This window comes from Clostridioides sp. ZZV15-6388, assembly GCF_020657755.1.
Taxonomy (GTDB): Bacteria; Bacillota; Clostridia; order Peptostreptococcales; family Peptostreptococcaceae; genus Clostridioides.
The window spans coordinates 1-57671 of the sequence record NZ_JAGWCU010000012.1; the positions used below are offsets into that span (position 1 = coordinate 1).

The window sequence follows — 57671 nt, forward strand, 5'->3', positions numbered from 1 at the left end:
ACCTAGAACAATAAAGGAAATAAAATCTAAAGTGTAGAGATTAAATCTATAAAATTATTTTAAGTATAGGTTAAAAGATATAGATAATGCATTTAAGATTTATAAAAAATATGAGGATGCATAATTATTTTAGGGAGGTTTTTGGTATGGATAAAAAAGAAAAGATTGTAGAAAAGTCAAATGTTGAAGTATGTAGTCCTGAGATTGTCAACAGTGTTGAAACATTAAAAATAAGGCTAGAAGAAATAAGATTAGCACAAAAAGAATTTGCAACATTTACACAAGAACAAGTAGATAAAATTTTCTTAGCAGCCTCAACAGCAGCAAATCAACAGAGAATTCCTCTAGCAAAAATGGCAGTTGAAGAGACTGGTATGGGTATTGTTGAAGACAAAGTTATAAAAAATCATTTTGCTTCAGAATATATATACAACGCTTATAAAAATACTAAAACTTGTGGTGTCATAGAAAAAGATGAGGCATTTGGATTTACGAAAATTGCTGAACCAGTAGGTGTATTATCAGCAGTTATACCAACAACTAACCCTACATCAACTGCTATATTCAAATCACTAATAGCCCTAAAGACTAGAAATGGTATAATTTTTTCACCTCATCCAAGAGCTAAAAACTGTACTATAGAAGCGGCTAGAGTTGTACATGATGCAGCAGTTAAGGCAGGAGCACCAAAAGGTATTATAGGTTGGGTAGATGTGCCTTCAATTGAATTGACTAATGTTGTTATGGCAGAAGCAGACCTTATATTAGCTACTGGTGGACCTGGAATGGTTAAATCTGCATACTCTTCAGGTAAACCAGCTGTTGGAGTTGGACCTGGAAATGTACCTGCAATAATAGATGAGAGTGCAGATATAAAAATGGCTGTAAGTTCAATATTAGTATCAAAATCATTTGATAATGGTATGATATGTGCTTCTGAGCAAGCAGTAATAGTACCAGAAAAAATATATGAAGAAGTTAAAAAAGAATTTAAATATCGTGGAGCACATTTCTTAAATAAAGAAGAAACAGAAAAGGTAGGTAAAGTAGTAATAATTGATGGAACTTTAAATGCCAAAATAGTTGGGCAACCAGCCCATGTAATAGCTAAAATGGCGGATGTAGAAGTGCCAAAAACAGCTAGGATAATAATTGGCGAAGTTGAATCTGTTGAAGTAGAGGAACCTTTTGCACATGAAAAACTTTCTCCTGTCCTTGCAATGTACAAGTCTAAGAGTTTTGAAGATGCAGTTGCTAAGGCTGAAAAATTAGTCGCTGATGGTGGGTATGGTCATACTTCATCATTGTATGTAGACTCTATAAATCAACCAGAGAGAGTAGAGAAGTTTGTAAATGCTATGAAGACTTGTAGAGTATTAGTTAATACTCCATCATCACAAGGTGGTATAGGTGATTTATATAACTTTAAATTAGCTCCATCTCTTACTCTTGGTTGCGGTTCTTGGGGTGGAAACTCTGTATCAGAAAACGTAGGAGTTAAGCATTTACTTAATATCAAGACAGTAGCTGAAAGGAGAGAGAATATGCTTTGGTTTAGAGCCCCACAAAAAGTTTATTTCAAAAAAGGATGTTTAGGTGTAGCAGCAAGAGAATTTAAAGATGTTATGAACAAAAAGAAAGCTTTTATAGTAACAGACTCTTTCCTTTACAATAATGGATATACTAAGAAACTAACTGATTTATTAGATGAAATGGGAATTAAGCATACTACATTCTTTGATGTTGCTCCAGACCCAACACTAGCTTGTGCAAGAGAAGGGGCTAAGGCTATGGCTGATTTCCAACCAGACTTAATAATATCTGTAGGTGGAGGTAGTGCAATGGATGCCGGCAAGATAATGTGGGTAATGTATGAACATCCAGAAATAGATTTCCAAGATTTAGCGATGAGATTTATGGATATAAGAAAAAGAGTATATGCATTCCCTAAGATGGGTGAAAAAGCATACTTTGCAGCTATTCCGACTTCAGCAGGAACTGGTTCAGAAGTAACTCCATTTGCAGTTATAACTGACCAAGATTCAGGTGTAAAATATCCATTAGCAGATTATGAATTAATGCCAAATATGGCTATAATTGATGCAGATATGATGATGGAAATGCCACCAAGATTAACAGCAGCGTCAGGTGTTGATGCCTTAACACATGCACTAGAAGCATATGTATCTATGTTAAGAACTGAACCAGCTGATGGACTAGCACTTCAAGCAGGTAAAATAATATTTGAGTATTTACCTCGTGCATATAAAAATGGAAAAACTGATAAAGTAGCAAGAGAAAAAATGGCAATGGCATCTACTATGGCTGGTATGGCTTTTGCGAATGCTTTCTTAGGAATTTGCCACTCTATGGCACATAAACTTGGTGCATTCCACCATGTTCAACATGGTGTTGCAAATGCATTATTAATAAATGAAGTAATCAAGTTCAATTGTGCAGAGGCTCCAAATAAAATGGGTGCATTTTCACAATACAGACACCCTGATTGTATACAAAGATATGCTGAATTTGCTTCTTTTGCAGGAATTAAAGGGAATACAGACCAAGAAAAAGTGGATAATCTTATAAAAGCAATAGATGAATTAAAGGCAAGAGTGGGTCTTCCTAAGACTATAAAAGAAGCAGGAGTAGATGAAGCTAAATTCTTAGAGGGATTAGATGCTATGGTTGAACAAGCATTTGATGACCAATGTACAGGTGCTAATCCTAGATATCCATTGATGAGTGAATTAAAAGAGATATATTTGAAAGTTTATTATGGTAAATAATATTCATTTTAGAATATCGATTCTATTGGACTTGAATATAAGTTATTAGACTTGAATATAAATTATTAGATTTGCATATAAATAGAATTTTATTAGGCTCATATAAGTAATTTGCTAATAATAGACTATAACTTAAAACCTAAATAAAAGTGAGAAAAGGTAAGAAAATTCATATTAATTTTGAATATGTATATTTAATCAATTAACTTTAAAATTAGTCACAAAATTTTTTTATTACATATAATTTTAAAGCAAAATATATAAAAAACTTTATGAAAAAATTATAAAAATATTCAGAAAATTCTATTGACTAATCTATTTATCATGATATAATAGGTATAGAAAACAAAAAAACTGGGGCCTATTAAGGCCCCCTTATTACTTTTTGATAGATTTATTTAGAATAACTTTCTCATTTTGATTTTTTATATTTATTACAGAGTCGCTGTAATCTACCTCGAAGTTAGCAAAGGCAGAAAATAAATCTATATCTCTTAACAAATGAATTGTCATGCAATGATTGTTTTTATTCAACCTTAGAATTAATGCTCTTACAAATGGGAATTGGATTCTAGAATTAAATAAGTTAGAGCCATCAGTATCTATATCTAAGCTACGATAATTAATATCTATAAATATATCTACATCATCATTATCTTCTCTTATTATTCTGTAGTCAAAATCCAAGTCTAAATTTAAATTACCTAAAACTAATAACATTTAAATCCTCTTTTCTATAAGTAGTTTTAGAGTGTTAGTTTAACTAAGCTCTCCATCTATTATAGATATAATTCGGTCTGCTTTTCTAGCAATATTTTCATTATGTGTTATTATGATAAGCGTTTGGTTATATTTTTTTATAGAACTTTTTAGTAAATCCATGACCTCTTCTGTAGTTTTACTATCCAAATTTCCTGTTGGTTCATCTGCTAAGATGATACTTGGTTTTGCAGATAAAGCACGTGCAATTGCAACTCTTTGCTGTTGACCACCAGATAATTGATTAGGAAGATGATTTTTCCTTTCATTAAGACCTAATAGATTTATAAGGTCTTCTATGTATTCTTCATCGATTTTTTTATTGTCTAACTTTAGTGGCAATTCTATGTTTTCTTTTACATTTAATACAGGAATTAGATTATACTGTTGAAATACAAATCCTACCTTTTGTCTTCTATATCTTGCTAGTTCTTTATCTGAAAGACAACATATATCTTTACCAGCGACTTTTATAGTACCATTACTTGGTCTCTCAAGACCTCCTACTAAATGTAGAAATGTGCTTTTACCGCTTCCACTTGGACCAATTATCGCAACAAATTCACCCTTATTTATTTTTAAATTTGCATCCTTTAGTGCATGTACAGATGTTTCCTTTTTTCCATAAATCTTACCTAAGTTAATAGTTTCCAATATAGGCATAATTACCCCTCCTATTCTGTGATGTTTATAGCTTCAACTATACTAATTTTATTTATCTTCCTTGATGGAATACATGTAGCTAGAATACCTACAATTATATTTGCTAAAACAACTAGTATATATATTTTGTAATCTATTGTAAAATCTAATCCATATGATGCAAAGTCCTGTAGATAATACATTTTAAATTGTATTATAAGTCCTGACACGATGGTAATTACACTTGAGAGTACTCCATATAATATTCCCTCATAGAGTATCATATTTTTAAATTCTCTCTCAGAGATACCAATAGCCCTTAACATTCCAAATTCGCTAGTTCTTGAAGTTAAGTTATAACTTATGTTATTTATTATGTTAAGCACACTAATTATGAACATTATTGCTACTATGCCATAATTATAAATCATGGATCTAGATGTCATCTTATCAGAGTTTTCTTTTTCTACCATCATATCTATTGTTGTAGTTCCAGCGACTTCACTTCCAATTTTACCTAAAAGTTTATTTATTTTTTTACTGTTTGCATTTTCATTAAGGTCTGCATAAACTAAGTTATACTTATCTACACCAGTTAATTTTTTTAGATATTCGCTACTCGTTATTACATCTACACCATCATCTCCAGAGTACGTACTACTATCTGCAAAAGGATAATTTACAATAGCTCCAACTTTAAATTCATATTCTAGGTATTCATAATTATCTTTTTGACTTTCATAAAGGTCCATATCTATTCTACCATTTGGATATTTGACTTTTATAGTATCGCCTACTTTTATATCTACAGCTGGTGTTCCTTTACCATGGGTAAAAGTCTTCTGGTATTTTTTCGTTTTAGAAATTTCTGGTACGTATACTATAGCTAAGTTTTCTTTTTTCATTTTTTTCAAGTTTATATTTCCACTTACTAAGTATTTTTCTAATGACTTTATCATCTCATCATTATAACCTCTTAGCTTTTGCTTTAGTGTATATTTTCCAGTAGTATTATTTTTTGTAAATAGAGGATATTCCTTATAATAAAGAGTTGAATTTATAGCTTCGTAGTAATCTAATCTATTTATTTTATCTACCTCTATTCTCGTGTTTAAGATACTAGCAGTTTTGACTTTGTCAATTCCATCTATATTTTTTATTTTATCTATTTGATTATCATTAAAACCCTTTATATCCTTGAAAGAAGTATTGTTACCAGTTTCATTGGAAAAAGTATTTGATAGAATAAAATCTGCATTCATATATGTTTGTTCTTGAGAGCTTTTGTTTTGGACATCTAAAAAAGAAGATTTATAATTGTCTTTTATGACGATTATACCTCCTATACTCATAGATAATACAATTATAATGAAGCCCTTTTTATTTCTAAAGATGTTTTTCGCAGATATAGATTTTGTTACTGATATATTTAAAGTTAATTTTGATATTAAAGAATTAACTTTGGTTACATTTTTATTAGTTCCAAAAGTTTTTCTGATAGCATCAATAGGAGAAATTCTTCTTATTTTTAAGTATGTAAAGAAACTTATAATTAGTATTATTAGTATTGTAGATGCAATTGATAAGAGGATTATTTTATCTGGAATAACAAAAGGTGTAACCTTTATATTTCCTTCAAATTGAATATTTCCTGCAGACCTATTAAATATTTGTGCACCCCCCATACCTGTACATATACCTATAGGCATTGCTATCAAAGCAAGTATGAAAAGTTCATAAAACATAAGTTTAAAAATCCTAAAATTAGTGGATCCAATAGCTCTTAAGACACCATATTCCTGTATTCTTTGGTATATTGATATAACATAGATACTATATATTACAATACCAGAAAATAGGCTCATAGCAATTGCAGTATATTTACTTGAGTCATCTAAAGTACCATTTTTCATGGTAGACTCTATAAGCATTGAGTTTCTTCTCACACTTTCCTTATCCAATATAGCATTTTTTGCTATATTGTCTATGTTTGTATTTATATTACTGTCTTCATTAAATTCAATATAAGTTTTAAAATTATCCAATTTTGATTCATTGAGATTCAAAAAAATTTCACACATCCCCTTTTGTTTCTCTATAAATCTATCTTCAAGTATTCCAACAACTTTAAAAGTTTCTGGATTTTCTTTTTGATATAATTTAAAAGTAAGGTCTTGATTTATCTCTGGTTTTAAACCCATACTATTTAAAATCCATTTCTCGACTACCACCTCATTGCTAGCTTTTGGAAATCGACCTTTTATAAGTTTAGAATGACTAGTCAAGTAATTTTTATTTGCATGTAGTATGTTTATAGGTAATTTTTCATTAACATCTGTAGACGCATAGTAAGATGTTATACCTAGATTTTTAATATCTTTGCTAGATTTTATGGATTCTAATTGATTTCTCTTTACATTTTTAAAGTATACATGGTCAGCTCCAGTTTCTCTTTTCATTCTATCTACATCTGCTTGCTGAGCACTTCTTGAGAGGGTACCAATACCAACAATAAGTGATGTAGCAAGAATTATACTCAGAGCAATTGCTAAAGATCTAGCTTTATAACTTTTTATGTACCTTAGTACTATTTTCAGATTATCTTTCATATTTACCACTTCCTTTCTTAACTAAATCAATTATATATTTATTTAAAATATATAGCAAAGTAAGTATTTTCAAGTTTTAAGTAGTTAATTGTATAAATTTATATGTATTTTTACAAGTTTAATTAAGCTATATGTAAATTTTGACTTTTTACATATTTTTTTTTAAATGATATAATTCTCATATAAATTGCAGAGGGGAGGGGAATTATGGAGAACAATTTTATATTTCCTGTAGTAATATTAGCTTTGTTTATATTTAGTAACCTTATAATGAATAAGTACAGGTTTTACAAAGAATTAGACATATTAAAAAGAGGACTATTAACATTTTTTATATCGTGTTTTGTATGGATTTTATTCATGGGGGGTATTCAATATATACAATTAAGTTTAGGCTATAATTCTTTACTTGAAGGAGTATTAAATATTATACTTTTTTTAATTTTAATTATGTTAAGTTGTTATATAGGATTTAAATTTATAAGATTGATAAATAATAACAATGAGCAAGAATCCAAACTACAAAAACTAGATAGTAAAATAAATCATAAGGATAATATAATCGTCAAATTAAGAAGTCAAAAACATGACTATTTGAAACATTTGCAAGTAGTGTATTCTCTATTAAATACTGGGTTAGATGAAGATGCCAAAGAATATATAATGAATATATCAAATAGTTTTAAATCAAAAAATTCAAGGTATGGAAAAGTATCTTATTTAGATGCTATAGCTTCATTAAAATATGAGGAATGTCTTGAAAAGGATATATCTTTTGATGTCTACATTCAAGATTTTATGGATAATTTAGAGATTGAACCTAATGATATGAGTTCAGTACTATTAAATATAATAGACAATGCAATAGAGTCTTTGTCTGCTATAAAAAAGGAAAAGAAATATATAAGATTACATGCATATGAAGATGAATTTCAGTACATTATAGCTATAAAAAATAATGGTCCTAAAATACATAATGTTGAAAGTATATTTTGGGATGGCTTTAGTACTAAAGAAGGGCAAGATAGGGGTTATGGGCTACATCTAGTTAAAAACATATTAGATAAGTATGATTATAGTATACTTGTAAATAGTGATGATTTTTTAACTGAATTTGTAATCTTAATCCCAAAATATTATTAGTTAGGAGGAGAAAAGTCTATGATAAAAGTTTTGATTTGCGATGATGATAAAATTGTAAGAGATGATATAGCAAATATAGTTAAAGAATCTGGATACGTAGATTACGTTAAAAAAGTTAAGGATGGTATAGAGGCAATTGAATTTATAAAAAACGAGAAAATAGATTTGTTGATTATTGACATTGATATGCCATATAAAAATGGGATTGCTTCTGCTAAAGAAATTCTTTCTATAGATAAGGATATACATATAGTATTTGTGACAGGTTTTGCTGATTATAGTCTTGAAAGCTTTAAAGTGCATCCTATAGATTTTGTAGTTAAACCATTTAAAAAAGAAAAAATACTTGATTCAATTAATATAGCAATAGACCATATTAACTCCCATAAAATTGCTAATAATAATTTTATAGAAGACACTCTTTTTGTCTATAAAATAAGGAAGCAGATACATATGATTAATTTTGATGATATAGTTATGTTTGAGAAAAATTCAAGAGCAATTAATCTACACACTAAAGATGAAGATATAATAAAGTTTTATGAGAACTTTGATGACTTAAAAAAACGCCTACCTCCTAATTTCTTTATGACTCATAGACAATACATAGTAAATTTAAGGTTTATACATAAGGTTATACCTATAAATAAATCTTCATTAGAGATAAGGTTTATAAATTTTCAAGAAAGTGCCATATTAAACAAATCTCTAGAAAAAGATTTTCTATATAGATTTTATAGGGTTAAAAGATTCTAGTGAAAAGAGAAGAACAAATTCTTTTAGCGTTATACAATAAGTACTATAAAGATGATATATAAGAAAAGTTTATATAAAAATTATTTGTAATTATGAGTTAATTATATAAGTTATAGTGTAAAATATATTGGACTTTCTTTAAAAAATTATAAAGTCCAATATATTTTAGAGATAGTTTTATATTTATAAATTGCTTAAGATACTAGGGTCTTTAATCTTATTATCTTCAGCAAGCAATAATATCTTAGACATAATCTCAGCAGTCTTAGGGTCTTCATCAGCAAATGGAAGGAATATCTTACCTCTACTTTGAGAATGTACAGGAAGTATATTTAAAGCACCCATTCCTTTTTTATGTACAATACCAGAACCCATGTGTACAGAATAATCGCCTAAATTACCTGTTATAAGAGCATGAGAGCCTTCAAAATTGACATTTTTAATCTTTAATAATAATAGTAGCTCTTTAGCAATAGCTATACGCATCTCTACAGTAGAGTGGCTTGTCTCAGGGTCAACACCACCAGCATGAGCAACACTTACAACAAGGTCTATATCACGCATAACTTCAGAGAAAAGAATTGGAGGTATAGAAGCTAGTTCTAAGCTTTTATAAGTCTTTCTATTAAAGAATTCTACTGTTTCAATAGTTGGAGGTTCAATGTCTGCTGGTGAAAACCAATCTGCAAGTGCAAACATCTTTGCTACTATATTTTCTTTGTAGAATACTTTTTGTAAACCTTCCTCATAGTCAACAGTCCAAAGTTGATTTCTAAGAAGTGCTACCGTTTTCTTTGGCTGGATTTGATGACCAGCATATCTACGAGATATAGTTTTTTCAGACAATTCATCAGCATTTATTCTATAATATTCACGGAACACTTGCTTAAATGGTTGAACAATTTGCTTATCAAATAAGTCATGTTGGAATTCACTCCACTTACCAGATTCAAATAGATGAACTGGATGTGCAAGTTTTAATTTATTTTTTGCAGTTAATCTATAAGATTCACCAGTTGTATCACAAATAAAGAACTTAGACTTATCATTATAGATATATCCAATAGTATCATCACATACCCAAACTAGATTTTTAACTAAAGGACAAATAACTGGGTTTTTATAGATATTGGAGATTTCCTTAACTGTAAATACTGTTTCATTTTTCATAGCTTGCTCTAAACTTTGTTTTGCACGAGAATACTGACTTTTTAAATCTTTTTGTACTGATTTAAGTTCAAGTACATATGGATGTTTTGCAAGTGCTTTTGGCACACTTTTTAAAGCCTTATCGCCTTTTTGGACTTTTATAGATGTTTTTCCTTTTTCATCAACATCTATCCAAAGTGAAGTTCCATCAATATCTTTTGGTTTAAACATATGAGCAACTTCATTTAGCTTTTCCGTTTCAAGAGCCCACATCATACGATTGATATCTTCAAAACCAGCACTTCTAGCTAAGTTTTCCATTGCTATTGCACAAGCTTTTGATTCACTTTCACGACGTTGTGCACCAAATTGTTTGCTTTCTTTAGCAAACTTTTGAATAAATTCATAACGGAAAGTTGCTTCTTTAAGGTCACCTTTTTTCATAGGAAGTAAAGAGAAACTTCTCAATTTATCTTGATTTCTATTTGTTTCAATTTCTTTCATCAGCATGTCTTTATCAAGCTTTCCAAGTGTAGCATCAGCATAAAGCTGTGCACGTCTGTGAGAGTTTCCGCCACTAGTTATGTATTTAGCTGATTTGTAAAGGATATTGAATCTTTCTTCTCCAATAGTTTTATATGAATCCAAAAACCAATCTACATCAAATGCTCCATCCATGAAACTCTGTGGTGATATAGGAGAGAATAGAGCAACCTCTGATTCTTTTTGAGCAGAGAATCCTTCATTTATATGTGCATGGAAATACCAAATTGTACTCTTTAAACCTTTCCAGTTTAAATATTTTTCAATTATGTTTACCCATTGAGGAGCATACATAGCAGCTTCTATTAATCTTAATTCAGTAATATCAGTAGTTTTAAGTAAATTTTTTAATTCCTTAGAATTATCTTCTTTAGTAGGATAACAATTTTTAAGTAGAGAACTCAAAACATCTTTTTTTGAATAATTACTGCCATATGAATATCCTCTCTGGAAAGTTTCTTTACCAAGAGCAACTAAGATATTTACAAAATAATTCATACCTTCAAAATGTTGTATATTATCAGCTAGATGAGAAACTTCTGTTGGCATATCACCTCTACGTGATTCAATTTCTATAATCCTATTTGTAACAGTTTTTATATTGTTTTCAAGCCATGGATGTTTTTCTAATGTATCACCACTCCATCTAGGATTCGTTAAAATTCGTACTATATTTGTTGCATTGTATCCAGTTACAATTTCTCGATTGATTTGTTCCTCAGTCATTAATCCCAATTCATATGCACGAGCAAATATATCTATATTAGTATAAAATGGGAATTTATATTCTAGAAGTTGATAATTTGCAAATGTAGTGTAGAAGAACTTAGTAAAGGAAATATCATCATGAATAAATGAATGTGCCTTTCCAAGCCAATAGTTCAAAATTGGGGCATCTAAAGCAGGGCAGTATTCATTTTGTCTATAGTAGTTTTTAGTAAACTCAACTCTTTGCTTTTTACATTGTTCAGTAGTTAATAGGTTTCTTAGTTTGTAATATGTATCCAAACAGTATTCAAACATTTCTTTCTGGTCAAATTCATTTAGTAATACTGAAAGTATTCTTCTTGTAAGAACATCAAATTTTAATTTCTCTAATTTTGAATATAATTTCTTTTGTTTTTTTTCATCAAGGACATTTGAATATATAGATGAAAACCAACTTTTCTCTATCTCATGATAAGCACATGGGCGTATACTATAAAATAAAATCTCAAGGATTGTTTTATAATCTAAATGAAGTTTCTTGCTAGTTTCTCTCCAAAGCTCAGCTAATGGATAATTATCAATAGTATCCTTATTATTTCCAGTTATACGTTTAATAGGAGTTAGATTATATGTAGAGTAACCTAAAAGTATTTTATCCATATTACCTGACCATCTCTCAACTTCATACTCATAATCTGCATTTTCAATGATAAGTTCATTAAATTTTTCATATACTTTTAATATTTTATTTATATCTACATCCAGAATTTTCTTAGCTTCTTTTTTAGTTGATATAGAAACAGAATCCTCATTAGAAGATAAGCTTAAATTGGAAATAATCTTATTAAGTTTTGATGGACTAGAGGAATCGCATTTAAAATCAAATTGTTCAGGAATTTGGACCTTATTTTCAGGGTTGTATATTCCAAATCCATTTTCTTTACAATAATCATTTTTTGCTTTACCTAATAAATTATCAATTAATATCTGAACTTGAGATGTATTCTTTTTAGACTTATCAACACTTTCCACTAATAAAATAAGTTTATTATATAGCTCTTGTCTATCAGGACTGTCTTTTAATAAATTTACAATTTCAAATCCTCCAAGACATTTTTGCGAATTTGAAGATTTTATTAGAGAAGAAGCAATATTTTCTAGCTTTAAATCATCTTGTTCAAGTAAAATCTTTATTACTGTTTGTCTGATGGAACTTGTTTTTAAAGTAAGCAAGTTGTTTATTCTGTCTAACTCTACATCTGATAAGTCAAGTTCTTTAAGTAAACTTAATACAATTTCTCTATTGGAAACACTCTTATCGCTCAAACATTCTAATAAGAAACTACGTTGTTTATCTGTTTTTGGCTCATTTATAAAATTAGCTATAAGTGAAGCTCTTAAATCTGAACTCATAAGATGACAGTTATCCATTAGAACATCCATAAATTGAGTATTCATATCATATGCTGTTAATGTCATCATGCACCTAAGTATATTGTGAGAAGAAATTTCAACCCAAGACCATGGAAATACACTGCCAGAAAATTCCTTAGTTTTTGAATTTAAAAGTTCTAAGGTATGTTTTAGATTTTCAAATTGTTCCTTTCTAGCTTCAAAGTTTTTATCAATAGGAGAATCTGATAAGTCAAAATCAACTTTTCTGTTTTGCCAATTATAATAGTAGCCAACAGAACTTTCTACATAGAAGTTTCTAACTACCCATGCAAGTATCTCTAAATCGTCACCTTTAATATTTTTAGATGCAACAGAGTGTTTGAAATATGTACTTTCTGTGTTTGATAAGAAGTAAAGTGCCACAAGTTTTTTGTACTTTTCATCATGTGAAAGTAAATTTTCAATAAGAGAGTAGGAATCGTAGATATTGTAAGTTGCAGTTGCCCATAAAGCAAAATAAATTTCAAGGTTATCATTACTGTTAATTGACTCCATACGAAACCCTTCATCAGTCAATGATTTATATGAAAGTTCTAAGCACTTACGAATTATTCCAGGTTTTTGGTCTGAAAAACCAAGTCCTGTCCATGTATCCAAAGCTCTTATAACAGAACTAAATCTTTCTAAATTGTTATCTAAGATAGTTTTTAACATATAGATAGATGCAGGAATTGTACCTTCATCTAGACTTTCTACAATTTGTTGTCTAAGACCTTCTTGTTGTTTAGCTGCGAGAAGAAGTTTAGAAAGCATTTCATAGCACTTTTCACTATGACTTTTCATAATACCAATTATCATTTGTCTAGTAAGTAGGGCGGTTTGATTTTCTCCAAAAATTACTTCTTCTAAAGCGTTGATGACATCATTATTTCCTTTATCTATTTCTAGTGCGATTTTATCACTCATTATATAGTCATATTGAAGAACTTTATCTGGAAGTGTAAGATAATCTAAGACAGAAAAATCATGATATATCAAACTAACATAATGTGAAATAAGCCTAATTATACTTCTAAAATAATCTTTAAGTCTATTTGAGCGATATCCTTTACGATAGTATCCTCCTGAATATGGATAATTCATTTTTCTTTTAATTAATTGGCAAAGTTCTTCTACTTGTTCAGGAGAAAACATTAATTCTAAGGCATTTTTTAAAGGGCCAGAAAGTAAAGTGTCTACACTTTCAATTTCGTAGTAATAACAATTATAGTATTTTTTTATCATATCTAAGAATTTATTTTCATCTTTTACATCATAATAGTATGATTCATCCTTTACACAATCCCAAAGAGATTTAGCTAAGTCGTAATATGGTTTTGAAGAAGATTTAGTAAAATTGTTTTTAAAATCTTCAATTATTTTAGGATTTTTTTCTACTCTAGTACGTTCTGACATTTATGTACCTCCAATTTATTTATTTTAAAACATCCTTCCAGCAAGTAGAGTGAGTCTTATAAAAGTGAATATATCACCATCTTTTAAATTTATAGGAGAATTGAGTTCTTCAATAACATCTTCGTTTATAAGAACTTTATAGATTCCATCTTCAAATGCTTGTAGTGCAACTTCTATGGCTTTTTCTACAGATTGTTTGTTTTCATTGTAGATAGAGCCGAATCCAACTTTTCCAATGGTAGCTTGAGACTCAATCTCTTCGCTAGTTAAAAAGCTTATTATTGATTTTTCTGGGGTCTTTTCATTATATTCAAGAACATTTTTAGATACAATTTCAGAGATAGCCTCTTTTAGGCAATTGATGTTGTCAGATAAATCAAAGGGGGTAAGTTCTAGCATAGGTCTACGTTTGCCAACAGCTTTAACTCTAAAATAAATTTGCATAAAATCACCTCGCAAAATATTAAGTATTAAGAAACTTAAAAAATTTATCTATTTGTTATATTATATCATTTTGTGAAATATTAGTGTGGATTATGGAATTATTTTACAAAAAATAGAAAAAAAGCTATCTTAAAGTCTAAAAAAGAGATAAAAGATAACTTTCGATTGTGAAAATATATAATAATAACTACATGTAGTTATTATTATATATTTTAGATGATTGGTTTTAATAACTATCTTTTTTTATTTATAAATTTTACTCCTAAGTATTTTTTGATATCTTCTTCAGGAGAAAAATCGTCAATAAGTATTTCTTTGCCAGTATCTTCAAATACTACTAGAACTTCACAGTCACCTTGTAAGAAAAATTTTTTAACAGTGTCTTCTTTAACTTCTCTAACTTTTACTACATTCTTTTTTTCTTTTTCAAAGTCTTTTGTATAGTAACTTCCCATCATATTAATGATTTTTGTATATCTATTCATAAAATGCCTCCTCATGCGATTAAATTTAAAAAATATGTTATAATAATTGTTTGTATTAACTTAATAATTATAACAAGGAGTAATAATAATGACTAGTATAAAAAATAAAGATATTTTAAATTGTATAGATTATTCCACTAAAAATAAGCTCTTTAATGAACTAAATGATGTATATGAATCCTTACCAACTGGAAATTGTTCTGGTTGTGGTAATTGTTGCATGGAATCAGTAGGTATAAATTTAATTGAGTTTTTGAATATATTTTGTTATCTTGAAGATAGAGCGGATTTAAGAAGAAGATGTATAAGTAAAATAGTAGACTATTATTTTGAAGAGTATTCCAAAAAAAATTCATGTCCATTCAAAGACGACGATAATAGGTGTTTAATATATGAAGTTAGACCACTAAATTGCAGATTATTTGGACATTGGAAAAAAGCGGACTATAACAAAAATCTAGATAATGTCACTAAGAAAAATAATGACTATAAAGAGTTGATGAAGAGACAATATGGATTTGAAATAAATGATGAAGTGGTAAATTATAGAATAGATTATTGTGAAAGCTTTATTCCAGGCAAAGGTTATTTGAGCAAATCTGAGAGATTAAGCTTTTTTGATAAACTTATGATACTAGATTCAAAACTTTATTCTAATAGCATTATAGATATAGATTTTAAGGATAGAGGTATAGTTGAATATTTTATAGAATCGCTATTTTACAGAGATTTAGCATATAATGTAAAAATAAGGATATCTAAAGAACCTAAAATAAAAAAAAGAACTATTAATAGAATAAAAAGGCTTATTCTACTAGAGTCTTATATTAAATAAATAATAACTTGTAGTATAAATATTGTCAAAATGAGGTGAAGATGGTGAATCTAACAAAAGTAAAAGGAAATACTTTCTTTATAAAAGGTGGTACAAATACAGGAATATATGTGTTTGAGGATAATACAGCACTTATGATAGACCCAGGATTATGTGGTTCGAGGCCCAGAAGAGTAACCAAAGTATTGGATGAAAATAAAATACAAGTTAGATATATTATAAATACTCATGGCCATGATGACCACTATGGGGCATGTAATCAATTTAAAGAACATTATAAAGATGTGTGTGTAATGTCATCAAAATACGATAAGTTATATATAGAAAACCCAGAGTTATTTTCAAAGTATATTGTTGGGGGGAAAAGCAATATATTTATGGATAATATTTTAAAAAGTAAAATGTTAGATGATATAGAAATAGATAAAACTATAGATGCAGGTAGGCTGGAATTAAATAATGAAATGTTTGATATAATTGAATTTCAGGGACATACACCTGGAAGTATAGCCATTTTAACTAAAGATAAGGTGATTTTTGTGGGAGACCTTTTGATAGGAGATGAAATTCTATCAAAATATGATTTCTTATTTTTATATGATATACAAGAACAAATGAACTCATTAGAAAAGTTAAAAGGTATAGATTTTGAGTATTTAGTTTTGGGTCATGGAAAACAAGTGATATCAAAAGAAGATGCTTATAAATTAATAGAAAAGCATTTGAATGCTTTAGAGAAATATTTATACCAAATAAGACAGTTACTTGAAAAACCAAAATCTTTAGAAATTTTACTAAAAAATATTATAAATAACAATAATTTAAGCAATAATTATAAAGAGTATCATTTTTTTAAATCTTCGTTGGTATCTGTTATAAGTTACCTAATTGATTTAGACGAAATAGGGTATATCTTAGAGGATGGAGAATTGCTTTACTATACAAAAACAAAATAAATTATGATAAAATAAAGAAGGTCATAAAAAACAAATAAAGGGTGAGCAATATGGAATACGAAAAATGGAATGAAATACTAGCGCCTTATGAACATGCAGTAGAAGAATTGAAAATAAAATTTAAAAATATAAGAAAAGAATATTTAGCAAAAGGCGAATATTCTCCCATAGAATTTGTCACAGGAAGGACAAAAAAAATATCTTCCATAATATCTAAGTTAAAAAGGCTAAATGCAAAAGATTTAGAAACTGAAATTGATGATATCGCTGGTATAAGAATAATGTGCCAGTTTGTTGAAGATATATATTCTATAGTTGATTTGATAAAAGTAAGAAATGATATGACTATAATAGGAGAAAAAGATTATATTACAAACTACAAAGATAGTGGCTATAGAAGCTATCATGTTATAATAAAATATCCTATAAACTCAATTGCGGGCTCAAAAGAAATTATATGTGAAATACAAATAAGAACTCTTGCAATGAATTTCTGGGCTACAATAGAACATTCATTAAAATATAAATATGACCATTACATACCTGAGACTCTAGCAGAAAGACTTAGAAGAGCGTCTGATGCTGCGTTTCTCTTAGACCAAGAAATGAGTGAAATAAGAGAGGATATAATGAAAGCTCAGGCTATGTATCAAATGAAGTCTATAGCCATTAGAGACACTCTAAATAGAATACAAGAGTTATATGACTTAGGTGATACACATAAAGCTATGCAGTATCAAAGAAAGTTGGATAGAACTGAAACAGACAAAAACATAACCGAAATTTTAGAATTAAAACAAGAAATAGATATGTTATTAGAGCAATATAAGGATACTAAGGTAGATGATAGAGTGGTTCAATAAAGCTACTTATAGAAAATTTACTAAATATTAATGGGGCTGCCTCTTAATGGAAAATAATTTCTAAGAAGAGACAGCCTATTTAGTTTAATCAAGGAAGGAATGATGTTATGAGTTTATATGCAATAGGTGACTTACATTTTTCAACATCAGTAAATAAGCCAATGAATATCTTTGGCAGTAATTGGGATGGTCATGAAAAAAAGATTATAGATAATTGGAAAGAGGTTGTTACAGAGGAAGATGTAGTATTAGTATTAGGAGATACGTCTTGGGGAATTAATTTATCAGAAGCTAAAAAAGATTTAGACATAATAAATGAACTTCCAGGTAAAAAAATACTTATAAAGGGAAATCACGACTATTGGTGGACAACAGTTACAAGTTTGAATAAGCTATATGAAAATATGCGTTTTATTCAAACAAATTTCTATGAATATAGAGATTATGCAATTTGTGGAGGCAGAGGTTGGATATGTCCTAATGATGTTAAATTTGATGAGACGGATGAAAAAGTTTATAAAAGAGAAGAAAATAGATTAAGGCTGTCATTAGAGTCTGCCCATAAAAAAGGTTATTCTAAAATAATAGTAATCACTCATTATCCTCCTACAAATGATAGGTTAGAGGAGTCTTTGTTTACAAAATTATATGAAGAATATAATGTTGAAAAGGTGATTTATGGTCACTTGCATGGTAAAGAGTCTTTTAAAATGGGTCTAAAAGGGATTCGAAATGGAGTTGAATATATATTAGCATCTTGTGATTATACAGAATTTAATTTAATAAAAGTTCACGATTAAAAAACATAAATTGGTAAATACTATAAGATACACGATTAAAAATAAATATTTGAGGGATTTCGGTTTTGAGAAAGGAGACACGATTTATGAGGTGGATATTAGTTTTTATATTTTTATATCTTATTCCTTTGATAGTGATATTCAGAAATTACAAGAATTTTAAGAGGTCTTGTATCTACAGTAGTATTTATGTAGTGTTAGCTACAACAATAATGATAAGTAACATCTATATGAGTGGACTTAATAAGATAAAAGAATCTATGTATTATCATAATTATATTTCTGATGAGACATATGATGAAAAATATGTATCAAATTTTAATGAAAAAGAAGATAGTGATTTAAAACAAGATAAAAAAAATAGTAAAGAATCCAACAACAAAAAAGTAGATAATAAACAAGATAAAAATACACAAAGTACAGATAATAATAAAGAAGAAAACAAACAAGATGTAATAAAGAATAATGATTTAGAAAGAAATACTTCAACAAATAGTGAATCAGAAAAACAAGGAAATACTGAAGAAAACAATGATAATTATATAAGTAAAGAAAATGATAGTGAAGATATTAAAAAAATAGACCTAGAAAGTATAGGAATTTTCAAGAAAGAAATTTATAATATAGAAAGAGTAGCTTTAGTACCAATGAGAGAATGTATACCTTATACTAAGGATATTGCAAAAAATATAACTAAATTATCTAGTATAAAAAAAGATGTTACAAATGCTAGAAATAAATGTAAAGAAGTTATAGAAGAATATGAGAATATGCAAATCCCAGAACTTTCTAAGGATGAATATACAAAGGTATTAAGTAGTGCTAGAGATGATGTAAAAAAGGCATATGAACTTAGACAAAAGTCTATGGATAGTGCCTTAAAATTAATAAATACTAAAAGTCCTAAATATATAGGCAAGATAACTGAGTATCTTGATTTATCAGATAAGCAGATAGAAAGTTTTAAAAATAGATTGAATGATTTAAATGAAGAAATAGATGGGTCAAATACGATTGATTAATAAGAGTTAAAGAGATAAGTTAAAAGGGAGATTAGGATGAATAAGCAGAGTATAGGAAAACTAAATATGTTTTTTATGGGGATTACTCAGAGAAACCTTGAAAATGAAGATTTTTTTATTGAATTAGAAGTAGTTTTTAAATCAGGAAGAAAAGAATTTAAAGGAATTGCAACAGAAGAAGAAGGTAAGTACAAATTTAATTTTAAAGGTAAATCAGAGTTATATACATTTAGTGAATTGTTAAAAAGTATATCTAAAGAAGCTGAAAATTATGATGCACTAGTATTTAGATATATTGAAAGAGGTACTATTGTCGTAATAGAAGGAGACAATAAAAAAGTAAATGTAAAGTATCTAGATAATAAAGAAGAAGTACCAAAAATAGATGAATTTACAGCATCTCAAATAAAAAACAGAGAGTACTATGTAAAAGTAGGACAAGCAAATGCACTTTTAAAAGAAATTGGAGTACTTACAAAAGATGGTAAAATAAAAAACGATAAAATAAGAAAGTATAATCAAATAGACCACTTTGTGGAGCTTATAGACAATATTTTAAAAGAAATAAAAGACAAAGACTGTATAACAATATTAGATTGTGCTTGTGGTAAATCATATCTAAGTTTTGTACTAAACTTCTATATAAAAGAAGTATTAAAGAAAAACTGTTATTTTATAGGAATAGATTATTCAGATGTAGTTATAGAAGCTTCAAAGAAGATGGCTAAAAATTTAGGCTATAAAAATATGTTATTTATAAAAGAGGATTTAACTAATTATACACCTAATAGAGATGTTGACCTTGTAATAAGCTTACATGCTTGTGATACAGCAACAGATATGGCTATAGGACTAGGGATTAGAGCAAAGTCAGAAGCTATAGTAGTAGTACCATGCTGTCATAAGGAGTTATTAGGACAATATAAATATGAAGCTATGGAACCAATATTAAAACATGGAGTATTTAAAGCTAGATTTGCAGACTTAATAACTGATGGTTTAAGAACGTTATTGTTAGAAGGAAATGGATACGATACTTCTGTGGTAGAATACATATCCCCATTAGATACACCAAAAAATTTAATGATAAGAGCGATAAAAACTAAAATAAATAATGAAAAAGCATTAAATGAATATAGAGAACTAAAAACACAATTTGGAGTAGAACCAACTTTAGAAAAACTTATATATTAGTTGAAAATGTAAAATTTACAAAAAGCTTGCTTAAATATGCAAGCTTTTTGGTATTATATAGGTATAGTCATATATGTGATTTTGATTTATAATTAAAGCTGTGCTATAATATTTGATTAATAAAATCAATAAATGTTACATGGAGGTAAAAATGAACAAATTAAATATATGTATTGATATAGATGGAACAATAACTAGTCCTTATCATTTTCTTCCATACCTAAATGATATCTTCAATAAAAACATTACAGAGTCAGAGTGTATAACTCACAATTGGGAAGAATTATATGGTTCAGGAATAAGGGATGTATATACAGAATTTAATGATAAGTATGTACATTCATATGATGAAGCAGAAATTGTAGAAGGAGCTATTGAAGTAATAGATGAATTATCTAAGGGGCATAATTTATATTTTGTAACTGCTAGACATGAATGCTTAACTGATGTAACTAAAAACTGGTTAATTAGACAAGGAATTTTAGATATAGATGTTTACTTATTAGGAAGTGATTATAAAGTTGAAAAGGCAAGAGAACTGAGTTGTGATATCTTTATAGAAGATAACCCTTTAAACTCAGTCCAATTAGCTGATGCAGGTGTTAAAGTAATACTTTTAGATACTAACTATAATAAAGATATTGAACATCAAAACATAATTAGAGTTAATAACTGGATAGATATTAAAAAGATTATAGAACAAAGTAATTAAAAGACTTATAAATTGAAAGGGGGAGCATATGATAGATTTAAAACTAGAAAACAGAAAAGGAAAAATTCATGTAAAGAGTAGTGAGATAAAAGATATTTTAGAATTACGTCCAGACTTTGAATATGTACAAGATATATCAAATACTATAAATCAGGAGAATATATTGGTGTTTGATTGTCAATTAACAGGAAATTCTTTTGATATGGATGATTTAGATATAGAAGAAATATTAGAAGAATTAGGTGAGGAAATAGATGAGTCTTATTTCAATGTCTTATTTGAAGATGTAAGAGCATATTTAAAAGATGCTACTGATGAAATAGAGGCAGATTTGCAAGAAAATTACCTATTTGATAATTTGAGATGCTATTTTGATATATATAATATAAATCAAGAATTCACTGATTTTAAGTTTGTATTTTTAGTTTCTTTTAAGGATATAAAAATATCTTCATTAGCTAATCTAGCTAAGATTGTTTCCAAAAGACAACTGATAGGAGCATCTAAGTTTTATAGTTAAAATATAAAAATATAATTTTATGATAATAAAAGCTAGTAGCTTAAAAAAATATGGGCTACTGGCTTTTTTATTTGCTCATTTTTAAAGGAAATTTCAAAATAGTATTTACATTTCTAAAAAAATATTATATATTAAACATAATGTACAGTATATCGAATAAAATATTTTAAGATAAGTTACTGTCTTTAGATAAAATAATTAAATATACTTAGGATTATATAAGTATATTAGAGGTGAATTTATGCAGAATTTAAATGAAATAATTGCTGAGAATTTAAAAAAGATAAGGAAAGAAAAACATCTTAGCTTAGATAAAATTTCTCAACTTAGTGGGGTAAGTAAGAGTATGTTGTCTCAAATTGAAAAATGTGAAGTGAATCCAACTATATCTACTATCAAGAAAATAACGAATGGATTAAAAATATCATTTACATCATTGATGGAAAGACAAGAAAGTGATATAGAATTGGTTGATAAAAAGGATGTAGACCACTTTATTGAGGATGATGGAAAATATGTAAGTTATCCGATATTTCCATTTGATTCTAAAAGAAGATTTGAAATATTTATGATTGAGATAGAAGAGGGTGGAACATTGGATTCAAATGCTGAACTTCCAGGAACTCAAGAGTTTATTACAGTTTTTAGTGGTGAAATAACTATTAAAATAAATGGAGAGGATTATATTGTATCTAGTGGAAATTCTATAAGATTTAAAGCTGATGTATCACATATATATAGAAACTCAGGTAGAGGTGTAGCTAAAATAAGTATGGTAGTATATTATGTATAATAATTGAATGGAGTATATAGTGATATTTAGATGATTTTAAGTATGAGAGTATTTAGTATTTGAATAATAGGAGTGTGATTTATAGATGAATAACAAAAAAGCAGTTTTCTTCTTTTGTAATAATTTAGATAAAGACCCAGTGGCTAAGAATGTAATTAACTGTTGTGAGGAAGTAATGGATTTAAAGCAGACTGATATTATTGTTGATGATAATTTTGTATTAGAATTTATAGATAAAAACAATAACTTATTCCAGTTTGTAAAAACGGAAAATGTAATAAGTCATGATTATAAATATTATCTGCCAATTTTAAATAAGCATTTCAAAGATTTTGATTTTGCAGGAGTTGTGAATTGGCATGAAGGAGAGAATGCTCCAGCAAATATTCTAACAGCTCATACTATTGGAGATGTACCAACAGGCGAGTTTGGAAATTCAAATCCAAAATATTTTAGAAACTTAATTAATGCAATTGAAGATATAAAAAATGAAAACTCTCTTGATGAATTCACTACATTAACAGAAGCAACTCACTGGTCTGGAACTACATATGGGGAAGTATCTAAATTAATTACAGAATATTCTGTACCTATGTTAGATATTGAGATAGGAAGTAATAGTAATAGTTTTAATAATAAGACGGCAATACAAGTATTATCGAAATCTCTAATTAGAGTATTTGATAAAGATGAGTCTATAAAAACTTTACTGTGTGTAGGAGGAGTTCACTTTGAAAATTCTTTTGCAGATATTATAAAAAATAGAGAATACAATATATCAATTGGACATGTATTACCAAATCAATGGATTGTAAGTGGAATGTATGATAATGAAGATGGATTTGAAAAATTAGAAAAGTGTGTAGACAGTATTGATGGTGGAATTGATGGTATAGTTTTTCATGATAAGTTAAAGGGCGCTTATAAAGAACAATGTCGTAAATTAGGAGAAAAGCTTAAGGTTCCTGTATTTAAACATAAGACATTGAAAAACCCAAAAGATTTGCCCATATGGTAGATTTGATTTATAATAATGAGATTTAGTAAGTATATTCAGTAAGTCAGATTAATTTTTAAGTGAGGTCAAAAATGATAATATCTTATTTTGCACTATTAATTAGAGTAGTGCTATTAGCCTTTGAAAGAGTAGTTGTAAGATTATTAGGTGATGAAGAAGGTGATATTTATAAAAATATAGCTTCATCATTTTTATTTTTCTTTATAGGTGGAGTATGTTTACTACCATTTAGTATAACGAGTAAAGTTGGAGATTGGTCTTTTTTACTACCATGCTATATAAGTAGCTTAGTTTATTCAATTGGGTCAGTAGCATATGTAACATCTCTAGCAACTGGTGAAGTTTCACTTGTCACTCCAATAAACAGTTTAAACTCACTATTTCTATTACTTTTATCAGTTGTATTTTTAGGTGAAAGTTTTAGTTTAGGAAAAGTTGCAGGAATTATAATTATGATTGGTGGAGTATTTATATTAAAAAATGTAAGCTCTTTATTAAAAAATGCATCTGCCATTTTAAATAATCTACCATGTAGATTGATGTTTTTGTACATATTTTTTCAATCCGTAGGAAGGGTATTAGATAAGGCATTTTATGTTCAAGTATCTCCTATACTGTATTCAACGATACTTTACTTTTTTGTCGGATTAAATCTATTTGTTTTTTTAGCATTTAAAAAGAAACAAAAAGTAATCTATGAAATTTTTAGTAATAAGAAAGGACTTTCGATTTTAAGTGGTGCTATTAATGGGTATTCTTATCTAGCATTATTAATTGCTTTAAATAATTTAGAACTCAGTATAGCAGAACCATTTTCTCAAGTATCTATGATAATAACTTTAATACTTGCTCACTTTATATTTAAAGAAAATATAAAAGAGAAAATACCAGGTTCAATTCTGATATTAATTGGTGGATGGTTATTATTGCTTTAATTGATATAAAAAATGAATTATAAAGATATTGTTACTAAAAAAATATCGGAAATTTAAAAAGTATTGATAGCGATTTCAGGTAAATGTTAATATGATGGTACAAAAGAGTATAAATGAAAGACATGTTACTGGTAATGCAGGCAGGATCGAATATATTACTTTGATTTTTCAAGGTATTTATATAGGTTCTGCCTTTTTTGCATCTTGAATGGCCATTCATAAAAAATATTTTATATTATATAAAACTTTATAAAATCTTCAGAATTTCTTAAAGAATATGTAAGTAAAGTAATATATATTGTATTTATCTGATAATATAAGGGCAGACAATACTTATGAAGAATAAAAAATTCAATGTTATAACACTGATAATAGTTGATAATTATATTGGTGACCTTAAGAAAGAACATATTAGCTGACTGTGAACCAATAGTATTATCTCAATATAAGCGAATAAATAATCTAAAAACATCCAATAAATTCAGAAGACAAATGTTTAATACGAAAGGATACACATATGATAAATTTGGAAGAAAAGTATTTAACACAAAAAGATACACATATGATAAAAATTCTAGAATATAGTGGACATATTCGAAACTGGAAAGTACTCTGTGAAGAACTTGGAATCGATTCTTCACTATCTAGAGAGGAACGTGAACAAGCAATTTTAGTGAAAGCATACGAGACCTGGGGATATGATATGGCAAATCACATGCATGGGATGTTTGCCTTTGCATTATGGGATAATGTGGAAAAGAGACTCTTCTGTCTAAGAGATCAGTTTGGAGTGAAGCCTTTTTATTATTATGAGACAGCAAATGGAGAGCTTCTCTATGGTTCATCTATTCGTAAGATTATGGAACAACCAGGATTTGTGAAAGAGCTAAATGAAGAAATGCTACAGATGTATATGTCTTTTACATATGTGGCAGGTGAAAACACATTCTTCCGAGGGGTGAAGAAGCTTATGCCGGGACATTACCTTATCTATCAGAGGAGAACAGTACGTGTTGAGCATTATTGGAAGCCTGAGTTTCACCCTGACTACAACAAGTCTCTCAAGGAATGGGCAAATGAAATTCATACAACACTTCAGAATATTATGCTAGAGGTGAAATCAGATGATGAGAGTGCAGTGTTATTCCTATCAGGAGGTGTTGACTCATCTTATGTGCTGGCAATGTCAGATATAGAAACAACAGATTCATGTGGTTATGAGGAAGAGTGGTTTGATGAATCAAAATTAGCAAATCAGACAGCTGATATTCTTGGACGTAGGAATTCCAGACATATAATTACACCTGAAGAATATTTTTCGACAGTACCTTATGTGATGTACCATATGGAGCAGCCAATTGGGGATGCATCTGCTATTGTTTTTGCAATTGGATGCAAGGCAGCAGCTAAGCGCACGAAGCTTTGTTACTCTGGAGAAGGAGCAGATGAGTTCTTTGGTGGATATAATGTATACCATAAGGCAGAATGTTATGGAGAGAATCTGAATACATTTTATATTGGAAATACGAACATTATGAATGAAGAAGAGAAGCAAAAAATTCTTAAGAAATACAACCCTGATGTGCTTCCTGTTGAACTGGTAAAAAGAATTTATGAAGAAACAGAAGAACTAGATGCATTTACTAACATGTCAAATGTAGACATTCAGATATGGCTGGAAGGAGACATCTATTTTAATGTAGATAAAATGAGCACTGCAGCTGGATTGGAAATCAGAATGCCTCTTACAGATACAAGAATCTTTGATATTGCATCAAGAATGCCATCAGAATATAAAGTAAAAGAAGAACAGAACAAAATTGCCTTCCGTACAGCTGCAGCAAAAGTATTGCCAGAAGATATTGCTTTCAGAAATAAGTTGGGGTTTATTGTTCCAATTCGTATATGGATGGCTGATGAGCAGTATAACCAGGATATTCGAGATAAATTCCACAGTGAGATGGCAGAGGAATTCTTTAATGTAGATGAGATTAATGAGATTTTTGATGACTACATTGGTGGAAACTCCGATAGTTGGAGAAAGATTTGGACGATTTATACATTCTTGGTTTGGTATGAAATCTATTTTGTGAAATGTTAATCCAAGAGGAAGAACCACCTGAAATACCATTCAGGTGATTCTTAATTTTTTGTAATTTTACTTGTTAGTTCTTATGTCTAATTCTTAATGGTATATCAAGTTCTTTTGCCAATTGTTTAGATTCTTCTATTTCTTCTGGAGATATTTCATCTACCACTGAAAAAGCAACTTCTTTTATATATTTTTTACAATCTCTTGCAAAATCTAACATATAGTCAAATGATTTTTCTCCAAATTTTGGTTGAGTAACTCTATTATAAGCTTCTTTATTTGGAGCATTAAGACTTATTGATACTGCATCTATTACATCTTTTAACATGATAGCAGTTTTTTTATTGTGTATTAAATCGCTTAGACCATTTGTATTTATTCTTGTTTTGATATTACTTTTTTCCTTTATAAATTTAGCAACTTCTATTAATTCATTTATTCTCATTAGTGGTTCACCATATCCACAAAATACAATTTCATCATATTCATCTAAATTATATTTGTCAAAGGCTTCTTTTACTTCATCAATACTTGGTTCGTGTTCTAACCATAAGCTACCACTATTTGCTACTTCGTCTTTTTCATTTCTTATGCAAAACACACAGCTACATGGACATGTATTAGTTATATTTACATAGATACTGTTTTCAATTGTATATAAGATATTCATAATTTTCCCTCCATAAATTTAAGTCTTTAGTTAAAATAACGTCTTTTAAAATCAAGTTTATCAAGTGCAATCCCTAGAAGTACAAACACAATAAAGCTTCCTATTGGTTGTAACAAACCAAGTAAACTCATTACGAAAGCACTCGTAAAGCTTCCAATAATTATTCCCTCAGCAAACATATATAAAACTAGACCTACTATGCCTGCTACAAATGAAGCAATTATATTTCTTTTGTTTATTATCTTGTCACTTTTAGAAGTGAAAAATAATACAAGTATTGGCTTTATAATTATAGTTGGTATTACCCATATTGCAGCTCCTGTAGATAAATCAGCTAGACCAGCGCCTATTGCAGAGGCCGCTATAGCATAGTTTGTTGGTAAAATAGTTGCAGCTAGATAAATAAAGGCATCTCCTATATGAACATATCCGTTGTTTCCACCAACTGGAATATGTAATATATAAGCTATTGTCAAACATATTATAGATGCAAATAACGCTGAAGTGACGATACAGGTCGTCTTTTTAGAAGTAGCTTTGTTTATTTTTTCCAATATAATCCCTCCTCAAAAATCCTAAACTAGCATTCTTGTAATGTTTTCTTATAAATATATTAATATTAATCATACAATTTTCATAGTTTGTTTGGTATTTTTCTGGTAAAAAGTGAATTGTACCCATTCAAAGTCTTTTGATGGAAAAGTAGATTGTAATTAGGATAAATTAATAGGATGATTATAAAGATGGTTGTAAATTCGATATAAAATATAATAAATAGTAGGTGTATGCAAATAATATAAAAGAAGAAAAATAATATAAGAGAGTCATACTCAATGTATATTGAATAGACTCTCTTATATTTGGGAAATTAAAGGCTATTTTGTTAGATAATAGCTAATTAATGAAAAAATATATTTATAAAATACTAATTTACTCTGTTAGCAGCAGTTCCTGTGCTTATAACATCTACAGCACTACTTAAACTAGAATAAACTATATTTTCTATCGCTGTACTAGTAAAGAATCCAAGGTGATGAGTAAATATAACTTGTTCCATAGAAAGAAGTTTGTTTATTTCTGGGTCAGTTAATTCACCTGGGTTCATTTTTTTATTTAAGAATAATCCTTCAGTTTCAAATGTATCAAGGGCAGCAGCTCTTATTTTTCCAGCTTCTAGTGCTTCTATTAAGTCCCCTGTCTTAATCAAACCACCACGACCAGTGTTTACTATGTAAGCTCCATCCTTCATTATAGCCAAAGTATCTTTATTTATCATATGTTTTGTTCCTTCAAGTAAAGGAGTATGTAATGTTATAAGGTCAGCTTCTTTAAGAAGGTCTTCTAAAGAATCTTTATAAGTTAATATATCATTTAAATCTTTATTTGGATATTGGTCAAATGCAATTACATTAGCTCCTAAGCCTTTGAATAATTTTGCAGAAGTAGCACCTATTTTTCCTGTACCTATAACACCAACTGTAATAGATCTAACTTCTGTTCCAAGAAGTTCAGCTATCCAACGATAGTCACCTTCACAGACTTTTTTCTTTACTAAAGGAGTCTTTCTTAAAAGGTTCATAGCTTGAGTAACAGCTAATTCAGCTATTGCATTAGGTGAATAAGAAGGAACATTTGTAACAATAAGTTCATTTTTATTAACTAAATCAAAATCTATCATGTCAACCCCTGCAGTTCTTGAAGCTATAACTTTAACTCCAGCATCTTTTAAAGTTTCATAGATATAAGGATTATCTATATAGTTAGTTTGTTGTATAGATATACCATCATATCCTTTAGCTTTAGTGATATTTTCTTCAGTCATGTTTTCAGGATAAATATCCACTTGAACATCCTTATGCTCTTCAGACCATTGTTTTATTACTGGTTCTTCATAATCGCGTGCTCCAAATACTAGTATTTTCATATCAATACCCTCCTGTAATTATTAAATTATATGGTAATCTTTCATTTAGAAATAATATGTAGCAATATAAGGCTATATTTTTTGTACAAAATTTTTAAGGTTAAAAATTTAGTTTTGAAATTGTTTTCCCTGTGTCATTTTTATATCTAGTCATTTTTTATTTAATAGAATAATTGCTTTAAAAATTTATCAAAGAAATTGTTATTTTTTAGATTAAATATTATTAAAAAATTATCTAAGTCTGAAATTAGTTAACTAACTTGCTGATTAATTACAATGATAACATGTGTTTTTGAGTTTAGCAATGAAAATTTTTTTTGAAATGTCAAGCTTTTTCATAAAAAAATATATAAAAAAAACTTTTAAATGCATGGGAAAAATAGCAAAATGCAATGGAGAGTTGCATGATGCCACGAAATGGAATTAATAATGCAATTGTATATTGTTAAAAAACATTCAAATCAAGCGATATTTTGATTAAATATAAAGTTGGCACGATAAATGCTTAACAATATAGGTGTAAGACAATAAAACAATAAAAAATAATTTTAATAAATTTTAAGTTATTTTAGATAAGATTAGGAACTTTGACATCAAATAGTTAATATCAGAAAAAAGTATTTTATGAGTGATTTAATCGAAATTTTATAATTGATACTATTAAGGAGGAAAACGTTATGCTTTTAGAAGGAGTTAAAGTAGTAGAACTTTCAAGTTTCATCGCAGCACCATGTTGTGCAAAAATGTTAGGTGACTGGGGTGCAGAGGTTATTAAGATTGAACCTATAGAAGGTGATGGAATAAGAGTTATGGGTGGAACATTTAAATCTCCAGCATCAGATGATGAAAACCCTATGTTTGAATTAGAAAATGGAAATAAAAAGGGTGTAAGTATTAATATAAAATCAAAAGAAGGAGTAGAAATATTACATAAGTTATTATCAGAAGCAGATATATTTGTAACTAATGTTAGAGTTCAAGCATTAGAAAAAATGGGTATAGCTTATGACCAAATAAAAGATAAATATCCAGGATTAATATTCTCTCAAATATTAGGATATGGTGAAAAAGGACCTTTAAAAGATAAACCAGGATTTGACTATACTGCATACTTTGCAAGAGGAGGAGTTAGCCAATCTGTAATGGAAAAAGGAACATCTCCAGCAAATACAGCAGCAGGATTTGGTGACCACTATGCAGGTCTAGCATTAGCAGCAGGAAGTTTAGCAGCATTACATAAAAAAGGTCAAACTGGTAAAGGTGAGCGAGTAACAGTAAGTCTTTTCCATACAGCTATATATGGAATGGGAACAATGATAACAACAGCACAATACGGAAATGAAATGCCTTTATCAAGAGAAAATCCAAACAGCCCATTAATGACTACATATAAATGTAAAGATGGAAGATGGATTCAATTAGCTTTAATACAATACAACAAGTGGTTAGGCAAATTCTGTAAGGTTATAAATAGAGAGTATATATTAGAAGATGACAGATACAACAACATAGATTCAATGGTTAATCACATTGAAGATTTAGTTAAGATAGTTGGAGAAGCTATGTTAGAAAAAACATTAGATGAGTGGTCAGTTCTATTAGAAGAAGCAGACTTACCATTTGAAAAAATCCAAAGCTGTGAAGATTTACTAGATGATGAACAAGCTTGGGCAAATGACTTCTTATTTAAGAAGACATATGATAGTGGAAATACAGGTGTTTTAGTTAATACTCCAGTTATGTTTAGAAATGAAGGAATAAAAGATTATACACCAGCACCAAAAGTAGGGGAACATACTATAGAAGTATTAAAAACTTTAGGCTATGACGAATCAAAAATAAATAACTTAAAAGAAGATAAAGTTGTAAGATACTAATTAGTATTTCTAGATTTTGGGAAAGGAGAATACTAAAGATGTATACAATGGGATTAGATATAGGTTCAACTGCATCAAAGGGAGTAATTTTAAAAGATGGAGAGGATATTGTGGCTTCAGCTACTATATCTTCTGGTACTGGGACTACTGGACCATCAAGAGTTTTGGAAAAATTATATAGTGAGTCAGGTCTTGCAAGAGAAGACATTGAGAAAATAGTAGTTACAGGGTATGGGAGAATGAAATATTCTGATGCTGACAAACAGATAAGTGAGTTAAGTTGTCATGCTAGAGGAGTAAACTTCATAATTCCAGAGACAAGAACCATTATTGATATAGGTGGTCAAGATGCTAAAGTACTAAAGCTAGATAAGAATGGAAGATTACTAAACTTTCTTATGAATGACAAATGCGCTGCAGGTACAGGAAGATTTTTAGATGTAATGGCAAAAATAATAGAGGTTGATGTATCTGAACTCGGAAGTATATCTATGAATTCTCAAAATGAAGTATCAATAAGTAGTACATGCACAGTGTTTGCAGAATCTGAAGTTATATCACACTTATCAGAAAATGCAAAAATTGAAGATATAGTAGCAGGTATTCACACTTCAGTAGCAAAGAGAGTTTCTAGCCTAGCAAAAAGAATAGGAGTACAAAGAAACGTAGTAATGGTTGGTGGAGTTGCCAGAAATAGTGGAATTGTAAGAGCTATGGCAAGAGAAATCAATACAGAAATTATTGTACCTGATATACCTCAATTAACTGGTGCTTTAGGAGCAGCATTATATGCTTTTGATGAAGCAAAAGAATCACAAAAAGAAGTGAAAAATATATAAAAAGAGGGATGACAATGTCTGAAAAAAAAGAAGCTAGAGTAGTAATAAACGATTTATTAGCTGAACAATATGCAAATGCATTTAAAGCTAAAGAAGAAGGAAGACCTGTAGGTTGGTCAACATCAGTATTTCCTCAAGAGTTAGCAGAAGTATTTGACTTAAATGTATTATATCCAGAAAATCAAGCAGCTGGGGTAGCGGCTAAAAAAGGTTCTTTAGAATTATGTGAAATGGCTGAATCTAAAGGATATTCTATCGACCTATGTGCATATGCAAGAACAAACTTTGGTCTTTTAGAAAATGGTGGATGCGAAGCTTTAGATATGCCAGCTCCAGATTTCCTACTTTGCTGTAATAATATATGTAATCAAGTTATAAAATGGTATGAAAATATTTCAAGAGAATTGGATATACCTTTAATAATGATTGATACAACTTTCAATAATGAAGATGAAGTAACTCAATCAAGAATAGACTATATAAAAGCTCAATTTGAAGAAGCTATAAAACAATTAGAAGTTATATCAGGAAAGAAATTTGACCCTAAGAAATTTGAAGAAGTAATGAAAATATCAGCTGAAAATGGAAGATTATGGAAATATTCTATGAGTTTACCAGCAGATTCTTCTCCTTCACCAATGAATGGATTTGATTTATTTACTTACATGGCTGTAATAGTTTGCGCTAGAGGTAAAAAAGAAACTACAGAAGCATTTAAACTACTTATAGAAGAGTTAGAAGACAACATGAAAACTGGAAAATCTTCTTTTAGAGGAGAAGAAAAATACAGAATAATGATGGAAGGTATACCTTGCTGGCCATATATTGGATATAAAATGAAAACATTAGCTAAATTTGGAGTTAATATGACAGGTAGTGTTTACCCACATGCTTGGGCATTACAATATGAAGTTAATGATTTAGATGGAATGGCAGTAGCATACAGTACTATGTTTAACAATGTAAACTTAGACCGTATGACAAAATATAGAGTTGATTCTTTAGTAGAGGGTAAATGTGATGGAGCATTCTATCATATGAACAGAAGCTGTAAACTTATGAGTTTAATACAATATGAAATGCAAAGAAGAGCAGCTGAAGAAACTGGATTACCATATGCTGGATTTGATGGTGACCAAGCAGATCCTAGAGCCTTTACTAATGCTCAATTTGAAACAAGAATTCAAGGTTTAGTTGAAGTAATGGAAGAAAGAAAAAAACTTAATAGAGGTGAGATATAATGGAAGCTATTTTATCTAAAATGAAAGAAGTAGTTGAAAATCCAAATAAGGCTGTAAAAGAATATAAAAATGCAACTGGTAAAAAAGCTATAGGTTGTTTCCCAGTTTATTGCCCAGAAGAAATTATACATGCAGCTGGAATGCTTCCAGTTGGTATATGGGGTGGACAAACAGAATTAGATTTAGCTAAACAATATTTCCCTGCATTTGCATGTTCAATAATGCAATCATGTCTAGAATATGGATTAAAAGGTGCATATGATGAATTATCTGGAGTTATCATACCAGGTATGTGTGACACATTAATTTGTTTAGGACAAAACTGGAAATCAGCAGTACCTCACATAAAATATATATCATTAGTACACCCACAAAACAGAAAACTTGAAGCTGGTGTAAAATACCTAATCAGTGAGTACAAAGGTGTAAAAAGAGAACTTGAAGAAATATGTGGTTATGAAATAGAAGAAGTAAAAATTCATGACAGTATAGAAATTTACAATGAACATAGAAAAACTATGAGAGACTTTGTTGAAGTAGCTTATAAACATTCTAATACTATAAAACCATCAATAAGAAGCTTAGTAATTAAAAGTGGATTCTTTATGAGAAAAGAAGAACACACTAAATTAGTAAAAGATTTAATAGCAAAATTAAACGCAATGCCAGAAGAAGTCTGTTCTGGAAAGAAAGTTTTATTGACAGGTATATTAGCGGATTCTAAAGATATATTAGATATTTTAGAAGACAATAATATAGCAGTAGTAGCAGATGATTTAGCTCAAGAAACAAGACAATTCAGAACAGATGTACCTGCAGGTGATGATGCATTAGAAAGATTAGCAAGACAATGGTCAAACATAGAAGGTTGTTCATTAGCTTATGACCCTAAGAAAAAACGTGGGTCACTTATAGTAGATGAAGTTAAAAAGAAAGATGTAGATGGTGTTATCTTCTGTATGATGAAATTCTGTGACCCAGAAGAATACGATTATCCTTTAGTTAAGAAAGATATAGAAGATAGTGGAATACCTACTTTATATGTTGAAATTGACCAACAAACTCAGAATAATGAACAAGCAAGAACTCGTATTCAAACATTTGCTGAGATGATGAGTTTAGCTTAAGTTCATTAAAATAAATTTACTATAAAATATGAAAATTGGAGGAAGCTATGTTATATAACAAAGAGCAAGAACTTTTAAGAAAAGCAGTAAGAGATTTTGTTAGTAAAGAATTAGATACTTTACCAGCAGAAATGGATAAAACAGGTGTAATGCCTAAGGAATTAATCAAAAAATTAGCTGAGACAAAATTTATAAGCAGTAATATCCCAGAAGAATATGGTGGAGGGGGAGCAGGTTATGTTTCTTACGCTATCATAATGGAAGAAATAGCTAGAAGATGTGCTTCAACAGCTACTTTTGTAACAGCTGGTTCTTCTCTTGCTACATTACCAATACTTTACAATGGTACTGAAGAGCAAAAACAAAAATACTTAAGAGGTTTAGCAACAGGTGAGTTAATAGGAGCATTTGGTTTAACTGAGCCAGGAGCTGGTTCTGATGCTGGTGGACAACAAACAACAGCAGAATTAGTAGGAGACCACTACATATTAAATGGTAGAAAAACTTTCATAACTAATGGACCATTCTGCGATATAGCTATAGTAATAGCAGTTACAGATAGATCTAAAGGTCTTAGAGGGACATCAGCATTTATAGTAGAAAGCAAATGGGATGGTTTCTCAACAGGAGCTCATGAAGATAAGATGGGTATAAGAGGAACTGAAACTTCTGACTTAATATTTGAAAACGTTAAAGTTCCAAAAGAAAACCTTATAGGAAAAGAAGGTAATGGATTTAAAATAGCAATGGGTACTTTAGAAGTAGGTAGAATAGGTGTTGCTGCCTTAGCTTTAGGAATTGCTCAAGGTGCTTTAGATGAAGCTGTTAAATATACAAAACAAAGAGTTCAATTTGGTAAACCTATAGCTAAATTCCAAAATACTCAATTTACTATAGCTGATATGGAAACAAAAGTTTGTGCAGCTAGAGGATTAGTTTATGACGCAGCACAAAAGAGAGATGCAGGAATGAGAGTTGCTCAAGAATCTGCGATGGCTAAATACTATGCAGCAGAAGTTGCAAATGAAGTTGCTTATAAAGCATTACAACTTCACGGTGGATATGGATTCATAAAAGATTATGAAATAGAAAGAATTTACAGAGACGCTAGAATCGTATCAATATACGAAGGAACATCAGAAGTTCAAAAAATGGTAATTTCATCAAACGTATTAAAATAATAAATAATCTAATGAAATTGGAGGTATAGACTTTGAAAATATTAGTTTGCGTAAAACAAGTTCCAGATACTAACGAAGTAAGAATAAATAAAGAAACAGGTACTCTTATAAGAGATGGGGTTCCTAGTATATTAAACCCAGATGATGCAAATGCATTAGAAGAAGCATTAAAAATTAAAGATGAGCATGATGATGTAACTATAACAGTTATAACAATGGGACCTCCTCAAGCAGATTTTATGCTAAGAGAGTGTTTAGCTATGGGGGCTGATGATGCAATATTATTAAGTGATAGAGCATTTGGAGGAGCTGATACTTGGGCTACATCAAATACTATCGCAGCAGGAATATCTAAAATAGGCGATTATGATATAATATTTGCAGGAAGACAAGCAATAGATGGAGATACTGCACAAGTTGGACCACAAATTGCAGAAAAACTAGACATTCCTCAAGTTACATATGTACAAGACTTCAAAATAGAAGGAAAAGACATAATAGTTCAAAGACAATTAGAAGATGGATATGAATTAATTAAAGTAAGTACACCTGTACTTTTAACAGCAGTAAAAGAATTAAATGCACCTAGATATATGTCTGTTGATAAAATAGTTAAAGCATATAAACATGATGTAAAAGTTTGGACAATTGATGATTTAGACGTAAATAAAGAAGAAGTTGGCTTAAAAGCATCACCAACTAAAGTATTTAGATCATTTACTCCTGAGCCAAGAGGAAAAGGAGAAATCTTAGAAGGTAAAGCTGACGAAATAGCTAACAAAATAATAATAGGTCTAAAACAAAAGCACATTATATAAGTTGGAGGAGTACAAACTATGAATGATATAAAAGATTTAAGTTCTTATAAAAACGTATGGATATTTGCAGAGCAAAGAGATGGAAAAATAACTCCAGTAGTTATCGAATTATTAGGAGAAGGAAGAAAATTAGCTAAAGAAGTAGATGCAGAACTTTGTGCAGTATTATTAGGAAAAGATGTTGATGGATTAGCTAAAGAATTAATTTCTTATGGAGCTGATAAAGTTTATGTTGCAGATGATGCTCTTTTAGAAAAATATACAACTGATGCATATACAAAAGTAATAAAAGATGCAATAGATGAAATAAAACCAGAAATAATGCTTTTCGGAGCAACTCATATAGGTAGAGACTTAGCACCTAGAATAGCTTCAAGAGTAGGAACTGGATTAACAGCAGACTGTACTAAATTAGAAATAGACCCAGAAGATAAGAAAATAAAACAAACTCGTCCAGCATTTGGTGGAAACATAATGGCTACAATCATTTGTCCAAACCATAGACCTCAAATGTCTACAGTTAGACCTGGCGTTATGGATAAAGCTGAAAAAGACGAAACAAGAACTGGTGAAGTTATAGCATTAGACTACAAAATAACTCAAGATGATATAAGAACTACTGTTTTAGAAACAGTTAAGAGTAAAAAAGATTTAGTATCTCTTACAGATGCAAATGTTATAGTATCAGGTGGTCTAGGATTAGGTGGACCTGAAGGATTTGAAATGCTTAAACAATTAGCTGACAAATTAGGTGGAGTAGTTGGTTCTTCTCGTGCTGCTGTAGATGCTGGATGGATAGACCATTCTCACCAAGTAGGTCAAACAGGAACTACTGTTAAACCAAACCTATACATAGCTTGTGGTATATCAGGAGCAATACAACATTTAGCAGGTATGCAATCATCAGATTTCATAATTGCTATAAACAAAAACCCAGCAGCTCCAATATTAGAAATTGCTGATTATGGAGTAGTTGGAGACTTACATGAAATAGTTCCAATGCTTATAGATAAATTAGATAGCGTTGATGATTTATTAGAAGCTATAAAAGCTTAATAGGTAACAAGTACCTAAATACTACTGATGAAATAAGCCTTATTAGTTAGTAACATAAATATTATTACATAATATGGTTATTGCTAAATCGTATTTGTCAGTTATTAAAAAGTCTGTTTGAATAAAATTTTATAATACAAGATATCTAGATAATCCTTATATGTATATTACTTACAAAATGTGAGTCGTATTCTATAAGGATTATCTTTATTTTCAAAAATAAGCACTAATTTTAATTAAATTGTGTTAAATAGACAAATAATTACTGAATATGTGATAAAATACAATTAAAAGCAAAATGAAATTTTTAACAAACTATGACCATTAAAATTATCTGTAAGTTGTATTTTAATGAAGGAAGATATTAAAAAAAGACAAATAAGGAGTTGGTTGTATGTGCTAATAGTATTTATTGTAAGCAAACAATAAATTTTGTATGTAGTTCAATAAATTACTTAATGAAAGGTGCGAATATTAATGGATAATAATTTGATAGGGTTTATAGAATATGTAGAAAATCCAGCTATTTTATGTAAAGAGTCAGGCGAAATAATATACTGTAATCATCTAATAGATAATATTTTTAGTTTTCTCGATATAAAAAGACCTAAAAATATAAATGAATTAGATTCAAATTTTGACAAAAAAGATATACTGGTGAATAATAAAAAGAAAATAGCTTTTAGAGAATTAAGAATGACTGCACATATTTATAATATGAAAGATAATGATAATGAAAATAACATAGTTTATTTATTTGAGAAGTCTGTAATATCTGACAAAGTAGTTGAGGATATAATAGAACATATAGATGAAGTTGTCGTTGTATTTAACAAAGATGGGGTAATTGAAAAGATGAATACTGTCAGTGATGAGATTTTACCTTTTAAAAGAACTGAAGTACTTGGTAGAAATATAACAGATCTTGTCAGACAGGGATTAGTTGAAGAACCAATAATATTAAATATGCTTAAGGTAAAGAAAAAGATTTATAGAAATATTGTTTATCCTGATGGAAAACTTATCGCTTATACAGCTGTTCCAAGATGGGACTCAAAAGGAAAACTTACAGGAGGAGTACTTACAGGAAGAGATATATCAAGGGTTATTAAACTTGAATCTCAGATAAGATATAGTGATGTATCAGAAGATACAGAGTATATAAGCAAAAGTAAGACTATGGACAATATAAAAAAAGTTGTCAAGAGAGCTGCAGCATCAGATTCTTCTATATTTATAAATGGAGAATCAGGTGTAGGAAAAGAAATTATAGCTAGGACAATATATAAGTATAGTTCAAGAAGGGAAAAGCCTTTTATAGCTATAAACTGTGGGGCTATACCAAATGAATTATTAGAATCAGAGTTTTTTGGATATGAAGAAGGTTCTTTTACTGGAGCTAAGAAAAAAGGTAAAAAAGGACTTTTTGAAGAAGCAAATGGTGGAACTATATTCTTGGATGAAATAGGCGAACTGCCAATGCAAATGCAAAAAAAATTACTTAGAGTTATACAAGAAAATACAATTACTAGAATTGGTGGAAGTAAACCTATAAAGATAGATGTTAGATATATAAGTGCCACTAATATTTCTCATGAGGACCTTAGAAACAACCTCAAATTTAGACAAGATTTGTACTATAGATTGAGTGTTATTCCAGTAAAGATACCACCACTTAGAGAAAGAAAAGAAGATATAGTTCCATTGGTTGAGTATTTCTTAAAACTTTATAATGATAAGTACAATAGAGAAGTAGAAGTTTCACCTAAGGTTATTGAGTTATTGGAAGAATACTCTTGGCCAGGAAATATAAGAGAGTTAAAAAATATTATTGAAAGATTTGTAGTATTATCAGCCAAAAACGTAATTGGAGAAGATGAATTTAATATGCTTATAAATCTGGATATGATTGATAACGAATCAGATGATTTATCACCAATAGTGGTAAATGGAATTATGAATCTGAATGATGCATATAAAATGGTAGACCAAATAATGATAAGTAAAGCTATAAATAAATATGGGTCAATAACAAAGGCAGCCGAAGTGATAGGAATATATCCTTCTACAATACATAGAAAGATAAAAAGTGGATATATTCGTGTTTAATAAATAAGTTAATAGAGTAATTTGAATAAATATAATATAATTTTAAATACATAACCTATATACAACTTAAAAGAGATGGCTTAAAAATAATTTTAATTATTCTAAGTCATCTCTTTTCTTTTATAAATATTTAAAAGTTATATTAGTTTATAGAGTTAGCAGAACCTAAAACATCATCTATTTTACTTTCAACTACAGCTTGTATAGCATCTCTACCAGCACCAATGTATTTTCTTGGGTCAAATTCTTTTGGATTTTCAGCTAAGAATTTTCTAACAGCAGCAGTCATAGCTAGTCTTAAGTCAGTATCCATGTTTATTTTACAAACAGCCATAGAAGATGCTTTTCTTAACATGTCTACAGGTACACCTTTAGCTCCAGCTATATTTCCACCAAATTCATTACATGTAGCAACAGCGTTTTGGTCAACAGCAGATGCACCATGAAGAACTATTGGGAAACCTGGTAATTTACTTTGGATTTCTTCTAGTATGTCGAATCTTAATTTAGCTTCTCCTTTGAATTTGAAAGCACCATGAGAAGTTCCTATAGCTATTGCTAATGAATCAACTCCTGTTCTTTCAACAAATTCAACTGCTTCAGCAGGTTGAGTATATTTATGAACATCAGAAGTAACATCATCTTCTGTTCCAGCTAAAACACCAAGTTCTGCTTCAACAACAACACCTTTAGAGTGTGCATATTCAACAGCTTCTTTAGTTATTTTAACATTTTCTTCAAAGTCAAAATGAGATCCATCTATCATAACTGAAGAGAAACCAGCATCAATACAAGTTTTAATAGCATCCATATTTGGACCATGATCTAAGTGAAGAGCTACATCTACACCTATTTCATCAGAAGCAGCTTTAACCATCTCAACTAAAGTATGAGGTCCAGCATATTTAACAGCTGACATAGAAGCTTGTATTATAACATAAGAATTTTTAGCTTTAGCAGCCTTTAAAACACCTTGTAATTGTTCTAAGTCACTTATGTTAAATGCACCTATAGCAAATCCACCTTCGTAAGCTTTTTTAAACATTTCTTTTGTAGTAATTAATGCCATTTTAAACTCCTCCTATTAACTTTTAAAATTTACCCATCACTTATATTATAACGTTAAATCAAAAAAAGTATATAGTAAATTGTAATAACTATAAATTACAAGTATAATGTTAAATAGAAGATAATAGGATTAGGTAGAATAATAAAGAATAGAAACGATTTAGGAAGAATTAAAATAAAGAAAGGTTTTAAAATAAAGGAGAGTCAATATGCCACAGATAAAGATAAGAGGAATTCATGAAAATGATATATGTAAAATAAGTGAAAAAATGATAGATGATTTAGTTGAAGCTGTAAAATGTCCAAGAGATTACTTTGAGATAGAATGTATAAAATCAGTTGCAATAAGAGATGGTAAAATAGTAGAAGTATATCCTTTTGTCGAGATAGCATGGTTTGATAGAGGACAAGAAGTACAAGACATAGTAGCAAGAATAATAACTGATAGCATAAGAAATAATTTAGATGTTGAAAGTATGGATTTAGCATTTACATTATTTGAAAAAGAAAAATATTATGAGAATGGAGAACATTTTTAATGGCTAAGAAGCAACGTATAGATAAAATTCTTTCAAACTTAGGTTATGGAAGCAGAAGTGAGATAAAGAAATACTGTAAGCAAGGGTCTGTAGTAGTAAATGGAAGTGAAGTTTCAAATCCAGGAACTCAAGTAGACACTGAAAATGATGAAATACTATTTAATGGAGAAGAAGTTATCTATAGAGAATATATATATTTAATGATGAATAAACCAGATGGATATATATCAGCAACTACTGATAAATATGACCCAACAGTTTTAGATTTGATTGATGTATCATACTTAGCATTTGAGCCATTTCCTGTTGGAAGATTAGACAAGGACACAGAGGGATTATTAGTTTTAACTAATGATGGGAAGCTTTCTCACAGAGTTTTATCTCCTAAGAAGCATGTGCCTAAGACTTATTATGCAAAAATTGATGGGATAGTGACTGAAAAAGATATAGAAGCTTTTGCAGAAGGAGTAGTGCTTGATGATGGGTACAAAACTATGTCATCTCAGTTAAAAATATTAAAGAGTGATGAGGAATCAGAGATAGAGCTTACAATACATGAAGGGAAATTTCACCAAGTTAAAAGAATGTTTGAAAGTGTAGATAAAAAAGTAGTATACTTAAAAAGATTGTCTATGGGGAATTTAAAGTTAGATGAGAGTTTAGAGTTAGGTGAATATAGAGAGTTGACAGATGAAGAAGTAAAATTGATTGAAGAAAGATAATAAAGACACTATAGTAAATTGGAGGAGAATTTGTGAAGAAAAAGGATATTATAGAATTTGAAGTAGATAAAATGGAGTTTGGAGGTACATCTTTAAGCCAAGTTGGAGATAGAGTTATTCATATGAAGGGCGGGATAAGTGGTCAAAAGGTAAAAGCTGCTGTTAAAAAAGTTAGAAGCAAAAAAGCAGAAGTTAAGATGATGGAGTTGCTTGAACATTCACCACTTGAAACTGAAATACCTTGTAAGCACTTTAGAGAATGTGGAGGATGTACATTACTATCAGTGCCATATGAAAAGCAATTAGAAATAAAAGAAAAACAAGTTATGGATTTATTTTTAAAGCAAGACTTATTTGGATTTCAATTTTTAGGAATAGAAGGAAGTCCTGAAAACAAGTACTATAGAAATAAAATGGAGTATACTTTTGGAGATGAAGTAAAAAATGGACCTTTAACATTAGGACTTCATAAAAAAGGAAAGCATATAGATATACAAACTGTTGAAGAATGTATGTTGGTTGATGAAGACTTCTCAAAAGTATTAGTATCTAGTGTGGAATTTTTCAATGAAAAAAATCTTCCTTATTATAGAACAATGAATCACAAGGGATATTTAAGACATCTTGTAGTTAGAAAAGGGATTCATACTAATGAGATTATGGTTAATATAGTTACTTCTTCTCAAGAAGATTTTAATATGAATGAATTTAAGGACATGCTTTTAGGACTTAATTTAAAAGCTGAGTTGGTAGGTGTACTTCACACTATTAATGATGGTCTGGCGGATGCTGTTCAATGTGATGAGTTGAGAGTTTTATATGGAAGAGATTATATACAAGAGGAGATTTTAGGGCTTAAATTTAAGATTTCTCCATTCTCATTTTTCCAAACTAATACTAAGGGAGCTGAGGTTCTTTATAGTATTGCTAGAGATTTTATTGGAAATTACAATGATAAGGTGGTATTTGATTTATATAGTGGGACTGGGTCTATTGGACAAGTTATGGCTGGTGCAGCTAAGAAGGTGTATGGTATTGAAATAGTTGAGGAAGCTGTTGTTGCAGCTAATGAGAATGCTAAGTTAAATGGGCTTACTAATTGTGAGTTTATTGCTGGAGATGTTGCTAAGGTTGTTAAGGATTTAAAGGATAAGCCTGATTTAATCATTGTTGACCCTCCTAGACCAGGGATTCACAAGGATGCTATTAGAGATATTTGTGGGTTTGGTGCAGAGGAGATTGTTTATATTTCTTGTAATCCTAAGTCTTTGGTTGTTGATTTGGTTGATTTTAAGAGTTATGGTTATGAGATTAAGTTGGTTAAGTGTATGGATATGTTCCCTAATACTCCGCATTGTGAGACTGTAGTTAAACTTATTAGAGAATAACAGGGTTTCAACTGTTTGTATCATGTTATAAAGTTGGATTTGCCACCAGTTTGCCACCGTAATTGTTTTTTGGTGGCAAAGTTTATGTCTTAAACTATGAAAATTAAAATCTATACCAAGTTCATAATTAGCAACTCTACTTAAATATTTTAAACTATTTATTGTTACACATTCACCCATTTTTTTTTATATACAAAGTTGGAGTTTATATATTGTTCACAGAATTTTAATTTTATTTATTTTTGTAACTTCTTATGTTTCTTTAAAAATTTTGTTAACACATTGCCAATATTTATTAAAAATAGGTATATGGAAAATAATGACATGAATTTGCTTTAATATTATTTTCTTATTTTTTAAAATTCTAAAGTTCTTCTAACACAGTTCACATTCAGTACACAAACTTTTGATAATATATAAGTAAGCTAAAGGTTATATAAATACTAAATGAATTTAAATATACATATTTGTATATAAAATATATGAGAACTTTAGGAGGAATAAGTATGAACATATCAAGAAGAGCTATGAAGATAATAGAAATAGCACAAAAGATTGCTAATAAAAAGGGTATAACTGTAGATGCAGCTTGGAATGATGCTGTTAGAGAATATAAAAAAAATACGAATATGCTGCATAGATAGTAAGAGGTTTAGGTTAATTTCTAACTTTTTTATAAAGAAAATAATTACTAGGAGGTATAAACATGAAATGTCCTAACTGCGGTAGTGAGAAAATTCAAAAAAATATTAAATGGGGAGGAAAAAGTGATACTGGCAATGTTGGATTAAGATACAATTTACTAGGGGCGGCAACAGTATATTCTGATTTATGTTTGGAGTGTGGTGAAATAGTTAGAACATACATAATGGAAGATACTGATAAGGATTGGCAGGTAAAAAGAATAAAGAACATAAAAAAATAGATTAACCCAAAAGGTCATCTTTGTAGATGGTCTTTTTTTATACAATAAATTAAAAAGGAGAATGATAAGATTAATGGTTTAAGAGAAAAGATAATAAAAGAATTAGATGAATTTATAGTTTTTAAATATGGTAAACATTTTGTAAACATTATTATGGTATTATTTAGAAAATAAGATAAAGAAAAGGAGATAATAATTATGAAAAAACAATTTATGGCTCTAGGATTATCAGGATTAATTGGTTTAAGCGGATTTGGATTACTTGCAAATAAATCATTTGCAGATACTTCTGTATCTGGAGATGTTTATAAAAAAGAAACAACTAAAGACACTCTAGAAAAAGGAAATACAATTTTGGATGATGGTGTTTATAAAAAAGAAACAACTAAAGATGTTGTAAAAGAATAATTTAGTTTTTTATATATAGTAAAAGAGTGGAAATTTATTCCGCTCTTTTTTCTTTATTAAATAAATCAAAAAAGCAACTCTAATATTTAGTTATGTTCAAAATAAAGCAAGATGGATATAAAAGAAATTTTTATTTTAGGTATAGTGCTGTATATTTCAATTTCATTTTTAGCAAATTGTATAATATATGCTATAAAGCAAATAAATTGGAAAATTCCAGCTTTGATATCACGTCTAGATTCAGTTTTTATTATGATGTAATTCATAACCCATTCATATGAGATACATCTAACATCCTCAACTAATAATTCTAGTAGATTATATCAATAGATGGAGTGAAGACTTTATAATAATTATAAAAATATGGAAAAATATGTTTAATATGATTTTAATAAGGTATAAATTTTTATAAATAGAATGATAAGGGGTGGATAAGATGTTAATATATGATAAGAGTTTTTATCCAAACAATGTTTATCCAGCGATAGATTTTCCTAAGATAAAAAGACAATTAAAATCAATATATAAGAATGATTTATCAGATTGTGGCAGTATATGTATAATAGAAAGAAAAGAATATTCTATGAGTATAAATAGTATAGGTGAGATAAATGTATATTATGACTTAGAATATGAAAATAATATACAAAGTATAGTTGATGAAGTTGAAAAGTTATTCAAATCTCAAGTTAAAAATTTTAGTATATCAAAACTCAAGAATTGATGATTAGGAAGGTAGCAACTAGAGAGATAGTTGTTACTTTTTTTAAGCCAGTTCACATTAGATTTAACTATAACCCAATTGGGATATGATTATGCTTTTATTATTATTTTATTTTCTTTTTTTTTACTATTTGAGCTAGCTATTGAAAATACTTTTGTAGCAACTGGAAAAACTGTTTTACCAATGTTGACACAAGGACTAGGAGCAATTACCAATATTATATTAGAAACTATATTAATTTTTGGCTTATTTGGCTTTCCTGCTATGGGAGTACATGGAGCAGCTATCGCAACAGTTATAGGGCAGATTGCAGGTATGGGTTTGGCAGGTATTGTGTGTCTGGTGGAGGCTTTAATGTTTTGTCATTACCACTGTAATAATGTAAAATAGCTTTACCACCGCTTTTCTTGTTATTATTCAGCGAACTGTATATAATTTTAGTATTGACTTAGAGAAGACGATATGATTAAGAACTATATATCTGCCCCAGAAGTTGCTAAAAAATGGGGGATTTCAGAACTCAGGGTACAAAAACTCTGTGAAGAAAATAGAATACCAGACGATATACGTTCTAGGCGTATGTGGCTGCTACTAAAAGAAGCAGAAAAACCGAAAGATAGCCACAAAAAGTTATAAGGTTAAGAAATTCTTAATAATTTCTTATGCAGAAAATCATAAATAGTAAAGATTCTTTTGATATAATAATAAAATATCTTAGATATGCCGAAAGGAGGAAAACAGTTATGAATGATAAAATTCTTGTAGTAGATGATGAACATGATATAGCAGACTTAATAGAGGTCTATCTGCAAAATGAAGATTATATTGTATTTAAGTATTATTCAGCTAAGGAAGCCCTTACTTGTATAGAAAATACAGAGCTTGACCTTGCTATTTTAGATATTATGATGCCTGATGTAAATGGATTTGATATTTGTCGAAAAATACGTGAGAAGGACACTTTTCCAGTTATTATGTTAACTGCAAAAGATGAAGAAACTGACAAAATTACAGGATTAACTTTAGGAGCTGACGATTATGTTACAAAGCCTTTTCGTCCCCTTGAATTAATTGCTAGAGTAAAGGCTCAGCTGCGCAGATACAAAAAGTACAATCATATACAAGAAGAATCTGATACAAGTTCTGTTTTGTGTTATTCAGGTTTAGAAATTAATACTAAGACATATGAATGTCTACTTGAGGGAAATCCTATTTCACTTACACCAACAGAGTATTCTATACTTTGTATTTTGCTACAGAACAAAGGAAATGTTGTTAGTTCTGAGGAATTGTTCCATAAAATATGGCAAGATGAGTATTATAGCAAAAGTAACAATACAATCACCGTTCATATACGACATTTACGTGAAAAAATGGGTGACACTATTGAAAAACCTAAATATATCAAAACTATATGGGGAGTGGGTTATAAAATTTAACTAAAACTCAACATGATGAGAGGAAAAGTTACGCTATGAAGAAAAAAAATAAACATTTAAAAATAATTAGTTGTGTATTATTCATGCTTTATTTAGTCTTATTAGTATGGATTATATTGTTTAAACTACAATTCAGAATAAGCGATATAGGTTACACAAGGAGTATCAACTTGATTCCCTTTCATTACTCTACTTCTGTTGGAGAACAGTTTCACTTTAAGGAAGTAATAGATAATATTTTAATTTTTATTCCTTTCGGAGTTTTACTTTCTATGTTGTCATCAAGAATGAAACTGCAAAATAAAGTTCTTATTATTTTTGGAACCAGTTTTATCTTTGAAATGATTCAGTATATTCTTGCTATTGGAAGTACAGATATTACAGACCTAATCACCAATATGTTCGGTGGAATAATTGGTATTAGTCTATATGCATTACTGCTGAAAATACTAAAAGATAAGCAAAAAACAGATACAGTAATTTCAACCCTAGCTGGAATCGTTGCAGTTCTTTTTTTAGTGCTGATGACAGTTCTTCTGTTATCCAATTAATGAATGTATAAATATGGAGGTGATAGCAATGACGAATACTGGTATAGAAAAGAAATTACGTATGAAACTCTGTATAACCTTAATTATTTATACCTTAGTTGGGTATATTTTGGCAATATTATTTGACTATGGATTCAGTAGATTTTCAAATACATTTTTTACGTGGCTACATCTTAGAGTTGAAGTCATTTATTTTCTATATTTGATTATAGGTTTTTTCTGTATTTTTTATCATTACTGGAAAAAACCGTGGGAATATTTGCAGGAAGTCATGAATGCCACTAAAACAATATATCAACCAAATGACAGCACCATTGAATTATCTGAACCACTCAAAGATATGGAGAAGCAGATGAACCAAATAAAAATGGCTGTTCTGATTAGCCAGCAAGCTGTAAAAGAAGCTGAAAACAAAAAAAATGAATTAGTTGTGTATTTAGCTCATGATATTCGCACACCTCTTACCTCTGTAATAGGTTATTTAAGTCTACTGGATGAAGCACCTGACATACCAATAGAACAGAAGGCAAAATATATTGGAATTGCTTTGAAGAAATCTATACGTCTGGAAAAGCTCATTAATGAATTCTTTGAAATCACGAGGTACAATACACAGCAAATTCAACTAACAAAAACAAATGTAGATTTATACTATATGCTTGTACAACTCATTGATGAATTTTATCCTGTATTATCTGCTAAAGGAAATTCTGCTGTACTTAACGCAAATGAGAATCTGACGGTTTATGCTGATTCTGAAAAACTAGCTAGAGTGTTTAACAACATGCTCAAAAATGCTGTTACATACAGCTATCCTAATACAGAAATTCTGATTTACGCTCGAAGGGAACAGGATAAGATTAAAATTAAATTTGAAAACCAAGGGCACACTATTCCAACAGAACAATTATCTACAATTTTTGAAAAATTTAACCGTTTAGATGAGGCTCGTAAATCGGATAGTGGTGGTGCAGGTCTTGGGCTTTCTATTGCCAATGAAATTATTCTTTTGCATGGCGGAGAAATTTTGGCTCAAAGTGAAAATGATAGGATTACTTTTACTGTATTACTTCCAACTCAGTCTTAGGAAAAAATTAATTGGATATTAGGATTTTCTTAGGAATTTATCCTGTTAATATTAAAGTTTAAAACGTCCTTGTTCAGTAAAATAAAACTGAACAAGGACGTTTGTTTTTGTATTATAAAAAAGGAGAAAAGACATGGAATTGACAATTACAAATCTTAAAAAAAATTTTAAGGATAAAACCGCAGTTGATGATGTTTGTTTAAATCTTACACCTGGCGTGTGGGGGCTTCTTGGAGCTAATGGTGCTGGTAAGACTACGCTTATGAAAATGATTGCGGATATTCTAAAACCAACTAGTGGGAAAATTATTTTTGATGGTAAGGATATTCATTCGATGGGAGAAGAATACAGAAATCTATTCGGTTTCTTACCACAAGATTTTGGCTTCTTTCAAGATTTTACAGTAAAGGACTATTTGGAGTATGTGTCTGCATTAAAGGATGTTCCTGCTAGAGAAACAAGAAAAAAGATTGATAGCCTGCTACATACACTTACCTTGACTGATGTTAAAAATAAAAAAATTATCAAGTTATCTGGTGGAATGAAACGTCGAGTGGGAATTGCACAAGCAATGTTGAACGACCCTAAACTTCTAATAATGGATGAACCAACGGCTGGGCTTGACCCTGGAGAGAGGGTTCGTTTTCGCAACTTTATTTCAGAGTTCTCTCATGACAGGATTGTCCTTATTTCAACTCATATCGTATCTGATATTGAGTATATTGCCACTCAAAACGCCATTATGAAATCAGGAAGAATTCTTGATGTAGGGACAACCGATAAATTGGTCAAGCAAGTTACAGGTAAAGTTTGGAATTGTACCATACCTGCTGAAAAGATGCCTATGTATGAAATGCAGCTTCGTATTATTAACCAACGCAGTGAAGGTAATAATCAGGTATCAGTTCGTTATTTGGCAGATGAAGCCAAAACAAGTGATTCAGTAATGGCTCCACCCCGTTTGGAGGACTTATATTTATGGTTATTTCCACAAGAGGAAATCAGTGAGGAGGGAAAGTAAATGATGCGTATTTATCGTCTTGAAATAAAACGTGTGTTGAAATCACGTCGTTCTATCATTTTATTACTTATCGCATTATTCATGTCTGTGGTGATGGCTTGGCTTCCAGTCTTGTATGAGGATATCAATCAATATGATAAAAACGGCAACAAGGTAGCAGAGCTAAATGGGCTGGAAGCAATTGCTTATAAAAAATCACTTCGCTCTGAAAATAATGGAGAAGTTAATCCAGAAAAACTTAAAGAGGCTTTGAATAGCTATCAAAGTGCAGTTTCGGTGTATGGAGAAGACAGCCTTGATAGTGGTGAATTCCCTACAGATGTTTATATAAAAAAGGTATTCCCTATTCAATCTCTATTGGGAAGACTGCCAGAAGCCTATGCTAATTCAAAAACTGGTGAGGGAATAAGCTTAATGGATATTTCTCCTGATAAATTAGATGGCTTTTATGAGCAGACGACGCAACATCTGAAAGATGTCATGCAGATGGAGCAAAAGAAATATCCAACCGCACAGGAACATGCTATACAAAAATATGTAGAAGTAAATACGCCTTTTAAGCTTTACGCTGGATATTCAAGAGACGCATTTGATTATATTATTCTATTTATTTTTATTCTAGTCATTCTTTGTACTGCGGCTGTGACCCCTACGTTTTCTAATGAATACCAAACGGGTTCAGATAGCATTTTGCGCTGTACAAAACATGGACATTCTCGATTGGCAATTGCAAAGATTATGGCTGCACTTACTATTTTTACTGCAACATTCGCCATATGTATTTCAATTCATTTGATAATTTCAAATCTAGCATTTGGAACCGAGTGTATGAAAACATCCATGCAGATGCTATTTTCGGTTATCAGCTTGCCTGCACTCAATTTAGGGCAGCTTCAGATTACCTTGGCAATAGGAGGACTTATTTCTCTGCTGGCAACTGTCAGTTTCACACTGTTTTTATCAGCTAAATGCAAGGATTCACTTTCTGTTATCCTAATTGCTATTGTAACATGCTTACTTCCAATATTTACGTATTCGGCTGGAGCCAATTGGCTTACTTTTATCTTACCATCAGCAGGAGTAGGTATGCAAAATAGTTTATTGTACCAATTAATTAGCTTTAATTATCTGCATATTGGGCAGGCAAGCATTTGGGTACCGTATGTCATAGTAGCGGCAGCAATAATTGAAATTCCTATATTTCTTTTTCTTGCTATACGCGCTTATAACAAACATCAGGTTATATAAATCAACACTTTGTGAACAACTGTTCAATGGTTAAAAACCGTTGTTTGGTAATAGAAATGCTTGCTCTTAAACATAGGTGTTAGTAAAATGGCGGTTTTGAAGTAAAATCAAAGCCGCCATTTTCTAAAGAAGAATTGCGGAGGGTGTAATAAAGTCACCCATTTTTAGGATATGATGGTATTTATGTATTTTGATTATATTCTTTTATAAACAAAAAGGAATTTGAAATAAGGATACAGAAACTAGTATTTCGATAATCAATTTATAAGTATAAATTGATTAATATTTTAGTGGTATATTAATTATTTTAATATTAATATTAATTATTTTAATATATATATTGACTTTATTAATTTTTTGATTTATATTATAGATATTAGATGGAAAGAAGGTGATATGATGTATCAAGTTATCAGCCGCTGTCCTGTCTGTGGAAGAAAACTTAAAGTTGTCAAGTTACAATGTGAAAACTGTGATACAGTGATTGAAAATGATTTCTGCCTCAGTGCATTTGACTATCTATCTGTAGATGATTTATTCTTTGCAGAAACATTTTTAAAATGTCGTGGCAATATAAAAGAAGTGGAAAAAGAATTAAAGATTTCTTATCCAACTGTTCGTTCTAGGTTAGATGATATTATCCAAAAGCTAGATGGTAAACCTAATGTAACATCATCTTCTGATTCACATAAAAAGGAGATTTTAGATGCACTGGAAAAAGGAGAAATCTCTCCAGCAGAGGCATTAGAGCAAATGAAAGAAAATAAATGAAGCTCTATCTCTATCCCTGATAATAGCCAGAAGTAGTCACCAAAATACGAGGCTATTTCTGTTGGAATGGATGGCAAAAGAGCAGAAATGAGGAAAATAATATGGATGAAAAAATGAGAATTTTAACAATGGTAGAGGAGGGAAAGCTCTCTGCCAAAGAGGCAATTGATTTGATTGATGCATTAGAAGAAACTACACCTCAAGAGGAGTTTACGAATTATTCAGAAGACTTTGATAGTCAAGCTTTTACCAAACAAAGCAGTACTTCATATGAAAATAAGATGTTGAAGATTATTGTGGATACTCCAGAGGGTGATAAAGTAAATGTGCAACTTCCTGTAAAGATTATACGTCAAATATTGAAAATGACAGGCAAGTTGCCAATTAAGAATGAAGATTTGCAAGGTATAGACCTAGATGCTCTTACTACCTCTATTCTTGAATGTCTGGATAATGAAACACTTGGAAATATCGTAGAGGTTGATTCGGCTGATGGTACTACAGTTAAAGTTTTTATAAAATAATACTAGGAGAATAGATTTATGCGCATTATTGTCCGCTCAAAAGAAACAAATTTGTGGTTACCCATACCACTGTTCTTAGCAAATACTGCAGTCCTTTTGTTGCCAGAATCGGTTATTGCAGAGATTAAAAAATCACTCCCAGAGCCATATCAGGAAGTAATTACCAAAAAGTTTCTACAGGAACTCATTCGTGAGTGCCAGTCTGTTTTTAAACAGTATAAAGGGCTTGAGATTATTCATGTAGAAACTCAGGATGGAACTTTTGTATCCATTCGCTTATAAAGTAGCATTTATTTTGTATATTACTATTATTTAGAGAACTTACATTTATTTAGAGCACTCACATTTGTTGACTTAAAAAATACAAAAAGCATGTCCGTTTTTTACAATATTTTTTTCTGGTGCAATGTTATAATCTATGTACTAATTTTAATGGAGGTAACTTATGAAATATGCAGGTTGTTTATTTGCAGTAAAAGATATTAAAATTGCTCGTAAATTCTATGAAGAATTATTTGATTTAAAAGTTATTGTTGACTATGGAAAAAACATTGCATTTGAGGGTGGGTTAGCATTACAAGAAGACTTTGATTGGTTGACAGGAATTTCAAAAGAAGATATGAAGAGCAAAGAGAATAACTGTGAAATATTTTTTGAAGCAAAACATTTTGAAGAGTTTATATCAAAACTAAATAAAAGAAATGATGTTACTTTACTTCATGGTGTAAAAGAAGCACCATGGGGGCAAAAGGTAGTTCGAATTTATGACTTGGATAACCATTTAATTGAAATAGGTGAGTCCATGAAATCAGTAGTTAATAGATTCCAAGAACAAGGTATGAATCTTAGTGAAATAGCTAGAAGAATGGATATAACTATTGATGATGTTAATCAAATTTTACAAGGCTAAATTATGGCTGATTAAGTAAATCTGAATATCAAATTAAGTAAGTCTGAATATCAAAATATAAAACAGTAAATTCTCATGATTTGCTGTTTTTTATATGCATAATTAAAGAAATGATATTATAATTATTAAAAATACACTAAACTAGGAAAAAAGAAATCTACCAAAGAATGCTTTATAATTGTTTATATTACAATCAATTTTATTTTTAAGTAACTAGTATATCTAATCTAATATTAATTATGATACTTAATAAAATAATCTGTGAATAGTAAAACAGAGCTTATTTGGACACTATGTTTAGTAGTATGTTAAAACAAGCTCTTTGTGGTACATATTAAAATATTTAGTTCTCTTAAGTATGAACTATCAGACCTATAATTTTACGAGTTTAACTATCAGACCTATAAATAGAAGTTTAATCTCGCTGAAATAACTGAATAACTCCCTCTAAATGGTTATACATTGATGTATAACCTAAATTAGCATCGTTACTATCAAAAGCCATCATTATCTCATGATGATGACTAATCATATCTTGCAGTGAGTTTCTATATTTAAAACCAAAGTATTGGTTAGAAGACACCGTTTTAGGTATTAGTTCATAATACTTTATAAAAATTGGATTATGAGAAGCTAAAATTATTTCTTTGTGAAATTGCAGGTCAGCATCATAACATTCTTCTATTAAGCCTTGAGAAACTTTGTCTAGTTCTTCTACAGATTTCAAGTAAGCATATCTTATTCTTTGAAGTTCTTCAGAGGTAGCATTTAAAATGGCTAACTTAGTGGCTTCACTTTCTATAAGTTGTCTTGCTCTTAAAGATTCAACATAAAATTCTTGTATATTATGATTTTTATAAACTTCGTTATCAGAAAAAAGGTCAACTTTTTTAAATCCTTCAACTATGGGACTTGAATAGGGAATAGACCTAAGTATTCCTTCTTTACAAAGTTTGTCTATAGCATTCCTTACAGGAATTCTACTTATATTAAATAATTCAGCAATCTTTCTCTCGCTTGGCAATTTACTATTAACTTTAAAAGTTCCATTTAGAATATTTTCTTTAATATAATCAATAATTTGTTCAGTGGCATTTAAATTTATCATAAAAACTCCTAAACATATAATTTTTTTATGATTGTATTATATCATAGTTAAGAGTTAAATTTAATTTTTTATAGTATGTATAAGACAATATGGAAGCAATTACAGCAATAAAAGCTAAAATAAAATAACCATATTGTATTGAAATATAATCTGATATTTTACCCACTAGCATTGGAAATATAGACATTCCTATAGCATAAACTGCTTGAAAAAACCCCATTGCAGTAGATTTTTGATACTTTGGTACATTTTTCATAGATTCGCTAGTAAGGTAAGAAAGAAGTATGCCCGTAGATATTCCTGGTAACGATTGTAGCATAAATATTATATTAATACTTTTTACTGTTGGAACTAGAAAGCAATAAACTGAAATCAAAAAAAACACTGAGGGAATCCAAAATTTTGGTCCATGTTTTGTACAAAATTTAGTAGAAGCAAATCCAGAAGATACAACAGCACATACCATGTAAAATATAGAAGATAGGCCTATAATGGTGGAGCTAGAGCCTAGTTCTTTAAGAATTTGAGTAGTAAATGACATTGTGGTAGACATTTGGATGCCTTGTTGAATCAATGCCATAAAAGAAAAAAATACAAGTCTTTTATCTTTGCATATAGATAAATAATTCTTAAATGGTATTTTTTCGGTTGTTTTTATTGAGTGATGATTTTTTACATTTAAGGCTAGAAGAGTACCAATGATTGAAGATATTACGCTCATAATACACAAATTTACCATTCCTAATTTTTCATAAAATAAGGTACTCATGACAAATCCAATTAACATTCCTAGGTTGTTTACCAAGATTATCGTACTTGTAGCTTTTTGTTGATGTTCTATGGAAAAAAAATCAGTGTAGTGAACCATGTAAGAAATCCAAGTTGATGAGGCTATTCCAGACAAGATATTAGCGATAAGAAAGCCTTCTCCTTTGGGAGAAAGAACTCTTATAAGAGATGCTAAACCAGCGAATAAAATTCCTGATAGTATAAATAGTTTATGCTTATTTACGGAATCTGCAAAAACTCCAACAGGAAGTCTTAGTAAACATTGTGAGATTCCATATGAGCCTATTATTATACCAATCATGTTTGTAGATACATTACATATACTTAAATATGGATTTTGAAAAGGTATGTATACATATTGTGAAAACCAGAAAAATACAACAATAGACAGTAAAAGTAGTTTTTGATTAAATATTTTTTTCATATTATCCTCCAGATGGTATATTTATAATGGAAATAATATACCATTTTTGTTATTAAATCAAGTATTTTAAGATTTAAAAAATAAATTTCAATATAAAAATAATAATTATTTGTTGAAAAATTATATTTTATAGTTGAATTAAGAAAACGCTTATGTTACTATAAAATTAACAAATTTGAATATTACAGTAGACGTGTTACTGGTGATGCAGGCAAGATCGAATCAATTTTTATAGGTTACCTATATAGTACTATGGGTATAATCTATTTATTTGGTTCGATTTTTTTGTTTAATTGGCCATAAAAACAAAAAGCCTATAATTGAAGATGGAGGATTAACATATGGATTATAAAAATGTAGCTCAAGAAATCCTACAAAATGTAGGTGGAAAAGAGAATATAAATGAAGTTACTCACTGTATGACAAGACTTAGATTCAAAGTAAAAAGTACTTCTAAGGTCAATAAGGATAAGTTATCTAAAACTGAGGGAGTAATAACTGTTGTAGAGAGTATGGGTCAGATACAAGTTGTAATTGGTAATAAAGTAAAAAAGGTGTATGATGAGGTTGTAAAAATGGTACCTCAATCAAGTGAAATAGATAAGAAAAGTGGAAATGAAGAAAAACAAGGTATAATGAACTCTATATTATCTGCTGTAGCTGGAATATTTACACCTACAATACCTGCTATAGCAGGGGTTGGTATGATTAAAGGTATTTTATCAGTTCTTGCTATGTATTATATGAATAAAAATGGTGTAGATATAAAAGAGACTCAAAGTTATATTATTCTAAATGCTATGGCTGATTCTATATTCTATTTTATGCCTATCATACTAGGGTATACTGCGGCTAAAGTGTTTAATGCAAATAAAATAATATCTATGGTATTAGGGGCAACACTTTGTTATCCAACTTTTACAGCTTTGATGGCAGGAGAAGAAACAGTTAGATTTTTAGGCTTGGCAGTAACAAAGGCCACATATACATCATCTGTTATTCCAATAATTATTGCTATATGGGCTCTTTCATATGTTGAGAAAATGCTGGAAAAGTATATACCTGAAGTAATTAAAATAATAATGGTTCCAACTTTATCATTAGTTATAATGTTACCTGCAACATTATTCTTATTTGGACCAATTGGGATATATGTAGGAAATGTTATAAACTTTGTTTACAAGTATATTTATGAACTAAGTCCTGCATTGTGTGGAGCATTCATAGGTGGATTATGGTGTGTATTGGTTATATTTGGTGCACATAGAGCACTACTACCAATAGGTATAAGTGATGTTGCTCAAACAGGAAGACAGAATTTATTGGCTTTTGCAGGAGCTGCAAACTTCTCGCAAGCAGGAGCTGCTCTAGGGGTGTTCTTTAAAACTAAAAATCAAGGATTAAAGACAATCTCTATGTCTGCAACTATAACGGCACTATTTGGTATAACTGAGCCTGCAATATATGGTGCTAATCTTAGGTTAAAAAAACCAATGGTATGTGCTGTAATATGTGGTGCAATCGGAGGTGGCATAATGGGAATGGGTGGCTCTTATGGTAACGCATTTGCAAACCAAGGTGTTTTAACTATACCTGTATATGCTGAAGCAGGAGTGTTAGGTTTTTTAAGTTATCTAGGAGGTTGTGCTATAGCATTTTTTGGTTCAGCAATTTTAACTTATTTGGTTGGGTTTGAAGACTTAGAAGAATCTTCTAAAGGAAATAGCTCTACTATAAAAGTAGAAACAAAAGAGGGAGTTATTGATATAACTTCACCTGTTGAAGGAGATTGTATAGAATTATCAGAAGTGAAAGATGATGTATTTGCATCAAAAGCTATGGGAGAAGGTATAGCTGTATTACCTACAAAAGGAGTAATAATAGCTCCTACTGATTGTGAAGTAGCTTCTTTATTTCCAACATTACATGCAATAGGATTAAAGCTAGATAATGGAGCAGAAATGTTAATACATGTTGGAATTAATACAGTAGAGTTAAATGGAAAACACTTTGTAAAACATGTTAATCAGGGCGATTTAGTGAAAAAAGGTGCTAAACTGATAACCTTTGATATAGATGAAATAAAAAAAGCTGGATATGATGTAACTACACCAGTTATAGTAAATAATACGTTTGATTTTGCACAAGTGATTTCTTATAAATCTAGTTATGTATCTACAAATGATAAAATAATTTCATTAGTTAATAATTAAGTTGATTAGAACTATAAAGATTAACTCAGCGTAATAAATTAATAAATAAAACGATTAAAAAATTAATATAAAGGGAGTGACATTTATGAATACAGGATTTCCAAAAAATTTTTTATGGGGGGCATCATCTTCAGCATTTCAAGTGGAAGGAGCTTGGGATAAAGACAATAAAGGAAAAACAGTGGCTGATTACAATTCTTTTAAAAAGTCTCACTTGCAAGCAGACACTAAAGTAGCATCAGATTTTTATTATAATTATGAAGAAGATATTGAATTGATGAAAGAATTAGGAATGAAAACTTATCGTTTCTCAATTTCATGGGCAAGAATAATTCCAGATGGAGAAGGAGAAA

General features: G+C 29.6%; 55 protein-coding genes (1 of these 55 running past the window's edge). 43 read left to right on the top strand and 12 right to left on the bottom strand.

What is annotated here, in order from left to right:
* Positions 1-146: 146 nt before the first annotated feature.
* Positions 147-2789 (top strand): bifunctional acetaldehyde-CoA/alcohol dehydrogenase, encoded by a 2643-nt coding sequence (adhE, locus tag KGF48_RS09395; RefSeq protein WP_227838920.1) that lies wholly within the window; start codon positions 147-149, stop codon positions 2787-2789.
* Between the two features lie 378 nt (positions 2790-3167).
* Here adhE and KGF48_RS09400 read toward each other — a convergent pair whose 3' ends face one another.
* The 3 genes from KGF48_RS09400 to KGF48_RS09410 are packed head-to-tail and all read right to left on the bottom strand — an operon-like array spanning position 3168 to position 6799.
* Positions 3168-3509 (bottom strand): hypothetical protein, encoded by a 342-nt coding sequence (locus tag KGF48_RS09400; RefSeq protein ID WP_227838919.1) that lies wholly within the window; start codon positions 3507-3509, stop codon positions 3168-3170.
* 39 nt (positions 3510-3548) lie between these two features.
* A complete protein-coding gene (locus KGF48_RS09405; protein ID WP_227838918.1) occupies positions 3549-4211 on the bottom strand; it encodes an ABC transporter ATP-binding protein in 663 nt (220 codons plus the stop codon).
* An 11-nt stretch (positions 4212-4222) separates the two neighbouring features.
* Positions 4223-6799 carry an FtsX-like permease family protein gene (locus tag KGF48_RS09410; protein WP_227867969.1) on the bottom strand — a complete coding sequence of 859 codons (2577 nt, stop codon included), beginning with the start codon at positions 6797-6799 and terminating at the stop codon, positions 4223-4225.
* Positions 6800-7006: 207 nt separating this feature from the next.
* On the opposite strand from KGF48_RS09410, the gene KGF48_RS09415 reads away from it, so the two are divergent.
* Complete coding sequence (locus tag KGF48_RS09415; protein WP_227838916.1) at positions 7007-7942, top strand: GHKL domain-containing protein; 936 nt, start codon at positions 7007-7009, stop codon at positions 7940-7942.
* Between the two features lie 18 nt (positions 7943-7960).
* Positions 7961-8698, top strand: coding sequence for a LytR/AlgR family response regulator transcription factor (locus KGF48_RS09420; RefSeq protein ID WP_227838915.1), 738 nt, complete (start codon positions 7961-7963; stop codon positions 8696-8698).
* Positions 8699-8881: 183 nt separating this feature from the next.
* Here KGF48_RS09420 and KGF48_RS09425 read toward each other — a convergent pair whose 3' ends face one another.
* The 3 genes from KGF48_RS09425 to KGF48_RS09435 form a co-directional block, all read right to left on the bottom strand.
* Positions 8882-13948, bottom strand: coding sequence for a DUF4132 domain-containing protein (locus KGF48_RS09425; RefSeq protein WP_227867970.1), 5067 nt, complete (start codon positions 13946-13948; stop codon positions 8882-8884).
* A gap of 24 nt (positions 13949-13972) precedes the next feature.
* Positions 13973-14392, bottom strand: a complete 420-nt coding sequence (locus tag KGF48_RS09430; RefSeq protein WP_227829306.1) for a hypothetical protein — start codon at positions 14390-14392, stop codon at positions 13973-13975.
* A 233-nt stretch (positions 14393-14625) separates the two neighbouring features.
* On the bottom strand, positions 14626-14877 hold the full coding sequence (locus KGF48_RS09435) for a hypothetical protein (protein ID WP_227838913.1): 252 nt from the start codon (positions 14875-14877) through the stop codon (positions 14626-14628).
* Between the two features lie 88 nt (positions 14878-14965).
* Here KGF48_RS09435 and KGF48_RS09440 point away from each other — a divergent pair, with 88 nt between their 5' ends.
* From KGF48_RS09440 to asnB, 12 genes are all read left to right on the top strand, one after another.
* Positions 14966-15712, top strand: a complete 747-nt coding sequence (locus tag KGF48_RS09440) for a YkgJ family cysteine cluster protein (protein ID WP_227838912.1) — start codon at positions 14966-14968, stop codon at positions 15710-15712.
* Between the two features lie 44 nt (positions 15713-15756).
* On the top strand, positions 15757-16668 hold the full coding sequence (locus tag KGF48_RS09445; RefSeq protein WP_413894799.1) for an MBL fold metallo-hydrolase: 912 nt from the start codon (positions 15757-15759) through the stop codon (positions 16666-16668).
* A 50-nt stretch (positions 16669-16718) separates the two neighbouring features.
* Positions 16719-17531, top strand: a complete 813-nt coding sequence (locus tag KGF48_RS09450; protein ID WP_227829310.1) for a GTP pyrophosphokinase family protein — start codon at positions 16719-16721, stop codon at positions 17529-17531.
* Between the two features lie 107 nt (positions 17532-17638).
* A complete protein-coding gene (locus KGF48_RS09455) occupies positions 17639-18331 on the top strand; it encodes a metallophosphoesterase (RefSeq protein WP_227829311.1) in 693 nt (230 codons plus the stop codon).
* Positions 18332-18417: 86 nt separating this feature from the next.
* Positions 18418-19353, top strand: coding sequence for a hypothetical protein (locus KGF48_RS09460; protein ID WP_227867971.1), 936 nt, complete (start codon positions 18418-18420; stop codon positions 19351-19353).
* A 36-nt stretch (positions 19354-19389) separates the two neighbouring features.
* Complete coding sequence (locus KGF48_RS09465) at positions 19390-20547, top strand: class I SAM-dependent methyltransferase (RefSeq protein ID WP_227867972.1); 1158 nt, start codon at positions 19390-19392, stop codon at positions 20545-20547.
* A gap of 151 nt (positions 20548-20698) precedes the next feature.
* Entirely contained in the window at positions 20699-21259 is a 561-nt protein-coding gene (locus KGF48_RS09470) for a 5' nucleotidase, NT5C type (RefSeq protein WP_227838908.1), read from the top strand.
* A 28-nt stretch (positions 21260-21287) separates the two neighbouring features.
* Positions 21288-21779: a hypothetical protein gene (locus tag KGF48_RS09475; protein ID WP_054272357.1), complete on the top strand. Its 492-nt coding sequence runs from the start codon at positions 21288-21290 to the stop codon at positions 21777-21779.
* Positions 21780-22020: 241 nt separating this feature from the next.
* Entirely contained in the window at positions 22021-22572 is a 552-nt protein-coding gene (locus KGF48_RS09480; protein WP_227829315.1) for a helix-turn-helix domain-containing protein, read from the top strand.
* An 85-nt stretch (positions 22573-22657) separates the two neighbouring features.
* Positions 22658-23590, top strand: a complete 933-nt coding sequence (locus KGF48_RS09485; protein ID WP_227838907.1) for a D-aminoacyl-tRNA deacylase — start codon at positions 22658-22660, stop codon at positions 23588-23590.
* Between the two features lie 71 nt (positions 23591-23661).
* On the top strand, positions 23662-24525 hold the full coding sequence (locus KGF48_RS09490; RefSeq protein WP_227838906.1) for a GRP family sugar transporter: 864 nt from the start codon (positions 23662-23664) through the stop codon (positions 24523-24525).
* 517 nt (positions 24526-25042) lie between these two features.
* On the top strand, positions 25043-26626 hold the full coding sequence (gene asnB, locus KGF48_RS09495) for an asparagine synthase (glutamine-hydrolyzing) (protein WP_227867973.1): 1584 nt from the start codon (positions 25043-25045) through the stop codon (positions 26624-26626).
* A gap of 64 nt (positions 26627-26690) precedes the next feature.
* Here the strand turns inward: asnB and KGF48_RS09500 are convergent, their stop codons facing one another.
* The 3 genes from KGF48_RS09500 to KGF48_RS09510 form a co-directional block, all read right to left on the bottom strand.
* Entirely contained in the window at positions 26691-27287 is a 597-nt protein-coding gene (locus tag KGF48_RS09500) for a TIGR04100 family radical SAM protein (protein ID WP_227838904.1), read from the bottom strand.
* A 26-nt stretch (positions 27288-27313) separates the two neighbouring features.
* Positions 27314-27841: a TIGR04002 family protein gene (locus tag KGF48_RS09505; RefSeq protein ID WP_227838903.1), complete on the bottom strand. Its 528-nt coding sequence runs from the start codon at positions 27839-27841 to the stop codon at positions 27314-27316.
* Positions 27842-28212: 371 nt separating this feature from the next.
* Complete coding sequence (locus KGF48_RS09510) at positions 28213-29211, bottom strand: D-2-hydroxyacid dehydrogenase (protein ID WP_227829320.1); 999 nt, start codon at positions 29209-29211, stop codon at positions 28213-28215.
* 677 nt (positions 29212-29888) lie between these two features.
* Between KGF48_RS09510 and hadA the strand changes: the two genes are divergently transcribed.
* The 8 genes from hadA to KGF48_RS09550 all read left to right on the top strand — a co-directional run bounded on the left by hadA (position 29889) and on the right by KGF48_RS09550 (position 39459).
* Positions 29889-31088, top strand: coding sequence for an isocaprenoyl-CoA:2-hydroxyisocaproate CoA-transferase HadA (gene hadA, locus KGF48_RS09515; protein WP_227838902.1), 1200 nt, complete (start codon positions 29889-29891; stop codon positions 31086-31088).
* 38 nt (positions 31089-31126) lie between these two features.
* A complete protein-coding gene (gene hadI, locus KGF48_RS09520; protein ID WP_227829322.1) occupies positions 31127-31927 on the top strand; it encodes a 2-hydroxyisocaproyl-CoA dehydratase activator HadI in 801 nt (266 codons plus the stop codon).
* Between the two features lie 14 nt (positions 31928-31941).
* Positions 31942-33168 (top strand): (R)-2-hydroxyisocaproyl-CoA dehydratase subunit HadB, encoded by a 1227-nt coding sequence (gene hadB / locus KGF48_RS09525; protein ID WP_227452795.1) that lies wholly within the window; start codon positions 31942-31944, stop codon positions 33166-33168.
* A complete protein-coding gene (gene hadC, locus KGF48_RS09530) occupies positions 33168-34295 on the top strand; it encodes a (R)-2-hydroxyisocaproyl-CoA dehydratase subunit beta (RefSeq protein WP_227867974.1) in 1128 nt (375 codons plus the stop codon). The genes hadB and hadC overlap by 1 nt, the downstream gene beginning before the upstream one ends.
* Positions 34296-34342: 47 nt before the next feature.
* Positions 34343-35476: a putative isocaproyl-CoA dehydrogenase AcdB gene (acdB, locus tag KGF48_RS09535; protein ID WP_227829324.1), complete on the top strand. Its 1134-nt coding sequence runs from the start codon at positions 34343-34345 to the stop codon at positions 35474-35476.
* Positions 35477-35508: 32 nt separating this feature from the next.
* On the top strand, positions 35509-36294 hold the full coding sequence (gene etfB, locus KGF48_RS09540; RefSeq protein WP_227829325.1) for an electron transfer flavoprotein subunit beta: 786 nt from the start codon (positions 35509-35511) through the stop codon (positions 36292-36294).
* Positions 36295-36312: 18 nt separating this feature from the next.
* Positions 36313-37350: an electron transfer flavoprotein subunit alpha/FixB family protein gene (locus KGF48_RS09545; RefSeq protein ID WP_227435443.1), complete on the top strand. Its 1038-nt coding sequence runs from the start codon at positions 36313-36315 to the stop codon at positions 37348-37350.
* 477 nt (positions 37351-37827) lie between these two features.
* Positions 37828-39459 carry a sigma 54-interacting transcriptional regulator gene (locus KGF48_RS09550; RefSeq protein ID WP_227867975.1) on the top strand — a complete coding sequence of 544 codons (1632 nt, stop codon included), beginning with the start codon at positions 37828-37830 and terminating at the stop codon, positions 39457-39459.
* Between the two features lie 142 nt (positions 39460-39601).
* Here KGF48_RS09550 and fba read toward each other — a convergent pair whose 3' ends face one another.
* Positions 39602-40528: a class II fructose-1,6-bisphosphate aldolase gene (gene fba, locus KGF48_RS09555; RefSeq protein WP_227867976.1), complete on the bottom strand. Its 927-nt coding sequence runs from the start codon at positions 40526-40528 to the stop codon at positions 39602-39604.
* Positions 40529-40736: 208 nt separating this feature from the next.
* Between fba and KGF48_RS09560 the strand changes: the two genes are divergently transcribed.
* The 18 genes from KGF48_RS09560 (at position 40737) to KGF48_RS09645 (ending at position 52784) form a co-directional block, all read left to right on the top strand.
* Positions 40737-41066 (top strand): DUF1904 domain-containing protein, encoded by a 330-nt coding sequence (locus tag KGF48_RS09560; RefSeq protein ID WP_227829329.1) that lies wholly within the window; start codon positions 40737-40739, stop codon positions 41064-41066.
* On the top strand, positions 41066-41788 hold the full coding sequence (locus tag KGF48_RS09565; RefSeq protein ID WP_227867977.1) for a pseudouridine synthase: 723 nt from the start codon (positions 41066-41068) through the stop codon (positions 41786-41788). Before KGF48_RS09560 ends, KGF48_RS09565 begins: the two co-directional genes overlap by 1 nt.
* A gap of 32 nt (positions 41789-41820) precedes the next feature.
* Positions 41821-43176 carry a 23S rRNA (uracil(1939)-C(5))-methyltransferase RlmD gene (gene rlmD, locus KGF48_RS09570; RefSeq protein WP_227829331.1) on the top strand — a complete coding sequence of 452 codons (1356 nt, stop codon included), beginning with the start codon at positions 41821-41823 and terminating at the stop codon, positions 43174-43176.
* A gap of 506 nt (positions 43177-43682) precedes the next feature.
* Complete coding sequence (locus tag KGF48_RS09575; RefSeq protein WP_227838896.1) at positions 43683-43820, top strand: hypothetical protein; 138 nt, start codon at positions 43683-43685, stop codon at positions 43818-43820.
* Positions 43821-43882: 62 nt separating this feature from the next.
* A complete protein-coding gene (locus KGF48_RS09580; protein ID WP_227838895.1) occupies positions 43883-44101 on the top strand; it encodes a hypothetical protein in 219 nt (72 codons plus the stop codon).
* Positions 44102-44299: 198 nt separating this feature from the next.
* Positions 44300-44509, top strand: coding sequence for a hypothetical protein (locus tag KGF48_RS09585; RefSeq protein WP_227838894.1), 210 nt, complete (start codon positions 44300-44302; stop codon positions 44507-44509).
* 436 nt (positions 44510-44945) lie between these two features.
* A complete protein-coding gene (locus tag KGF48_RS09590; RefSeq protein WP_227829335.1) occupies positions 44946-45233 on the top strand; it encodes a hypothetical protein in 288 nt (95 codons plus the stop codon).
* A gap of 30 nt (positions 45234-45263) precedes the next feature.
* The gene (locus KGF48_RS09595; protein WP_227867978.1) at positions 45264-45623 is read left to right on the top strand and encodes a polysaccharide biosynthesis C-terminal domain-containing protein; all 360 of its coding nucleotides are present in this window, start codon (positions 45264-45266) and stop codon (positions 45621-45623) included.
* Between the two features lie 72 nt (positions 45624-45695).
* Positions 45696-45869, top strand: coding sequence for a DNA-binding protein (locus tag KGF48_RS09600; RefSeq protein WP_227867979.1), 174 nt, complete (start codon positions 45696-45698; stop codon positions 45867-45869).
* A gap of 107 nt (positions 45870-45976) precedes the next feature.
* Entirely contained in the window at positions 45977-46672 is a 696-nt protein-coding gene (gene vanR, locus KGF48_RS09605) for a VanR-ABDEGLN family response regulator transcription factor (RefSeq protein ID WP_227838891.1), read from the top strand.
* Positions 46673-46707: 35 nt separating this feature from the next.
* Positions 46708-47223: a VanZ family protein gene (locus KGF48_RS09610; protein WP_227829339.1), complete on the top strand. Its 516-nt coding sequence runs from the start codon at positions 46708-46710 to the stop codon at positions 47221-47223.
* Positions 47224-47251: 28 nt separating this feature from the next.
* Positions 47252-48310, top strand: coding sequence for a sensor histidine kinase (locus KGF48_RS09615; protein WP_227838890.1), 1059 nt, complete (start codon positions 47252-47254; stop codon positions 48308-48310).
* Between the two features lie 133 nt (positions 48311-48443).
* Positions 48444-49331: an ABC transporter ATP-binding protein gene (locus KGF48_RS09620; RefSeq protein WP_227838889.1), complete on the top strand. Its 888-nt coding sequence runs from the start codon at positions 48444-48446 to the stop codon at positions 49329-49331.
* Positions 49332-50579, top strand: a complete 1248-nt coding sequence (locus KGF48_RS09625) for an ABC transporter permease (protein ID WP_413894800.1) — start codon at positions 49332-49334, stop codon at positions 50577-50579. It abuts the gene before it with no gap.
* Positions 50580-50978: 399 nt separating this feature from the next.
* On the top strand, positions 50979-51350 hold the full coding sequence (locus tag KGF48_RS09630) for a DUF2089 domain-containing protein (protein ID WP_227829342.1): 372 nt from the start codon (positions 50979-50981) through the stop codon (positions 51348-51350).
* 101 nt (positions 51351-51451) lie between these two features.
* Positions 51452-51874: an SHOCT-like domain-containing protein gene (locus KGF48_RS09635; RefSeq protein ID WP_227838887.1), complete on the top strand. Its 423-nt coding sequence runs from the start codon at positions 51452-51454 to the stop codon at positions 51872-51874.
* 18 nt (positions 51875-51892) lie between these two features.
* Complete coding sequence (locus KGF48_RS09640) at positions 51893-52156, top strand: hypothetical protein (protein WP_227838886.1); 264 nt, start codon at positions 51893-51895, stop codon at positions 52154-52156.
* 163 nt (positions 52157-52319) lie between these two features.
* On the top strand, positions 52320-52784 hold the full coding sequence (locus tag KGF48_RS09645; RefSeq protein WP_227838885.1) for a VOC family protein: 465 nt from the start codon (positions 52320-52322) through the stop codon (positions 52782-52784).
* Positions 52785-53199: 415 nt separating this feature from the next.
* Here the strand turns inward: KGF48_RS09645 and KGF48_RS09650 are convergent, their stop codons facing one another.
* Both KGF48_RS09650 and KGF48_RS09655 read right to left on the bottom strand, forming a co-directional pair.
* On the bottom strand, positions 53200-53892 hold the full coding sequence (locus tag KGF48_RS09650; RefSeq protein ID WP_227867980.1) for an FCD domain-containing protein: 693 nt from the start codon (positions 53890-53892) through the stop codon (positions 53200-53202).
* Between the two features lie 25 nt (positions 53893-53917).
* A complete protein-coding gene (locus tag KGF48_RS09655) occupies positions 53918-55105 on the bottom strand; it encodes an MFS transporter (RefSeq protein WP_227838883.1) in 1188 nt (395 codons plus the stop codon).
* Positions 55106-55446: 341 nt separating this feature from the next.
* Between KGF48_RS09655 and KGF48_RS09660 the strand changes: the two genes are divergently transcribed.
* Both KGF48_RS09660 and KGF48_RS09665 read left to right on the top strand, forming a co-directional pair.
* Positions 55447-57318, top strand: coding sequence for a beta-glucoside-specific PTS transporter subunit IIABC (locus KGF48_RS09660; RefSeq protein WP_227867981.1), 1872 nt, complete (start codon positions 55447-55449; stop codon positions 57316-57318).
* An 85-nt stretch (positions 57319-57403) separates the two neighbouring features.
* A protein-coding gene (locus KGF48_RS09665) for a glycoside hydrolase family 1 protein (protein ID WP_227867982.1) crosses the window boundary here: on the top strand, positions 57404-57671 show its beginning. Its footprint extends 1139 nt past the window's final position; only the first 268 of its 1407 coding nucleotides appear in the window; the start codon lies at positions 57404-57406; its stop codon lies beyond the right edge, outside the window.

What these genes read in the sequence shown, in the direction of transcription:
- adhE (WP_227838920.1), top strand. Translation starts at nt 147, where the DNA reads ATGGATAAAAAAGAAAAGATTGTAGAAAAGTCAAATGTTGAAGTATGT.
- KGF48_RS09400 (WP_227838919.1), bottom strand. Translation starts at nt 3,509, where the DNA reads ATGTTATTAGTTTTAGGTAATTTAAATTTAGACTTGGATTTTGACTAC.
- KGF48_RS09405 (WP_227838918.1), bottom strand. Translation starts at nt 4,211, where the DNA reads ATGCCTATATTGGAAACTATTAACTTAGGTAAGATTTATGGAAAAAAG.
- KGF48_RS09410 (WP_227867969.1), bottom strand. Translation starts at nt 6,799, where the DNA reads ATGAAAGATAATCTGAAAATAGTACTAAGGTACATAAAAAGTTATAAA.
- KGF48_RS09415 (WP_227838916.1), top strand. Translation starts at nt 7,007, where the DNA reads ATGGAGAACAATTTTATATTTCCTGTAGTAATATTAGCTTTGTTTATA.
- KGF48_RS09420 (WP_227838915.1), top strand. Translation starts at nt 7,961, where the DNA reads ATGATAAAAGTTTTGATTTGCGATGATGATAAAATTGTAAGAGATGAT.
- KGF48_RS09425 (WP_227867970.1), bottom strand. Translation starts at nt 13,948, where the DNA reads ATGTCAGAACGTACTAGAGTAGAAAAAAATCCTAAAATAATTGAAGAT.
- KGF48_RS09430 (WP_227829306.1), bottom strand. Translation starts at nt 14,392, where the DNA reads ATGCAAATTTATTTTAGAGTTAAAGCTGTTGGCAAACGTAGACCTATG.
- KGF48_RS09435 (WP_227838913.1), bottom strand. Translation starts at nt 14,877, where the DNA reads ATGAATAGATATACAAAAATCATTAATATGATGGGAAGTTACTATACA.
- KGF48_RS09440 (WP_227838912.1), top strand. Translation starts at nt 14,966, where the DNA reads ATGACTAGTATAAAAAATAAAGATATTTTAAATTGTATAGATTATTCC.
- KGF48_RS09450 (WP_227829310.1), top strand. Translation starts at nt 16,719, where the DNA reads ATGGAATACGAAAAATGGAATGAAATACTAGCGCCTTATGAACATGCA.
- KGF48_RS09455 (WP_227829311.1), top strand. Translation starts at nt 17,639, where the DNA reads ATGAGTTTATATGCAATAGGTGACTTACATTTTTCAACATCAGTAAAT.
- KGF48_RS09460 (WP_227867971.1), top strand. Translation starts at nt 18,418, where the DNA reads ATGAGGTGGATATTAGTTTTTATATTTTTATATCTTATTCCTTTGATA.
- KGF48_RS09465 (WP_227867972.1), top strand. Translation starts at nt 19,390, where the DNA reads ATGAATAAGCAGAGTATAGGAAAACTAAATATGTTTTTTATGGGGATT.
- KGF48_RS09470 (WP_227838908.1), top strand. Translation starts at nt 20,699, where the DNA reads ATGAACAAATTAAATATATGTATTGATATAGATGGAACAATAACTAGT.
- KGF48_RS09475 (WP_054272357.1), top strand. Translation starts at nt 21,288, where the DNA reads ATGATAGATTTAAAACTAGAAAACAGAAAAGGAAAAATTCATGTAAAG.
- KGF48_RS09480 (WP_227829315.1), top strand. Translation starts at nt 22,021, where the DNA reads ATGCAGAATTTAAATGAAATAATTGCTGAGAATTTAAAAAAGATAAGG.
- KGF48_RS09485 (WP_227838907.1), top strand. Translation starts at nt 22,658, where the DNA reads ATGAATAACAAAAAAGCAGTTTTCTTCTTTTGTAATAATTTAGATAAA.
- KGF48_RS09490 (WP_227838906.1), top strand. Translation starts at nt 23,662, where the DNA reads ATGATAATATCTTATTTTGCACTATTAATTAGAGTAGTGCTATTAGCC.
- asnB (WP_227867973.1), top strand. Translation starts at nt 25,043, where the DNA reads ATGATAAATTTGGAAGAAAAGTATTTAACACAAAAAGATACACATATG.
- KGF48_RS09500 (WP_227838904.1), bottom strand. Translation starts at nt 27,287, where the DNA reads ATGAATATCTTATATACAATTGAAAACAGTATCTATGTAAATATAACT.
- KGF48_RS09510 (WP_227829320.1), bottom strand. Translation starts at nt 29,211, where the DNA reads ATGAAAATACTAGTATTTGGAGCACGCGATTATGAAGAACCAGTAATA.
- hadA (WP_227838902.1), top strand. Translation starts at nt 29,889, where the DNA reads ATGCTTTTAGAAGGAGTTAAAGTAGTAGAACTTTCAAGTTTCATCGCA.
- hadI (WP_227829322.1), top strand. Translation starts at nt 31,127, where the DNA reads ATGTATACAATGGGATTAGATATAGGTTCAACTGCATCAAAGGGAGTA.
- hadB (WP_227452795.1), top strand. Translation starts at nt 31,942, where the DNA reads ATGTCTGAAAAAAAAGAAGCTAGAGTAGTAATAAACGATTTATTAGCT.
- hadC (WP_227867974.1), top strand. Translation starts at nt 33,168, where the DNA reads ATGGAAGCTATTTTATCTAAAATGAAAGAAGTAGTTGAAAATCCAAAT.
- acdB (WP_227829324.1), top strand. Translation starts at nt 34,343, where the DNA reads ATGTTATATAACAAAGAGCAAGAACTTTTAAGAAAAGCAGTAAGAGAT.
- KGF48_RS09545 (WP_227435443.1), top strand. Translation starts at nt 36,313, where the DNA reads ATGAATGATATAAAAGATTTAAGTTCTTATAAAAACGTATGGATATTT.
- KGF48_RS09550 (WP_227867975.1), top strand. Translation starts at nt 37,828, where the DNA reads ATGGATAATAATTTGATAGGGTTTATAGAATATGTAGAAAATCCAGCT.
- fba (WP_227867976.1), bottom strand. Translation starts at nt 40,528, where the DNA reads ATGGCATTAATTACTACAAAAGAAATGTTTAAAAAAGCTTACGAAGGT.
- KGF48_RS09560 (WP_227829329.1), top strand. Translation starts at nt 40,737, where the DNA reads ATGCCACAGATAAAGATAAGAGGAATTCATGAAAATGATATATGTAAA.
- KGF48_RS09565 (WP_227867977.1), top strand. Translation starts at nt 41,066, where the DNA reads ATGGCTAAGAAGCAACGTATAGATAAAATTCTTTCAAACTTAGGTTAT.
- KGF48_RS09575 (WP_227838896.1), top strand. Translation starts at nt 43,683, where the DNA reads ATGAACATATCAAGAAGAGCTATGAAGATAATAGAAATAGCACAAAAG.
- KGF48_RS09580 (WP_227838895.1), top strand. Translation starts at nt 43,883, where the DNA reads ATGAAATGTCCTAACTGCGGTAGTGAGAAAATTCAAAAAAATATTAAA.
- KGF48_RS09585 (WP_227838894.1), top strand. Translation starts at nt 44,300, where the DNA reads ATGAAAAAACAATTTATGGCTCTAGGATTATCAGGATTAATTGGTTTA.
- KGF48_RS09590 (WP_227829335.1), top strand. Translation starts at nt 44,946, where the DNA reads ATGTTAATATATGATAAGAGTTTTTATCCAAACAATGTTTATCCAGCG.
- KGF48_RS09600 (WP_227867979.1), top strand. Translation starts at nt 45,696, where the DNA reads ATGATTAAGAACTATATATCTGCCCCAGAAGTTGCTAAAAAATGGGGG.
- vanR (WP_227838891.1), top strand. Translation starts at nt 45,977, where the DNA reads ATGAATGATAAAATTCTTGTAGTAGATGATGAACATGATATAGCAGAC.
- KGF48_RS09610 (WP_227829339.1), top strand. Translation starts at nt 46,708, where the DNA reads ATGAAGAAAAAAAATAAACATTTAAAAATAATTAGTTGTGTATTATTC.
- KGF48_RS09615 (WP_227838890.1), top strand. Translation starts at nt 47,252, where the DNA reads ATGACGAATACTGGTATAGAAAAGAAATTACGTATGAAACTCTGTATA.
- KGF48_RS09620 (WP_227838889.1), top strand. Translation starts at nt 48,444, where the DNA reads ATGGAATTGACAATTACAAATCTTAAAAAAAATTTTAAGGATAAAACC.
- KGF48_RS09625 (WP_413894800.1), top strand. Translation starts at nt 49,332, where the DNA reads ATGATGCGTATTTATCGTCTTGAAATAAAACGTGTGTTGAAATCACGT.
- KGF48_RS09630 (WP_227829342.1), top strand. Translation starts at nt 50,979, where the DNA reads ATGTATCAAGTTATCAGCCGCTGTCCTGTCTGTGGAAGAAAACTTAAA.
- KGF48_RS09635 (WP_227838887.1), top strand. Translation starts at nt 51,452, where the DNA reads ATGGATGAAAAAATGAGAATTTTAACAATGGTAGAGGAGGGAAAGCTC.
- KGF48_RS09640 (WP_227838886.1), top strand. Translation starts at nt 51,893, where the DNA reads ATGCGCATTATTGTCCGCTCAAAAGAAACAAATTTGTGGTTACCCATA.
- KGF48_RS09645 (WP_227838885.1), top strand. Translation starts at nt 52,320, where the DNA reads ATGAAATATGCAGGTTGTTTATTTGCAGTAAAAGATATTAAAATTGCT.
- KGF48_RS09650 (WP_227867980.1), bottom strand. Translation starts at nt 53,892, where the DNA reads ATGATAAATTTAAATGCCACTGAACAAATTATTGATTATATTAAAGAA.
- KGF48_RS09655 (WP_227838883.1), bottom strand. Translation starts at nt 55,105, where the DNA reads ATGAAAAAAATATTTAATCAAAAACTACTTTTACTGTCTATTGTTGTA.
- KGF48_RS09660 (WP_227867981.1), top strand. Translation starts at nt 55,447, where the DNA reads ATGGATTATAAAAATGTAGCTCAAGAAATCCTACAAAATGTAGGTGGA.